53 protein-coding genes, 1 tRNA gene and 1 pseudogene (1 of these 55 running past the window's edge) are annotated in these 57,619 nt (G+C 39.4%); 34 read left to right on the forward strand and 21 right to left on the reverse strand.

Annotation, left to right across the window (positions count from 1 at the left end; all coding sequences use genetic code 11):
- Nucleotides 1-720 carry the 3' portion of an HDOD domain-containing protein gene (locus I6F45_RS03480; RefSeq protein ID WP_024590070.1) on the forward strand. The gene continues 120 nt to the left of window position 1, outside the view, so the window shows 720 of its 840 coding nt (coding positions 121-840); the start codon falls outside the window, past its left edge; it ends in the stop codon at nt 718-720.
- Between the two features lie 52 nt (nt 721-772).
- On the opposite strand, the gene I6F45_RS03485 is transcribed toward I6F45_RS03480, so the two are convergent.
- Entirely contained in the window at nt 773-2,455 is a 1,683-nt protein-coding gene (locus I6F45_RS03485; RefSeq protein ID WP_197159633.1) for an amidohydrolase, read from the reverse strand.
- A gap of 172 nt (nt 2,456-2,627) precedes the next feature.
- Between I6F45_RS03485 and I6F45_RS21315 the strand changes: the two genes are divergently transcribed.
- Nucleotides 2,628-3,149 (forward strand): energy transducer TonB, encoded by a 522-nt coding sequence (locus I6F45_RS21315; protein ID WP_197159634.1) that lies wholly within the window; start codon nt 2,628-2,630, stop codon nt 3,147-3,149.
- Nucleotides 3,150-3,331: 182 nt separating this feature from the next.
- The gene (locus I6F45_RS03495) at nt 3,332-3,784 is read left to right on the forward strand and encodes an energy transducer TonB (RefSeq protein WP_197159635.1); all 453 of its coding nucleotides are present in this window, start codon (nt 3,332-3,334) and stop codon (nt 3,782-3,784) included.
- Between the two features lie 57 nt (nt 3,785-3,841).
- Here the strand turns inward: I6F45_RS03495 and I6F45_RS03500 are convergent, their stop codons facing one another.
- From I6F45_RS03500 to I6F45_RS03515, 4 genes are all read right to left on the reverse strand, one after another.
- Nucleotides 3,842-4,078: a calcium-binding protein gene (locus I6F45_RS03500; RefSeq protein ID WP_024598659.1), complete on the reverse strand. Its 237-nt coding sequence runs from the start codon at nt 4,076-4,078 to the stop codon at nt 3,842-3,844.
- A gap of 9 nt (nt 4,079-4,087) precedes the next feature.
- Nucleotides 4,088-4,324, reverse strand: a complete 237-nt coding sequence (locus I6F45_RS03505) for a hypothetical protein (protein WP_007581558.1) — start codon at nt 4,322-4,324, stop codon at nt 4,088-4,090.
- Nucleotides 4,325-4,511: 187 nt separating this feature from the next.
- Nucleotides 4,512-4,739, reverse strand: coding sequence for a hypothetical protein (locus tag I6F45_RS03510; RefSeq protein WP_007581559.1), 228 nt, complete (start codon nt 4,737-4,739; stop codon nt 4,512-4,514).
- Between the two features lie 24 nt (nt 4,740-4,763).
- Nucleotides 4,764-4,997 (reverse strand): cag pathogenicity island protein Cag25, encoded by a 234-nt coding sequence (locus tag I6F45_RS03515; protein WP_007581561.1) that lies wholly within the window; start codon nt 4,995-4,997, stop codon nt 4,764-4,766.
- A gap of 330 nt (nt 4,998-5,327) precedes the next feature.
- On the opposite strand from I6F45_RS03515, the gene I6F45_RS03520 reads away from it, so the two are divergent.
- From I6F45_RS03520 to I6F45_RS03535, 4 genes are read left to right on the forward strand one after another with little or no spacing between them, the layout of a single operon-like run.
- Entirely contained in the window at nt 5,328-6,785 is a 1,458-nt protein-coding gene (locus I6F45_RS03520) for a sensor histidine kinase (protein ID WP_197159636.1), read from the forward strand.
- Between the two features lies 1 nt (nt 6,786).
- Nucleotides 6,787-7,332: a hypothetical protein gene (locus tag I6F45_RS03525; protein ID WP_197159637.1), complete on the forward strand. Its 546-nt coding sequence runs from the start codon at nt 6,787-6,789 to the stop codon at nt 7,330-7,332.
- 2 nt (nt 7,333-7,334) lie between these two features.
- Complete coding sequence (locus I6F45_RS03530; RefSeq protein WP_010553151.1) at nt 7,335-8,684, forward strand: sigma 54-interacting transcriptional regulator; 1,350 nt, start codon at nt 7,335-7,337, stop codon at nt 8,682-8,684.
- Between the two features lie 8 nt (nt 8,685-8,692).
- Complete coding sequence (locus I6F45_RS03535; RefSeq protein ID WP_197159638.1) at nt 8,693-9,193, forward strand: DUF1543 domain-containing protein; 501 nt, start codon at nt 8,693-8,695, stop codon at nt 9,191-9,193.
- Nucleotides 9,194-9,223: 30 nt separating this feature from the next.
- Here I6F45_RS03535 and I6F45_RS03540 read toward each other — a convergent pair whose 3' ends face one another.
- Nucleotides 9,224-9,451, reverse strand: coding sequence for a hypothetical protein (locus I6F45_RS03540; RefSeq protein WP_007581571.1), 228 nt, complete (start codon nt 9,449-9,451; stop codon nt 9,224-9,226).
- Between the two features lie 132 nt (nt 9,452-9,583).
- Here I6F45_RS03540 and I6F45_RS03545 point away from each other — a divergent pair, with 132 nt between their 5' ends.
- The gene (locus I6F45_RS03545; protein WP_197118652.1) at nt 9,584-10,834 is read left to right on the forward strand and encodes a multifunctional CCA addition/repair protein; all 1,251 of its coding nucleotides are present in this window, start codon (nt 9,584-9,586) and stop codon (nt 10,832-10,834) included.
- Between the two features lie 5 nt (nt 10,835-10,839).
- Here the strand turns inward: I6F45_RS03545 and I6F45_RS03550 are convergent, their stop codons facing one another.
- On the reverse strand, nt 10,840-11,004 hold the full coding sequence (locus I6F45_RS03550; RefSeq protein ID WP_007581574.1) for a hypothetical protein: 165 nt from the start codon (nt 11,002-11,004) through the stop codon (nt 10,840-10,842).
- Between the two features lie 227 nt (nt 11,005-11,231).
- On the opposite strand from I6F45_RS03550, the pseudogene I6F45_RS21595 reads away from it, so the two are divergent.
- A pseudogene (locus I6F45_RS21595) lies at nt 11,232-11,423 on the forward strand (hypothetical protein); the annotation flags it as partial.
- Nucleotides 11,424-11,597: 174 nt separating this feature from the next.
- Here the strand turns inward: I6F45_RS21595 and I6F45_RS03555 are convergent.
- The 4 genes from I6F45_RS03555 to pdsR all read right to left on the reverse strand — a co-directional run bounded on the left by I6F45_RS03555 (nt 11,598) and on the right by pdsR (nt 15,704).
- Nucleotides 11,598-11,801: a helix-turn-helix transcriptional regulator gene (locus I6F45_RS03555; RefSeq protein ID WP_197159639.1), complete on the reverse strand. Its 204-nt coding sequence runs from the start codon at nt 11,799-11,801 to the stop codon at nt 11,598-11,600.
- A complete protein-coding gene (locus tag I6F45_RS03560) occupies nt 11,794-12,276 on the reverse strand; it encodes a hypothetical protein (protein WP_197159640.1) in 483 nt (160 codons plus the stop codon). Before I6F45_RS03560 ends, I6F45_RS03555 begins: the two co-directional genes overlap by 8 nt.
- Before the next feature lie 600 nt (nt 12,277-12,876).
- Nucleotides 12,877-15,015: a proteobacterial dedicated sortase system histidine kinase gene (pdsS, locus tag I6F45_RS03565; RefSeq protein ID WP_197159641.1), complete on the reverse strand. Its 2,139-nt coding sequence runs from the start codon at nt 15,013-15,015 to the stop codon at nt 12,877-12,879.
- Nucleotides 15,015-15,704, reverse strand: coding sequence for a proteobacterial dedicated sortase system response regulator (pdsR, locus tag I6F45_RS03570; protein WP_197159642.1), 690 nt, complete (start codon nt 15,702-15,704; stop codon nt 15,015-15,017). Before pdsR ends, pdsS begins: the two co-directional genes overlap by 1 nt.
- A 204-nt stretch (nt 15,705-15,908) precedes the next feature.
- Between pdsR and pdsO the strand changes: the two genes are divergently transcribed.
- The 3 genes from pdsO to I6F45_RS03585 are packed head-to-tail and all read left to right on the forward strand — an operon-like array spanning nt 15,909 to nt 19,330.
- Nucleotides 15,909-16,640, forward strand: a complete 732-nt coding sequence (gene pdsO, locus I6F45_RS03575) for a sortase-associated OmpA-like protein PdsO (RefSeq protein WP_197159643.1) — start codon at nt 15,909-15,911, stop codon at nt 16,638-16,640.
- Between the two features lie 45 nt (nt 16,641-16,685).
- Entirely contained in the window at nt 16,686-18,707 is a 2,022-nt protein-coding gene (locus tag I6F45_RS03580; protein ID WP_197159644.1) for a marine proteobacterial sortase target protein, read from the forward strand.
- A 17-nt stretch (nt 18,708-18,724) separates the two neighbouring features.
- The gene (locus tag I6F45_RS03585) at nt 18,725-19,330 is read left to right on the forward strand and encodes a class GN sortase (RefSeq protein WP_197159645.1); all 606 of its coding nucleotides are present in this window, start codon (nt 18,725-18,727) and stop codon (nt 19,328-19,330) included.
- Here the strand turns inward: I6F45_RS03585 and I6F45_RS03590 are convergent.
- A complete protein-coding gene (locus I6F45_RS03590; protein WP_197159701.1) occupies nt 19,225-20,184 on the reverse strand; it encodes a DMT family transporter in 960 nt (319 codons plus the stop codon). The genes I6F45_RS03585 and I6F45_RS03590 overlap by 106 nt on opposite strands.
- 119 nt (nt 20,185-20,303) lie before the next feature.
- On the opposite strand from I6F45_RS03590, the gene proB reads away from it, so the two are divergent.
- From proB to I6F45_RS03610, 4 genes are all read left to right on the forward strand, one after another.
- Nucleotides 20,304-21,407: a glutamate 5-kinase gene (gene proB, locus I6F45_RS03595; protein WP_197159646.1), complete on the forward strand. Its 1,104-nt coding sequence runs from the start codon at nt 20,304-20,306 to the stop codon at nt 21,405-21,407.
- Nucleotides 21,408-21,523: 116 nt separating this feature from the next.
- On the forward strand, nt 21,524-21,883 hold the full coding sequence (locus I6F45_RS03600) for a glutaredoxin family protein (protein ID WP_007581591.1): 360 nt from the start codon (nt 21,524-21,526) through the stop codon (nt 21,881-21,883).
- A gap of 39 nt (nt 21,884-21,922) precedes the next feature.
- Nucleotides 21,923-23,407: a glutamate--tRNA ligase gene (gene gltX / locus I6F45_RS03605; RefSeq protein ID WP_007581594.1), complete on the forward strand. Its 1,485-nt coding sequence runs from the start codon at nt 21,923-21,925 to the stop codon at nt 23,405-23,407.
- A gap of 159 nt (nt 23,408-23,566) precedes the next feature.
- Nucleotides 23,567-23,866, forward strand: a complete 300-nt coding sequence (locus I6F45_RS03610; protein WP_197159647.1) for a 2OG-Fe(II) oxygenase — start codon at nt 23,567-23,569, stop codon at nt 23,864-23,866.
- 13 nt (nt 23,867-23,879) lie between these two features.
- On the opposite strand, the gene I6F45_RS03615 is transcribed toward I6F45_RS03610, so the two are convergent.
- Together I6F45_RS03615 and I6F45_RS03620 are read right to left on the reverse strand one after the other, a co-directional pair.
- Complete coding sequence (locus I6F45_RS03615) at nt 23,880-24,275, reverse strand: hypothetical protein (RefSeq protein WP_197159648.1); 396 nt, start codon at nt 24,273-24,275, stop codon at nt 23,880-23,882.
- Nucleotides 24,276-24,379: 104 nt separating this feature from the next.
- The gene (locus tag I6F45_RS03620) at nt 24,380-25,249 is read right to left on the reverse strand and encodes a CPBP family intramembrane glutamic endopeptidase (RefSeq protein WP_165727601.1); all 870 of its coding nucleotides are present in this window, start codon (nt 25,247-25,249) and stop codon (nt 24,380-24,382) included.
- Nucleotides 25,250-25,361: 112 nt separating this feature from the next.
- On the opposite strand from I6F45_RS03620, the gene I6F45_RS03625 reads away from it, so the two are divergent.
- The 3 genes from I6F45_RS03625 (at nt 25,362) to I6F45_RS03635 (ending at nt 28,526) form a co-directional block, all read left to right on the forward strand.
- Nucleotides 25,362-26,063, forward strand: coding sequence for a DUF3581 domain-containing protein (locus tag I6F45_RS03625; RefSeq protein ID WP_007581602.1), 702 nt, complete (start codon nt 25,362-25,364; stop codon nt 26,061-26,063).
- Between the two features lie 176 nt (nt 26,064-26,239).
- Nucleotides 26,240-27,487 carry a DEAD/DEAH box helicase gene (locus I6F45_RS03630; RefSeq protein WP_024593280.1) on the forward strand — a complete coding sequence of 416 codons (1,248 nt, stop codon included), beginning with the start codon at nt 26,240-26,242 and terminating at the stop codon, nt 27,485-27,487.
- Between the two features lie 58 nt (nt 27,488-27,545).
- Nucleotides 27,546-28,526: a sensor domain-containing diguanylate cyclase gene (locus I6F45_RS03635; protein ID WP_165741402.1), complete on the forward strand. Its 981-nt coding sequence runs from the start codon at nt 27,546-27,548 to the stop codon at nt 28,524-28,526.
- A gap of 321 nt (nt 28,527-28,847) precedes the next feature.
- On the opposite strand, the gene I6F45_RS03640 is transcribed toward I6F45_RS03635, so the two are convergent.
- A complete protein-coding gene (locus I6F45_RS03640) occupies nt 28,848-29,804 on the reverse strand; it encodes a methylenetetrahydrofolate reductase (RefSeq protein ID WP_024593278.1) in 957 nt (318 codons plus the stop codon).
- Between the two features lie 250 nt (nt 29,805-30,054).
- Here I6F45_RS03640 and I6F45_RS03645 point away from each other — a divergent pair, with 250 nt between their 5' ends.
- The gene (locus I6F45_RS03645; protein ID WP_165740794.1) at nt 30,055-32,937 is read left to right on the forward strand and encodes a M16 family metallopeptidase; all 2,883 of its coding nucleotides are present in this window, start codon (nt 30,055-30,057) and stop codon (nt 32,935-32,937) included.
- A gap of 191 nt (nt 32,938-33,128) precedes the next feature.
- On the opposite strand, the gene I6F45_RS03650 is transcribed toward I6F45_RS03645, so the two are convergent.
- Nucleotides 33,129-33,449: a helix-turn-helix domain-containing protein gene (locus I6F45_RS03650; protein WP_024598636.1), complete on the reverse strand. Its 321-nt coding sequence runs from the start codon at nt 33,447-33,449 to the stop codon at nt 33,129-33,131.
- Between the two features lies 1 nt (nt 33,450).
- Nucleotides 33,451-33,855, reverse strand: a complete 405-nt coding sequence (locus I6F45_RS03655) for a hypothetical protein (RefSeq protein ID WP_197139946.1) — start codon at nt 33,853-33,855, stop codon at nt 33,451-33,453.
- A gap of 344 nt (nt 33,856-34,199) precedes the next feature.
- Between I6F45_RS03655 and cysE the strand changes: the two genes are divergently transcribed.
- Together cysE and I6F45_RS03665 are read left to right on the forward strand one after the other, a co-directional pair.
- On the forward strand, nt 34,200-35,018 hold the full coding sequence (gene cysE, locus I6F45_RS03660; protein ID WP_165727596.1) for a serine O-acetyltransferase: 819 nt from the start codon (nt 34,200-34,202) through the stop codon (nt 35,016-35,018).
- Between the two features lie 35 nt (nt 35,019-35,053).
- Complete coding sequence (locus I6F45_RS03665; RefSeq protein ID WP_165740795.1) at nt 35,054-35,734, forward strand: hypothetical protein; 681 nt, start codon at nt 35,054-35,056, stop codon at nt 35,732-35,734.
- A gap of 12 nt (nt 35,735-35,746) precedes the next feature.
- Here the strand turns inward: I6F45_RS03665 and xseA are convergent, their stop codons facing one another.
- The gene (xseA, locus tag I6F45_RS03670) at nt 35,747-37,087 is read right to left on the reverse strand and encodes an exodeoxyribonuclease VII large subunit (RefSeq protein ID WP_165721065.1); all 1,341 of its coding nucleotides are present in this window, start codon (nt 37,085-37,087) and stop codon (nt 35,747-35,749) included.
- A gap of 135 nt (nt 37,088-37,222) precedes the next feature.
- Here xseA and guaB point away from each other — a divergent pair, with 135 nt between their 5' ends.
- From guaB to rimI, 5 genes are all read left to right on the forward strand, one after another.
- The gene (gene guaB, locus I6F45_RS03675; RefSeq protein ID WP_165727594.1) at nt 37,223-38,692 is read left to right on the forward strand and encodes an IMP dehydrogenase; all 1,470 of its coding nucleotides are present in this window, start codon (nt 37,223-37,225) and stop codon (nt 38,690-38,692) included.
- A 265-nt stretch (nt 38,693-38,957) separates the two neighbouring features.
- Entirely contained in the window at nt 38,958-40,535 is a 1,578-nt protein-coding gene (gene guaA, locus I6F45_RS03680; protein WP_197159649.1) for a glutamine-hydrolyzing GMP synthase, read from the forward strand.
- 155 nt (nt 40,536-40,690) lie between these two features.
- A tRNA-Trp gene (locus tag I6F45_RS03685) sits at nt 40,691-40,767 on the forward strand.
- A gap of 64 nt (nt 40,768-40,831) precedes the next feature.
- Nucleotides 40,832-41,137 (forward strand): hypothetical protein, encoded by a 306-nt coding sequence (locus I6F45_RS03690; protein WP_010553170.1) that lies wholly within the window; start codon nt 40,832-40,834, stop codon nt 41,135-41,137.
- Nucleotides 41,124-41,591, forward strand: a complete 468-nt coding sequence (rimI, locus tag I6F45_RS03695; RefSeq protein WP_197159657.1) for a ribosomal protein S18-alanine N-acetyltransferase — start codon at nt 41,124-41,126, stop codon at nt 41,589-41,591. The genes I6F45_RS03690 and rimI overlap by 14 nt, the downstream gene beginning before the upstream one ends.
- A 75-nt stretch (nt 41,592-41,666) precedes the next feature.
- Here rimI and I6F45_RS03700 read toward each other — a convergent pair whose 3' ends face one another.
- Nucleotides 41,667-44,333: an ATP-binding protein gene (locus I6F45_RS03700; RefSeq protein WP_197159667.1), complete on the reverse strand. Its 2,667-nt coding sequence runs from the start codon at nt 44,331-44,333 to the stop codon at nt 41,667-41,669.
- Between the two features lie 853 nt (nt 44,334-45,186).
- Here I6F45_RS03700 and prfC point away from each other — a divergent pair.
- The 4 genes from prfC (at nt 45,187) to I6F45_RS03720 (ending at nt 50,443) form a co-directional block, all read left to right on the forward strand.
- The gene (gene prfC, locus I6F45_RS03705; RefSeq protein ID WP_007581628.1) at nt 45,187-46,776 is read left to right on the forward strand and encodes a peptide chain release factor 3; all 1,590 of its coding nucleotides are present in this window, start codon (nt 45,187-45,189) and stop codon (nt 46,774-46,776) included.
- 59 nt (nt 46,777-46,835) lie between these two features.
- Complete coding sequence (gene argS, locus I6F45_RS03710) at nt 46,836-48,578, forward strand: arginine--tRNA ligase (RefSeq protein ID WP_197159669.1); 1,743 nt, start codon at nt 46,836-46,838, stop codon at nt 48,576-48,578.
- Nucleotides 48,579-49,015: 437 nt separating this feature from the next.
- Complete coding sequence (gene pdxH / locus I6F45_RS03715; RefSeq protein WP_197159670.1) at nt 49,016-49,654, forward strand: pyridoxamine 5'-phosphate oxidase; 639 nt, start codon at nt 49,016-49,018, stop codon at nt 49,652-49,654.
- Nucleotides 49,655-49,675: 21 nt separating this feature from the next.
- The gene (locus tag I6F45_RS03720; RefSeq protein ID WP_165740679.1) at nt 49,676-50,443 is read left to right on the forward strand and encodes a TatD family hydrolase; all 768 of its coding nucleotides are present in this window, start codon (nt 49,676-49,678) and stop codon (nt 50,441-50,443) included.
- Here the strand turns inward: I6F45_RS03720 and I6F45_RS03725 are convergent.
- The gene (locus I6F45_RS03725) at nt 50,410-51,030 is read right to left on the reverse strand and encodes an AhpA/YtjB family protein (RefSeq protein WP_007581635.1); all 621 of its coding nucleotides are present in this window, start codon (nt 51,028-51,030) and stop codon (nt 50,410-50,412) included. The two genes, I6F45_RS03720 and I6F45_RS03725, sit on opposite strands and share 34 nt — an antisense overlap.
- Before the next feature lie 152 nt (nt 51,031-51,182).
- Here I6F45_RS03725 and serB point away from each other — a divergent pair, with 152 nt between their 5' ends.
- The gene (serB, locus tag I6F45_RS03730) at nt 51,183-52,211 is read left to right on the forward strand and encodes a phosphoserine phosphatase SerB (protein ID WP_165740678.1); all 1,029 of its coding nucleotides are present in this window, start codon (nt 51,183-51,185) and stop codon (nt 52,209-52,211) included.
- 20 nt (nt 52,212-52,231) lie between these two features.
- Here serB and I6F45_RS03735 read toward each other — a convergent pair whose 3' ends face one another.
- Nucleotides 52,232-54,709 (reverse strand): PilZ domain-containing protein, encoded by a 2,478-nt coding sequence (locus tag I6F45_RS03735; protein WP_010553175.1) that lies wholly within the window; start codon nt 54,707-54,709, stop codon nt 52,232-52,234.
- A 362-nt stretch (nt 54,710-55,071) separates the two neighbouring features.
- Between I6F45_RS03735 and radA the strand changes: the two genes are divergently transcribed.
- Nucleotides 55,072-56,457, forward strand: a complete 1,386-nt coding sequence (gene radA, locus I6F45_RS03740; protein WP_024590039.1) for a DNA repair protein RadA — start codon at nt 55,072-55,074, stop codon at nt 56,455-56,457.
- A gap of 75 nt (nt 56,458-56,532) precedes the next feature.
- Nucleotides 56,533-57,465: a hypothetical protein gene (locus I6F45_RS03745; RefSeq protein ID WP_197159673.1), complete on the forward strand. Its 933-nt coding sequence runs from the start codon at nt 56,533-56,535 to the stop codon at nt 57,463-57,465.
- Nucleotides 57,466-57,619: the final 154 nt, after the last annotated feature.

Genomic DNA, 57,619 nt, shown 5'->3' on the forward strand with positions numbered 1-57,619 from the left:
GTGAATTTAATGCAAATGTCAGATGTAATCTCACAAGACCCAGCGCTTTCAGCTCGTATGATAAAAGTAGCTAATAGTGCGATTATGGGACGTTCTGTAAAAGTATCTAATTTACAACAAGCAGTGACTCGCATTGGGTTGCGCCAAATTAAAAATATTGCAACGGCTATGGCTATGGAGCAATTATTTGTATCAAACAATGAGCTAATTAAAGGCTACATGGGCAAGGCTTGGCAAAAAACATTAACCGTTGCTAGCCATTCAATAACACTCATGGAATTTTACTTAAAAAACAATAAACACACTTCATTAAATCGTGATTCAATTACATTAGCTGCGCTTGTTTATAATATTGGTGTATTACCAATTTTAACAGAAGCTGAGCGCCACCCTGAAGTGTTTGCCAACCCAAGCTTTTTAGCGCACGCAATTCAAAAGCTGAGTGGGAAAATTGGCTCATCGATTATGCAAGCGTGGGAATTTCCTAAAGAGTTTGTTGATGTAGCTCTAAGCTGGGCAGATCCAAGTTACAAACCTGATAAAGTTAGCTACGTAGACTTTATTCGAGTAGGCGCTATTTTAGAGGGAACATTACAGGTTTCTGATAAGTCAGCAGCGCTGCAAACGTACATAGATAAAGGTGTAATACCGTCTATGCAATTATTCACAAGTGATGAATACAACGATATGCTAAAAGATGTGAAAAACATGTTTAGCTAAACATGTTTTATTACACAAACAAAAAGGGTTAACTTGCGTTAACCCTTTTTGTTTATTTATCGATAGTATTTTCTGTTTTGGTTTTTTCGTACCGTTTTATTCCTGCTACCCATGTTTGCAGTACGTTTGTTTTGTATATCTCGTCAACAGGTATTTTAAAGTAGTCTTTATCAAGTAAAATAAAGTCGGCCCATTTACCTTTTTCTAAACTACCCACCTTAAATTCTTGATGAGCTGAATAAGCGCCACCGAGAGTAAATGCACGTAATGCATCTTCGCGGCTTAGTACTTCACTTGCGCGCCAGCCGTTTTCCGGTAGTTTGTTATGATCCATGCGTGTAATGGCTGAATACAAACCATCAAATGGATTTGCAAGCTCTACAGGGTAATCAGAGCCTGCCGCAACCACCGAACCTTGCTGTAAAAATGTTTGCCAAGCATAGGCACCGCTTAATTGTTTTTCAGTTAAGCGTTGCTCTGCCATATGCATATCAGAAGTGGCATGTACTGGCTGCATTGAAGGGATTATTTTTAACGCTTTAAAGCGAGGGATATCCACAGGCGTTACAATTTGTGCGTGCTCTATTCGGTTACGTAGTAATATACCGCCCGTTTTTTTAAACACATTTTGATAAGCATCAAGTACTACTTTATTTGCTTTATCGCCAATGGCGTGGGTATTTGCGCTAAAGCCGCTTTTAAAGCTTTGTGTAAAGAGCGCTTCGAGTTTTTCTTGTGTTTCAAGCATTAAACCATGGTGACCAGGTCTGTCTGCGTATTCTTCAATCAGAGCGGCTCCGCGAGAGCCAAGTGCGCCATCGGCGTAAACTTTAACACTGCGAATTTCCATAAAGTCATTTTTGTCGTGGTATCGGCCTGCCTTTAACATTGTATTTAAATCAGGGCTTGCACCACTTAACATTGCCACAATACGTAGCGGTAAATTACCAAGGTCGCCGCGCTCTTTGTAAACCTCCCATGTGGCTTTATCAATACCTGCATCGTGAGTAGAGGTAATGCCTAAACTTAATAAATGCTTACCTGCTGCATCTAGTGAGTCACTTATATCTTGCTTTGAAGGGGCTGGCATATGCTGGGTAATTAGCGATTCTGCTTTATCTACAAAAATACCCGTAGGATTGCCAAATTCGTCTTTAATTATTTCACCGCCTTCAGGCGCTTTTTTTTGGGCGTTAATACCAGCAAGTTCGAGCGCTTTTGAATTAACCCAAATGGCGTGACTATCAACCCGCGAAAGAACCACAGGTCGATCGCTCACTACTTTGTCTAAATCTTTAGCTGTAGGAAAGCGTGTATCAGCCCAAAGCTCTTGGTTCCAACCTCGCCCAATAATCCAACCTTGTTTGTTATCGGCAAATACTTTTAGTTTATTTGTTACTTCATCAACCGATGTTGCGCCGCGTACGTCAAGTTGCGATAAATTGTCGCCAAGGCCAATAACGTGCCCATGAGCATCAATTAAGCCAGGTAATAAGGTATTACCATGCGCGTCAATTAGCTTGGCATCTGGGTAGCTATCTTTAAGTGTTTCGCTACCGAGCTTAACTACCTTGCCATTTTTAATAACGAGGGTAGAAAACTGCTGTACTTCACCTTTGTATAAAGGGGTATAACCATTGGCGTTATAAATTACTTTTGTTTGTGCGAGAGTGTAACTAGAACTAGCGCAAAGGCTGGCTAGTATGAGTGGTTTGATTATTTTTTTGAGTGGCATAGTTACTTAATTTTTATTGTTAATTTACTTACATTAACAAACTTGATTTTATAATACCAATGAATTGATAGACCTCATTTTAAGGCTTTTCTCTATATTAACTGTTTACAAAATAGGTAATTTATGTGATTGTTTAGTATGTAAAACAATCAATAAAGCATAAGGAAACGCTGTGAAAGCCCTCTATTTATTACTCCCATTAACTTCATTACTTGCGGCATGTGGATCGACACCTACTGCAGATAAAAGTGTAGAAAAGCTAAACCATACTGATGTATCAAATGCTGAAATACGCGATTATATAGATTTATCAAGTGTTGAACTGCGCGACAGGGTGAAAGACTATTGGAATATTTCCACAAGAACAGAACCACGATATCCAATAGCTGCTGCAAAAAAAGGTCTTGCAGGTTGTGTAGAACTCATGACTATTATTAATTCTGAGGGTAAGGCGCAAGGATATAAAGTAATTTCTTCATATCCTAAAGGGTTATTTGATGAAGCAGCAGCTCAATCTTTAAATACATGGGCCTGGCTGCCTACTAACGTAAATGTAGTTAAACAACCTGTACTTACGCATATCAGAATTGATTTCATGATTGATTCAATACCTGTAGGTAAAAAATATCTAAAAAATTGTCCGGCTGGCGAAACATTTCAAGTAACAGGTAAAATTAAAAGAATCTCCTACTGATGAAACATTTCAAGTAACGAGAAAAATTACAAGGTTTGAAAAAAAAGTACTTATTTACCTCACTTTAAAGTTACTTTCAGTTTGTGTAATATTTTAGCTCGAACCTTTATAAAATCTGATGGGTATGAGTTTAATACGAATATTACAAATAACTAAATAAGCATCAAGAATAAGGAAATGCTATGAAAGCTCTCTATTTATTACTCCCCTTGAGTATGATGCTAATAGCCTGTAGTTCAACGTCTGATAAACAAGTAAGCGATAAAATGCCGAGTTTTATTGATTTATCGAGTCCTGAACTGCGAAGTAAGGCCGGTGAATACTGGGATGTTGTTAAAAGAGTAGAGCCGCGCTATCCGATAGAAGCTGCAAAGAAAAGTATTTCAGGTTGTGTTGAGCTTGCTATGTTAATTAATTCACAAGGTGAAGCCCAAGGGTATAAGGTTATCTCGTCTTACCCAGAGGGCGTGTTTGATAATAATGCGGCAGCTGCTGTGGGTTTATGGCGCTGGAAAGCGACAACTGAAAATACGAGTAATCAACCTGTTCTAACTTATCTCAAAATGGATTTTATGGTAAGCCCAAAACCTACTGATGCAGAGTATTTGGCGCATTGTTCTAAAAATAAAACCTGAACGTAATTAATAGATATAAATATAATAAGCTAGGTGTTTTTTTACCTAGCTATAAAACTACTTACTTGCATATAAGCCATATTCATTTAATGCTAATTTACCGTCTTTGTCACTGTCGTAGCTTGAAAACCGTGACCACAAAGCCGGGTCTATAGCGGTTTCTGAACGTGATAAAAAACCGTCTTTATTCCTATCTAGCTTTTTAAATTGCTTTGCAATGTCGTTACTTGCGGCAAAACTAAATGTGCTAAAAATACTAAACGCCAGCAGCGTTATATAGCTAATACTTTTCATACAAATCACTTAGTAAAGGTTGTTAGTTAGATAACTTTTAAATTCGACTAGCGAAATTTGGTTATCTTGGTTTTTGTCCCATTTTACAAAGGTGTTTAAAAGTTGTGGTTGGGGATCAAGTTCGTCGTGTGTTAAATAGCCACTTTTGTCGCTATCTAGGTGATCAAAGCGTTGCTTTACATCAAGTGCCGCGGCATCAAAACTTAATAGCATTAAAATGCTTATAACAAGGGAAAGTATCTTCATGGTTTTCCTTCCAAAAGATGTATTAAAAGTTCGTGGCTAAAATAAAGTAAAAAGGAAAAAAGCACTTGCCGTAATTTAACTCCCAACATTAAATCCTTTTACACACTCCCTCAGGGATTATGGCAAATGCTTTTAAATTCAGTTTACTTGTAACAAGCTTAAGTAAAGCTTAATCAGTAATTACTCATTAAGGCTTAAAGCTTTCAAATTCTTTTTTTGAGACTTTTTCATCACCGTCTTCATCTAAGTCGGCAAATTGTCTCATTACTTCTTTGTCTTCCTTTGCTTCTACAATAGATATTTGTCCATCCATATCTTTATCTAAATGGGCAAAGCGCACGTTTGTTGGCGATGCAATTACGGTGGCACTAATTGCTAAAAACATTAATGAAAAAGCGGCTATAAGTTGTTTCATAATCACGTTCCTTATTAAATGAGTTTATTGAATAAATTTTTTGAATTCATCTAGCGACAATTGCCCATCTTGATTAGTATCAATTTGTAAAAAATTTTCGTGTAGAACGGCATCTTCACCTGCTTCGGCTTCACTTAATGTGCCGTTACTGTCTTTATCAAGCTCGTTAAAAGTCGCGTGAACGTCCATTGCGTGTGCGTTAGCGCCTAAAAAGCCTAAAGCCAGTAATGATGAAATTACTAAAATGCGTTTGTTCATAATTATTTCCTTATTGATTAAAGTTATTACTCCTATTACAAAAATGATGCCAAAAATAATTGTTGTTAATTTTCAAGTGTTTATATTTTTAACTTAAAAGGGGTGGGAAGTTTTTACGGGGTTTATTGTAATTTTTGTGTGTCTTTTGCAACACTATGTAGTGAGATTAAAGGTAGGGTTTAAAAATCAATGGTTTACGTTGTCTCTATTTGGCGACACATTGTTTTTGTAGCGCTGGCTGTTAATCGTATTAAATATAATTGCTGGTTCAGCTAGTGTATAAGGTAAGTACTTAATAATAGAACGCTTAACTTAAAAGGACTAAACGAAATGCCAGCAACCATAGCTAAAAAATACCATGCAATGCTTAACTGGCGGCCTAATTTAATTGGGCAATTTGCAATGAGTATGCTGCTTTCGTTACTCCCGCTTTCTATAGTGGTGATTGTATTTTTAAATGCGCTTAACAAGCAATTAGCAGTGACTCAAAGTATCGTGAGTAACAACTACCAAGTTACCAAATCGTTTAATACTCTAAAACAAGAACTCAACAGCCTTGAGCGCGCCACTAGGCAAAACTGGGTATTAAAAAGCGAATCGTTAGATAAGCTCATTGTCGATAAATGGCAATCATCCCTGCAAAGTATTGATGAACTTAAATTTGTAAACACGGATAAAGATTACACCCACCAATGGCAACGCTTATATGCCACCTTACAAACAGCGCATGTAGAGCTTGTTGAGAAAAAACAACAGCAAGCGGAGCTATTTGTGCCAGTGAGCGATTTAGTTGCTGAGCTTACTTTATGGTTACGTGATAAAAATGAAGCGCAAATTACCAATAACCAAAATGAGCTTACAAGCCTACAAACTTCATTTATAAACTGGCTGGTGGCACTTATTCCACTTACTTTAATTGTTGGTGGTGGTTTTTTATGGCGTATAAGTGGGCGACTAAAAGGGTTAACTACGGTTATTGATAAGCTAGGGCAGGGGCATTGGCAGCAAAAAATATCTGTGAAAGGCTCCGCTGAGCTAGTTGAGCTAGGAGAAAAACTCCAATGGGTGCAAGAGCAACTTCACATGCTTGAGCAGCAAAAAGATACCTTTTTACGCCATGTTACCCATGAGCTAAAAACGCCGCTTGCTTCAATGGTCGAAGGCACTGACTTACTAACTGATGAAATAGTAGGCCCAATTACTACTGAGCAAAAAGCAGTACTTGAGCTTATTAGTCAATCTATGGTGCGCCTTCGTACAATGATTGACAGCCTGCTGAGTTATAATGCGATTCGCACCAGTAAAGACAGCCTAAGCGAAGTTGAGTTTAGCTATCTTATTAATAAAATTAATAGCCATTTTGAACATCGCTTAAGTGCGCGTCAGCAAGCTCTGCAATGGCAAAATAACTTACCTAATAAACAGCTTGCTTTACCTAGTGAGCTTATTGAGATGATTTTAATTCAGCTTATTTCAAATGGCTTAAAATTTTCACAAGATAAGCAAAGCGTTACTATTAATTTAGAGCTTGAGCAAAACCAGCTTTGCATTGCTGTACTTGATAAAGGGTGCGGTATTAAAGAGCAAGAAAAAACTCAAATTTTCAGCGCATTTTATCAAGGTAAACACAGTAAAAATGTTACGCTGCAAGGCAGTGGGCTTGGCTTAACTATTGTGAAAGAGTCTGTTGAACAGCTAAGAGGTACACTTACTGTTGAGCATAACGAACCGCATGGTTGCCGGTTTTCAATTAAAATTCCCATAACAAAAAATCTAGGAGTTAATTAACATGCGCTTGCGTTTAATCGCTATTTTATGTGTGCTCAGTAGCAGCATGGTTATATCAGGTTGTGAAATTACTAATGGGCAAGAAGAGCGTGTGTCAATTACACCTGCACCTGTGGTCGATACCAAAATAACGAACGGCAAAAACAGTAAACCTAGTCCAAAACCCAGACCAAAAATTGAACCAAGCTATCCGCCTGCAGAGCAAGTTATTGCATGGCACGCTAATCAGTGTGGCGGATTTAAATTGGTGCCAAAAAAAGATATTTTTACAGGTGAAAACGATCTTAAACGTTTTTTTAAATTTATGTGCTTAAACATAAATGATGATCCAAATACGGTAATGACTAAGTTGCTAAAACTCGATTTAGCTTACTTTTGGCCAGATGATATAAAGCAATATTTATGGCTTCAAAAGCAGCAAGTGACTATGCAAATAAATGCTAAAAAAGAGCAGCAAGCACTTAACAATAAAATGCAAGAAACCCTCTCATCGTTAGCAACTATTGAGCAGCAGCTTTTACTACGAGAAGAAACTAAGGAGCAGTAACTATGGCAGCAACTAAAGTTCAAGGTGCAAAAGTATTACTCGTTGACGACGACGCTAGCTTATTAAAACTGCTCGCTATTCGTATCGAATCAAAAGGATACGAAGTAACGACCTGTGAAAGCGGCTTAACCGCACTACAAATACTTAAAAGCCAAGTGTTTGACGCCGTAATAACCGACCTACGTATGGATGAAATGGATGGCATGGCACTGCATCGTCAGTTGCAAAGCCGCTACCCTGCATTACCTGTCATTATGATGACAGCGCATGGCTCAATTCCTGATGCCGTAGAGGCAACTAAGCAGGGCATTTTTGCATTTATAACTAAACCTGTAGATAAAGATGAGCTATTTGACAGCCTTGCTAAAGCGATAGAAATACATGGTGTTAATGCAGATGAAGCAGCACCTAAAAGTAATATAGTTACGCGCAGTGGTGCAATGCTGCACTTGTTAGAGCAAGTAAAACTACTTGGGCCAACGCAAGTTAATGTATTGATTTCGGGGGCTAGTGGTACAGGTAAAGAGCTACTCGCACAGGCTATCCATCAACATAGTCATGTAAGCGGTGGCCCTTTCGTTGCAATTAACTGCGGCGCTGTACCAGGGGAGCTTTTAGAGTCTGAATTATTTGGTCATAAAAAAGGCTCTTTTACGGGCGCAATTAAAGATCACCAAGGCTTGTTTCAACAAGCTGAGGGCGGCACGCTATTTTTAGACGAGATAGGCGATATGCCACTTAACTTGCAGGTTAAGTTACTGCGCGTATTACAAGAAAAAACAATTCGCCCCGTAGGCTTTCAAGAAGAAATAGCAATCGATGTACGTATTGTATCGGCAACACATAAAAATCTTCCTGAAGCTATTTTAAACCAGCAATTTAGAGAAGATTTATACTATCGCTTAAACGTAGTTAATTTAAAATTACCGCCACTGTGTGAACGCCGCGAAGATATAAGCTTATTAGCACAGCACTTTAGTGCAAGTATTGCTAAGCGCATGAAGCAAACTGAAAAACACTTTGCAAGCGATGCTATGCATGCGCTTGTGCGTTACGACTGGCCAGGTAATATCCGCCAACTACAAAACGTAGTAGAGCAGGTTGTAGCATTAACGCCAAGCGATGTTATTTCAGAGCACTTAGTATTAGCTGCGCTAAATAGTAACGAAACAAACGTAGAACCATTATCACTAAACGACGCTAAAAAAGAGTTTGAGCGCGACTATGTAATTAACACTTTAAAAATGGCAGGTGGTAACGTAGCCGAAGGCGCTAAGCTTGCCAAGCGCAATCGCTCAGATTTTTATAAGTTGATTAAAAAGCATAATATTGATGTTGATAATTTAGGTTAAGGAAAAGCATGCAGTTATTTATGGTGTATTTAGGTGGCCGGATTCAAGGTTGCCACATTGAAATGCATGATATTCGTTTTGTTGTAGGGCAAAACATCGAGCAAACTTATACAAAGTTAAAAAGCCAATGGGTAGGCGACAGAAGTAGTGTTCACATGGATAGCTACATGGCAATTAATGATATTGATGGCTTTAAAGTAGAGATTGTTGATACGTACGTTGAACAAAATAAACAACTCTATTTTGTAAATTTAGGCGCTTACAGAAGTGATTCTATGGCTGAGCAACACGACTTTGCACTGTATGTTGCAAGCAGTAGCCATGAAGCTAAAGAGCGGGCTAAAAGCGATTTGCTAGCAGGGCTTAGCCATATTCATAAAGATGATTTACATGACGTAGACGATTGCTTTGCCATTGATTTACTCGACAGCCAGCTAAACATTAAGCTCACGCCCAGCGGTATATCGCAGCCTATAAAGCCAGACTGGTTTGGCTATCACATACTTTAAATTATAATAAGTAGCTAAAACTGAGTAGGATTAAGAGTCCTGCTCGTTTTGTTCATCCTTTTCGCTTTTAGCCGCCATTTTAAACGCCACAATAACCAATCCAAACATAGCAAACGGCAGTGCTGCTAACATGTATTCAACCACATTACTGTCTTGAAAGTTTGCTTGTAGTAAAAAGTGACCCGCCACACACATTAAAATAACCACTAATAAAATGGGTAGTAACATAAGTTCTTTTTTTGATGAATGGTTTTTCATTAATTGTGAGGCTATAGCTGAAAATAATGCGCCATTGTAATGAGCTTACTTAAGCTTGGCAAACACCGCAGAATTTTTTAATTAATGTTATGATTAGTATCAAACAATTTTATTAATGTTTATGGGAATAAAGTGAAAAGTAACTTAAAACAAGTCTACCTCGTTGGTGGTGCAGTGCGCGACAAACTGCTAAATATAAAATCAAAAGATAACGATTATGTAGTGATTGGTGAAACACCAAAAACGATGGAATCGCTTGGTTTTGTACCAATAGGTAGCGACTTTCCGGTTTACTTGCACCCAAAAACAAAAGAAGAATATGCGCTTGGGCGCACAGAGCGTAAAAGCGGCAAAGGCTATACTGGCTTTGTGGTTGATGCCAGCCCAACGGTAACGCTCGAAGAAGATTTAGCAAGACGCGATTTAACCATAAATTCAATGGCGCTTGATGAACACGGTAATATTATTGACCCGTTTAATGGCCAAGCTGACTTACAAAATAAAACACTGCGCCACACCACTGAGGCATTTGTAGAAGACCCTGTTCGAGTACTGCGTATTGCCCGTTTTTTAGCGCGCTATGGCAGTGATTGGCGTATTCACCCAAGTACGTATGCATTAATGCGCGAGCTTAAAAATAAAGGTGAGCTAAATCATTTAGTACCTGAGCGCGTGTGGCTTGAAACTGAAAAAGCACTGGGTGAAAAGCACCCTGAGCTTTATTTTGAAGCACTGCAAGGCTTAGGTATTTTTCCAGAACTTGAGCGCATGGTTAATGTACCGCAACCGGCAAACCATCATCCTGAAGGTGATGTATTTGTACATACTATGCTGGTACTTAGGCGTGCAGCCGATTTAAATTTTAATTTAGAAACACGTTTTGCTGCACTAACCCATGATTTTGGAAAAGCGCTTAGTTTTAAAAAATATGGAAACCTACGTGGGCACGAACGCGAAGGTGTTGCAGTTATTGAGGCGTTTTGTGAGCGCTTAAAAGTGCCTAACCGTTTTCGCGATGTTGGTGTACTCACCAGTGATAATCACACCCTTTGCCACACGATTGATCAGTTAAGGCCGCAAACCATTCACAAGCTAATAGTGACTAACTTAAATGCGTTGGTACACCCAGAACGTTTTATAGCGTTTACCCAAGCATGCCAATGCGATGCACAAGGGCGTGGTGAAACACTTGTTGATAAGCCATACCCGCAATCAGCTAAGCTGCGAGCAATTCATACTGAACTGCAAAAAATGGATAAGAAGCTGGTAGTGCAAAATGCACTTAAAAATGGCAAAAAAGGCCCTGAAATAGGCGAAGAAGTAAAACTTGCAGAAATAAACTGCATTAAAGCATTTTTAGAACATGAGAAGTCCCAAGCGTAATAAAATTAGACTAAGTAGTGCGATACGCCTTGGTTTTTAGTCGCGTCGTGCTTTCTTAGCTCTTTGTAGTTTGTACTTTTTGGTTTTACATTTTCAGACTCAGGTTTTTTAGAGGGCCTGTATAAGTCAAAAATAAAGTCTAGTTCTTCACGCTCTAGTGATGGTTTCATGAGTATTCCTTCAATTTAATACTTTAATATGATGTAGGGTATGGTCATTCGACTGAATTAAAAGTGAATAGTTACATTTGAAGTTGTACTAAATTGTAACCGGCAGTTTTGAAGGGGTAAGCGGCGCGTTAAACCGCTCTATTAGCTATTTTAGTTATGTAAAGGCGGGCTCAAAAATAGCTTTCACAGGGATAGTGAATAGTTTTCAGCCTTCTAATTATGCTTATAAAAAATTGCTTATATGTTTATTAATGTTTGATGATAAAGTCTTTTTCCAGGATGCTGTGCCGTTTTTTACAACGCTTGATAAGGTTTGAAAAAGAAGATTTTGAGGCGCAATCCATCTGGCAGAGCTTCACAGCTTCGTGCAGCCAAGTTTATGGTTAGATGAATATCGTAGAATCTATAAGTTATTTTGAAGAAAATCTGTAACTGTTTCTTACCATCCTTAAAAAAGCCCAACATTCGTTGGGCTGTTACAAATAACGCACATTAGGGGGATCATTATGTATGGGCTCTTTTTTATGAAAGCACTTAACTTATTGCCATTAAGCGTTGCTGAGTGCATTCTCAAAGACTCTCGAGTTAGAAACTTATTTCAAAGTAAATATTTGCTCGACTGGAATAGCAAAATAAGCCGCAATTTTTAGTGCAATAACCACCGATGGTGTGAAACGCCCGGTTTCTACTGTACTAATGGTTTTTCTAGAAACGCCTATGACATCCGCTAACTCTTGCTGAGAAATTTTATGCCGCAATCGAAGCTTGTGAATATGGTTATCTAAATCTTCATTCATAAAGCTCTTCCTTGCGAAGTTTCCACAAAATTAACGCGCCATGTGTAGCTGCTGCTAGGCAAAGCAATACTTGAAGTGCATCTGTAAGCCCCAAGGGAGTTATCAACTCTACAAACCACTTACTGTCGCCACAATAAGCGAGGAAAGCTCCGCCCATTACCATAATGTGGCATGTAGCGCGCAAGCTAAACGAACTGACATAATCCACATACTCGTCGTTAAATTTGTATGTCCAGAAACCTAGGTTTGATATGTGTTTAGCAAACTTTATGGATTTAGTTCCTAACACAAGAAAATAGATAAAACTCGCAAATACAATTAAATCTACTAGCCAATATATAACTGAGTTGGTTTCATTCATTACTGTTGAAAGCAGCTCTGCTAAAAGGAAGAACGCTAGAGTAATGCTGGTTTTTCCAGTAATTGTTAAATATTGCTGTTCTTGTTCTGGTAGTACTGATATTGATTTTGCCATCTGTTGTATATCCCTTTTTAGTGGCGACCAAATAATGTCGCATTGTTTTTACTCCACTTAAGGTTTCATTTGATACCTAAATACACCATATGTAACCCTTAGGTATCAATGATACCTAAAGGTTACATAAAGACAATCTTTTTTTCACTTTTAGCTAGCGTTGAGTGATTATTGAGCCCGTACTTAGCCAATAACGAGAGAGAAAGCGTGAAAATGAGTGAGGAAACAAATCAAAAATCACCGTAATCTCTCCCAAAAAACTCCATTAAAACAACTCAATACCCTCTTTTGCATTTTTCGCGAAATTGAAGTAACCAATTGAATCAAAATATTGATAAGTAAAATGCTAATACTTGCGAAGCCTCGTCTCATTTTGAAGCAATGACTAAGTATTAAAAATATATGGGCTGGGGGAGTACACTACTGCATTCCCTGAAAGTGATAAGAAAACGTATGTAGAGCTTGGGTGGTCATAACTGCATTTAACTAAGCTCCAGCTTTATGGCAGTTAATAGTAAGCATGAACCTATCAGGTTTAATTAAGTTTTATTAGCTAACCCCGCTAGGTCAAGCTAAAGCCAATTGAGCCAAAAACATTTTTTACTCACTCGCTAATGGTAAGCTTACAGCAAACACTGCACCATCGGCTTGTTCGTTATTTTTCGCAGTTACACTGCCTTTATGGTAATCGCACACCAGTCTTACAATATAAAGTCCTAATCCCAAATGCGGTTGTTGCTGCATTTGCTGGCTACGCACCGACACCATAGAGTCAAAAATATGCTCAGTGAGTCCTTCGGGCAACGCTGGACCTGTATTACTCACTGTTAATGTTGCTTTATTTTCGCTCTGCTTAAGGCTTACATTAATCGCCGTATTGGCTTCACTGAACTCCAGCGCGTTATTAATAAGCTTATCAAGCAGCTGAGCTATAAACTCCGGTGCACCTTGCATAGGTAGTTTGCTTTGGCATACGTCAAGCGAAAATAACTGGTTTGGGTAAGTAAGCTGATAGCCTTGCATGCAGCCATTTATTACTTTTTGTAAATCAAAAGTCTCTGGCTCGTTACTTTGAATACTTTGCTCGAGGCGAGTGGCTTCGCTCATGGTCGTTATTATTTTACCTAAGCGTTCAACGCCTTCACTGGCACGATCGAGGTATTTTTGGCTCAGCTCGTTTTGCGGCAAGCTTTGTAAGTTTTCGAGGGACGAGCGCACTACGGCAACAGGCGTGCGCAGCTCGTGTGATAATCGCGACGACATATTTTCTAAGTAATCGGTATAGCCACCAAGTCGGCTGACAATGTTTGAAAAACTACGAGACAGATCGCCAATTTCATCATTAGCGTCGCTGTAATTAATACTGCCGGTAACACGCCCTTGTGCATCAATTGCTTGCTCAGCTGTATCGCGCAGCCGCCTAATACGGTTCGATATACGCGAGGCAAAAAAGAATAACGTGACAGTACCAATTAGCATCACGGCTAAAATAACGTTGAATAGTTTTTCGAGCGATTTATTACGCAGCGTACGTACGCCGTTTGTGGTTTCCTCTGCTATTACCGCGCCAATTACTTGATCTTGAATCCAAATAGGGTAAGCGGCCGATAAAATAACGGCTTTGCTGTCAGGGGTTAAGCGCCAAGACGATGCAGGTTGGCCTTTTAATGCCTTTGCTAAGTGCGTGCCTTGCATAGAAGCTACATCGTGCAGGGTATCTAAAAACTCGTTTTCTGGGCGCGTTAATATTTTATAGTAAATTGGGTGCAAGTAATTTTGCTCAAAGCGTTGCCACCACGTCTCGGGAGCCTGGTTAGCAAGTCCATCAGCCCATACGCCATCGGCATTTTGAATAGTGCCGGTTTGTGCCAATACCCGATGATGATTATCGACTACCCAAATACGGCTGCCACTGTGGCCCATGCCTTTTAAAATACGGCTAATTTCTGGAGAAGGGACTAATACCGAGCCTAAATCGTTCGGGTTATTTAAGTTTGAGGTCGACATTATTTTTGGTTCTAATAATGCCTCTTTGCTATCAATGTCAACAATGGCAAAGCCAAGTTTGTTGCCCAGCATGTTAATAGGAAAGCGCAGCTCTACGTTATATCCTGATTTGGTACTTTCAAAATAGCCCTGAATTTTTGTAAAAGGGGCTTTGGTATTTGCATCAAACGCATTAACCCAACCATCTTGGCGCGGCGCAATAATGTAAGTATTAAACTGACCGTCTGGCGTTTTTAGGCCAATTTGTAAATAATCGTTATTGGTAATGCTTAAGCTGTTTTTAGCGCGATAGATAAGCGTGTCGTCAGTTATTTTAAATAGCGCATATAAGTAAGTATCAAACTTGCCCACCATGTGATCAAACGACAAGTCGCTGGCTTTATGAGTACTGTTTGTTTTTTGTAAGTAGCGTTTATCGTAATGCCAAAATAGTGGTTGGTAGCTTTCCCAATCGGTGAGTTTACCGTCTAATTGAATAGGGTTTTTAAGATTATAAGCGTATAAATCGCGCCCTTTTACTACTTGGTCTAAAAAGTTGGTTTGTTCGTCAAATAATGCGGGACGCTCATGTAATGCAGTGGCAAGGGCTCGAGTGGTGCCTACGAGGGTTTTTTCTTGGCCTTGGCGTAAAAACTTTTCCATTTCCCATACGTACTCGTAGCCAAGCCACGGTAGCAAAAACAAAAAACATGAAAGTAATATAAATTTACTGCGCAGGCCAAATCGTAGCATTAGTGTTGTTCCCACCTGTAGCCCATGCCATACACGGTATCTATACAATCAAAGGCGTCATCGAGTGCTACAAACTTTTTACGAATACGTTTTACGTGCGAGGTAATTGTGCTGTCGTCTACGTAAATTTTTGCATCGCTCATTAATTCGTTACGGCTTTTAACATGGCCGGGTCGCTGGGCGAGTGAATGCAGCATCCAAAATTCGGTTACGGTTAAATCAACGAGTTGTTGCTGCCAAAATACCTGCATACGTTGCGTGTCGAGCGTTAACTGCTCGCGTGTTATGAGTGCGTTTGCATCAGCGGGTTGTTCAAGTGCTTCCATTCGGCGAAATAGTGCACCAATACGTGCAGCCAAGTGAGCCAAGCTTATGTCTTTTGTTAGGTAGTCGTCGGCGCCCATGCGCAGGCCGCATACGGTATCTATTTCGCTATCGCGGGCGGTTAAAAAAATAATAGGCAGTGTTTTAGAAAGCGAACGCAATGTTTGGCACAGTAAAAACCCCCCATCTATTTCATGGCCTAGGCCAATATCAACAATGGCTAAATCGGGTAGGGCATTTTTAAATTCAGCTTCTGCGCTGACGCGATCTGCAAAGCCACTCACTTGGTAGCCCTGTGCGCTAAGCATCTCTATATAGTTTTCGCGGATTGCGGGTTCATCTTCAATGATGGCTATTTTTTTCATTCTAATCATTATCCTATTGCCTCTGTTGTGCACTATAACGAAGTTTTTAAGCTAAGTACGCTTAAAAAGGCAATTGCCATTTTTTTGCCACAATTGCTCAGCAGTTTGCCATTTTTGCTCCCCTTTATTGCCACTTGAGCTTGTTTTAATACAGCCATCAAAACAAAACGTCACAAATTAAAAAGTAAGTTTAAGGATCAAATCATGAAGAAGACATTAATCGCGTTAACACTGTTTGCTAGTTTTTGTACTCCAGCAATTGCCTCAACATCTAACACGCCATCAAAAGAAGCGCATAAAGAAACGGCTATTGGTTTAGGTGCAGGCGCTATTATTGGCGGTGTAGTGGGCGGGCCAATTGGTGCGTTTATTGGGGCATTTTCCGGTGGTTTAATAGGCGATTCAAAAGTAGCTGATAACAAAATTGCAGAGCAAGAGCGTGCCATTACGGTTATGAAAGAAAAAACCAGCGATTACCAACACGTGCTTAACCACAACAATATGTTAGAGCAACAGCTAGAAGTGCTTGCCAATCAAAATGAGCAGTTAACTCAGGCTCAAATAAATAACTTACTAGCGATGACAGTGCAATTTAAAACAGGTTCAAGTGTTATTGCCCCGCATTTTGCACTGCAGTTAGACCAACTCGTTACCTTGTTAAACAACCAACCACAACTCGTACTTGATTTAAGTGGTTTTGCCGATAAGCGCGGCGATGAGCAAACTAACCTTTTACTTTCTAAAGCGCGTGTAAATGCCGTGCAAAGCTATTTAATAAAACACGGCGTGAGCCATAAACGCTTAAGCACGCAGGCATTTGGCGAGCAGCAAACATTGGCTAATAGCAACACGGTGGAAGATAACTTTTTTGATAGACGCGTAACGCTTACCACTCGCTCAATGAATAGTGTAAATGGCCAAACGGCGAGTAACTAAAACTAACTGAATCTAAGTAAAGCTAAGCGTTCGATGGAGTGATTTATGTTTAAATTGAGTAAACCAACCAAAATGCTTACTAAAGTAAGCATTTTTATATTCATAGCGATTGTGCTGTTAGTGAGCTTTAAAAGCCATGCGCAATCACCCAAGTTAGAGCTTTTTGATAGCAATGGTGCGCCAGCAGGCCCAGCAATAATATTAAAAAGCGACGCCAATATGACCTTAACTGGCCTAATTAATCATGTTGTAGTTACGCAAACCTATCAAAACGAAAACCCGTTTGCAGTTAACGCGCTCTACGTTTTTCCATTGCCAGATGAAAGCGCCGTGCACGCCATGACGATGCGTATAGGTGAGCGAGTCATTAAAGGCCAAATTGATAAAAAAGTGGAAGCCGAAAAAAAATACGAGGAGGCTAAAAAAGCAGGTAAGCAAGCAGCACTGGTACGCCAGCAACGCGCTAATATGTTTATTACTAATGTGGCAAACATTGGCCCTGGTGAGCAAGTAATTATTGAGCTTGAGTATCAAGAGATAATTGACTACAGCAGCGGCACATTTGCTATTAGGTTTCCTACTACCATTACACCGCGTTATCACGCTATTAGTGGTGAAGTTGAGCAAAGTAATACCGAAAAAACAGCATTTAATCCATCACCAACAGGCTGGTTAAGCCCTGTTTATAGCACTCAAAACATCACTCAAAATAGCATTCAAACTGATAACGTACCAAGCAGCCAATTTAGCTTAAACATTGATATAGACGTAGGCTTAGAGCTGGTGGATATCAATTCTAAATTTCATAATGTTGATGTGCAAAACACCGCATTTGGGCAATATAAAATAGCGTTAAATGAGGCTAATGCAGTTAATCGCGACTTTGTACTTGAGTTTAAACCGCTGCAAAAAGAGCAAGCTCAAGCTGCATTTTTTACTCAGCAGTTTGAAAATGGCGACCGATACGGGCTTGCTATGCTAATGCCACCAGGGGATCACTTTACACAAACGCAGCGATTACCTCGCGAAATGGTATTTGTAGTTGATACATCAGGCTCTATGCACGGGCAATCTATGGAGCAAGCTAAAAAAGCATTGTTTTATGCGCTTTCATTACTTGATAGCGACGACAGCTTTAACATTATTGGTTTTGACAACATAGTGACTCCAATGAGCGATAAACCACTTATAGTCAACGATTTTAATTTACGCCGTGCAGAGCGATTTATTTATAGCCTAGCAGCCGATGGCGGCACAGAAATACAAGGTGCGCTTAATGCCGTCCTTGATGGCAGCGAGTTTGATGGTTTTGTACGCCAAGTTGTATTTTTAACTGATGGTAGTGTAAGTAATGAAGACGCATTGTTTAAAAACATTCAAAGTAAATTAGGCGATAGCCGCTTATTTACGGTAGGTATTGGCAGCGCACCTAACAGCTTTTTTATGCGCCGAGCGGCAGATGTCGGTAAGGGCTCATTTACGTTTATAGGCAGCACAAACGAGGTGCAACCTAAAATGCAGCAGTTGTTTGATAAGCTTGCACATCCGGCTATTACTAATTTGGCGCTAAGCGATGAAAGCGGTAACAGTTTAGATTTTTGGCCATCACCACTACCTGATTTATATTTTGGCGAGCCTATCATGATCGCTATAAAACTTAATAATGCCAAAAGAGTGATACTTGCTGGGCAAACAGCACAGGGGTCTTTAAGTATTAAATTAAGTACACAAAATAGCTCAAGCGCTCAAGGTATAGCAAAACTGTGGGCGCGCCAAAAAATCAAGTCATTACTTTTATACAATGAGCAAAGTACCGTTAAAGATGAAGTACAGCAGCTTGCACTTACTCATCAATTACTTAGCCCGTTTACTGCTTTTATAGCGATTGAACAAACTCAAATAAAAGAAGTGGCAGAGCAAACGGCGCAAGCTACTAATGCAGTGCCACAAGGTATGGCAATGCGTTTACCGCAAACCGATGGGCAAAGTAGGTTGCACATAGTATTAGGCTGTATTTTATTATTAGGATTTGGCGCTCTTAAATTTAAACACAGAGCGAATCCTTAAATGAAAAGAGATTTAAAATGAAAAAGTGGCTAAGCGCGGGCTTACTAATCGCTGGGCTCGGATTATTTGGTCACGGCGCTTATATGCAGGCAAAAGCGTGGCTTGCTCAATTATTAATTGAGCAAGCATGGCAAGAGGCACTTAAATCACCCGGCACTAAAGTAAAACCGTGGTATTACGCCGACAGCTACGTGACTGCAAAGCTTGATTGGCCAAGCCGTAATAAAACATTAAGCGTATTGGTTGGCGCGAGTGGTCGTAATTTAGCGTTTGCGCCTAGCCAATTTTTACCCGCAGGGGATCTTGGCGGAAAAGAATTTGGAAACGAAAAAGGCGCGCTAATAGCCGGGCATAACGATACCCACTTTGCATTTTTACAAAACGCAAAAGTGGGTGAAGCGTTTACTTTGCAACTGCAAAGTGGGGTGGTTCAAAATTATAAGGTAACGGGGATTGAGGTTATTCATCAATCCCAAAACGCATTTTTACAAACACCCGGGCTGTATTTGCTTACCTGTTACCCTTTTGATTCGCTTGCCTCGGGTACTGATTTAAGATTGCTTGTATCTGCGCAAATGTCTTCGCCCGATTCACTAAGCGGTATATCAACCACAAGTTCTTGATGGCGCTGGCTGACCATTACACCAATAAACACCACAAATATGCTCAGCCATTGCCAAACGTTGAGCACTTCGCCCAAAATAATAGCTGACAAAATAAGTGTAAAAATAGGAATTAAATTAGAATAAGCAGCAGCGGTTAATACCGATACTTTGCTAATTGCATAGTTGTACATGCCGTAGCCGCCAAGGGTTACACACGAGCCTAAATACAAAATGCTCATAAGTGCGGTTAAGTCGTGTTGGTTTTCGCTTGGCAGGTCGATAAAAAATAAAAACGGAGCAAAAAACAAGCTGCCGCTAATACCTTGCAACGCAATTAAAGTAAGCGGCGAGTAACGATTAGCTAAATGTTTAATACTTACGGTATAAAATGCAGCGCACACCATAGCCATAAGCTCTAAAAAGTTACCCAACAACGGATTAGGTGCCTGCTCAGAACTTGGTGAAAGAAGCGTAAGTAAAATACTGCCGCCAATACACAGCGTAAAACCAACAACAATGGCTTTGCTTATGTATTCTTTAAGTAATAAAAAGGCAAGTAGCGCAATAATTATAGGCAAGCACGACACAATAACACCGGCCTGCGAGGCTGACGTGTATTCCATTGCATGGCCTTCAAATAAAAAGTACAAGCAAGGCTCAGCAAGCGACATACCCACTAAATACTTCCAGTCACCTTTTAAATACTCAAACCGAATAACGTAGCGCCATAAACAAAGCGACAAAACTAACGTAGTGAGCATGCGTAAAAATATTACCAATGCAGGGTCGTAAATGGCAATGGCGTATTTAAGCGCTATAAAAGAGCTGCCCCATAAAAAGGTGGCAATAATTAAACATAAACTGGCAGGCATAGAGAGTAATTTACATAATTTAATAAAATCAGATCCTAGCATGAATATTTTTAACTTGTTCAAAAATACCGAGCTGGTATAAATTAATTCATCTTTAATTAATCAGTAGTAAAAAGCACATGCAAAGGGAACAGGTAATAGTTGTAAAGCTTGGTACAAGCGTACTTACTGGCGGCACAGATAAACTAGATAAAGCACACATGGTTGAATTGGTACGCCAATGCTGCGAGATTAAAAAACAAGGCCACCAGGTTATTTTAGTGTCGAGCGGTGCAGTTGCTGCTGGGCGCGAACAACTATTAAAACCCTGTGGCAGAAGCTTAATTGATAAACAAATGCTTGCTGCAATTGGACAAGGTCAACTTATTCATATTTGGCAGAGCTTGTTTGGTTTATACGGTGTAAATGTAGGACAAATGCTGCTAACTCGCGCTGATGTAGACGACAGAGAGCGCTACCTTAATGCCCGCGATACACTCAATGCGTTATTAAATTACGACGTTGTGCCCATCATTAACGAAAATGACGCAGTAGCTACTAGTGAAATAAAAGTAGGCGACAACGATAATTTATCGGCACTTGTCGCTATTTTGGCTAATGCTAATAAGTTACTGCTACTTACCGATCAAGAAGGGTTATTTACCAGCGATCCGCGCACAAACGCCGATGCCACCCTCATTGGTGAAGTAACACATATAAACGATGAGCTGCGACAACTTGCTGGTGGCAGTGGCACAAATTTAGGCACCGGCGGTATGGCGACTAAACTGCAAGCCGCCGACATTGCAAGGCGCGCAGGCGTTGAAGTTATTATTGCTAAAGGCGCAGGTAAAAACGTTATTTTAAAATGTATGAGTGACGAGTTACCAGGCACGCGTTTTTTAAAACTCACCGCTCCAAAAGATGGCCGTAAAAAATGGTTACTAGCCGGGCCTAAAAGTACCGGCCAAATTGTTATAGATCCAGGTGCTATTGGCGCCCTTCAAAATAAAGGCGCTAGCTTACTCGCTAAAGGCGTTACTAATGCATTTGGACGTTTTGAACGCGGTGATTTAATTGATTTAATAGATAATAAAAATCAAGTGATTGCACGGGGCTTAACGCGCTTTAGTAGTACCGAGGTAAATAAAATAAAGGGTGCGCACTCTAGTCAAATAGGCCTATTACTCGATTACGATAGTGGCGCAGAAGTACTTCATAGGGATGATATGGTATTGCTATAGAAGCACTTTTAGTAAATTAAATTACTTGAGTGTAATTCTCGCAGTATTACACTTTTTTGATTGTAAATTTGTGCTAAAATCTGGCTCCTTAAATTGTTGTAAGCAGAGCACAGAACATGAAATTAGTTCGTTGGTTTTTAGGTTGTATAATCTTATTCTTTAATTTTGTATTTACTCCTCGCAGTAAAAAGCGTGCAAGCGACGAGCAAGCACAGCTTGATCAGCAAACCTCACAATTTAAACTGTATCAATTTAAAGCATGCCCGTTTTGTGTAAAAGTACGTCGCGCTATTAAACGCGAAGGCTTAAACATAGAAACGCGTGATGCAAAAGACAATGAGCAATATCGTCAAGAGCTACTAGAGCAAGGCGGCAAAGTTAAAGTGCCTTGCCTGCGTATAGAGCAAAACGGCCAAGTACAATGGCTGTACGAATCAAACGATATTATTGCTTACTTAAACAAAGTAGCTGCATAAACCACTTTTACTATCTCACTTATTTAAAGAGAATATACCATGACAATTCGCACCCGTGTTGCCCCGTCGCCAACTGGTGACCCGCATCTTGGCACCGCTTATATCGCCTTATTTAACTACTGTTTTGCTAAACAACAAGGCGGTGAATTTGTACTTCGTATAGAAGATACAGACCAAGTACGTAGCACGCCAGAGTCTGAACTTGCGATTATGGATAGCCTACGTTGGTTAGGGCTTGAGTGGGATCATGGTCCTGATGTGGGTGGCGAATTTGGTCCTTACCGTCAATCTGAGCGTAGCGATTTATATAAAAAATACGCGCATCAGTTAGTTGACGATGGTAAAGCGTTTTACTGCTTTGCAACAAGCGAAGAGCTTGATCAAATGCGTGAAGAGCAAATGGCAGAAGGCCTACGCCCTAAATATGACGGTCGTGGTTTAAACCATACAGATGAAGAAATTAAAGCAAACTTAGCTGAAGGCAAACCTTACGTTATACGTATGAAAATCCCAAGCGAAGGCACATTTAAGTTTAACGACTACCTACGTGATGAAATTGAGATCCCGTGGGAAAACGTAGACATGCAAGTACTTTTAAAAGCAGATGGTTTTCCAACGTACTTTTTAGCGAACGTAGTTGATGACCACCATATGGAAATTAGCCATATTTTCCGTGGTGAAGAATGGATTAACTCAGCGCCTAAGCTATTAAAGCTTTATGAAGATTTTGGTTGGGAAGCGCCAGTACTTGGTCACTTACCGTTATTACGTAACCCAGATAAATCAAAGCTGTCTAAGCGTAAAAACCCAACGTCTATTAATTACTATAAAGAAATGGGCTACCTGCCAGAAGCCGTGCTTAACTATTTAGGCCGTATGGGTTGGTCAATGCCAGATGAGCGTGAAAAGTTCACACTCAATGAAATGATTGAAAACTTCGACATGAAGCGCGTATCGCTTGGTGGTCCGGTATTCGACGTAGATAAATTAAGCTGGTTAAACGGCATGTGGATCCGCGAAAACCTAACCGACGAGCAGTTAATTCAGCGCTTTGTTGATTGGAAGTTTAATGGCGAAATGCTCGCTAAAATATTACCAGAAGTTAAAACTCGTATTAATACGCTGTCGGATATGGTTGAGCTTGCAGGGCACTTTGTAGGTGGTATTCCAACTTACGATCCGGCGTTATTAACAGCAGGTAAAGCTGACGAAAACGTAATTCGCCAAGCACTACAATTTTTTGTATGGCAGCTTGAAGGTTTACGTAGCTTTGAAAAGCCCGCTATTTTTGCAATTGCAAAAGAAGTTGCAACATTCCACGAGCTAAAAATTAAAGACTTTTTAGAGCCAATATTTGTCGCCATTACAGGCAAAACATCAAGTACGTCAGTGCTTGATGCAATGGAAATACTAGGCTCTGACCTATCACGTGCTCGTTTACGTGTAGCACTTGCTCATTTAGGTATTTCTAAAAAGCAGGCTAAAAATATAGAGCGTGCGTACCGCGAATACCCAAGTGCATAATTGCTAAATAATGTACTTTTAAAAGCCGAGCTTTATTAAGCTCGGCTTTTTTGTTTCAGGCTGTTTAGCTATATGACATCGTATTTTGATATTGTTTAGTCTAAGCATTCACAATTTACTAAATGCTACAATGCGGCATATAAACTCATAGGAGGCAGTATGATTGCAACCGTTAAAAACAAAGCCATTTTTAGCAGTAATACATTTTCGATAAACCTCGTTACTTACCCAACTAGTCACAGCGTAATGAACCATATTGACCCTGTGCAGCAAGGGCGTTATTACAAGCTCAACTTTGTATTAGAAAAACCTAAAGAGGGTGGGGTATTTAAATGCTCAAAATGCATTATTAACTTATTTAATCGCGTGTATTTATTCAGACCCGATAAGTACGAACACAGCGTATCTAAAATCGAGTCTGGAAAGCGTGTATTACTGAGCTTTGCGCTTAATATATAATTTGCACTTTTACTTATTGATAGTCGTAAGCTTGTCCGGTGCATAAAACAGATAAGTCGCAATACGATACATACGTTTCACTACAAGAATTGATAGTAAAAGCATTCCCGCCTCTGCGCATGGCATCAGCTTTAAGTAAATCAATCGCATTTGATTTAGAGCGGTTATAGCTTACGTTATTGCTACCTCTACCGTCGCCATCACAGCTTTTACCTTCTATTCGTCCTAAAAGCGTTGCGCCACTTTCGTGTGCTTCTTGGTCGCTATAAAATTGCTGTAAATCTCTTTTATTAACGTAGGTGCCAATTTCTTGAGATAAAACGCCGTTGTCTATATCTGTATGATAAGTCATGCTTGAACAACCCGTTATTGTGGCGAGCACTGTTATTGCCGTTATAAAACGTAGCATATTTATTAGTCCCTTAATTTATTATTTGAAATAGTAAATTACTAACAAAATCAAATGCGGGCAATGTTTACTACTAAGTAAATTGTTAGCATTTGTAAATGTATTTAGATTTTATTGAGCATCGGGTAAGTAAACAAAAAGAAGTGGCAAACATTAACCAACCAATGGCATAAAATAGCCCACTCTAAGCGCTGCGTTTTATAAAAAACATAGCCATACCCCAAGCCGGCAATAAATGAAACCAATACATAGTTAATTCCTCCAGCAAAATGTGCCAAAGCAAAAATACCTGCAGTAATTACAGGGGCAAGTATTGCTAAACGGGTAGGTGTAATTATTTTGCTAAGCTTAGTTTGTAGTAAACCTCGAAATAAAGCTTCCTCGGCAACACAGGTAAATAAAAGATTAATAGCAATAAAGGCTAACCAAAAGCCAGGAACCTTAGGGTTGAAGCTTACAAGTCCAAGCATTAGAGCCGCAGTGAGCGTAGCTAAAACAGTAGCAATAACTATTAAAATGGGTTGTTTAACGTTTAATGGGCCCGCTTTATTAGAGTCTGCTTTTAAAGCTTTTTTATTCGAATAAAAGTAAGCACAAAGAAATAAACCCGCCATAGCTTTATCAAAATTAGCATAAAGGGTAAATGCAATCGCATCGCTTGTAATACGCTCGTTTATAACAATAGGGAGGTTATTAAAACCAGGCATCCAATGAAGTGCTAATGCCAATGAGGAAACTATAAAAACAGTACTTAAAGTAGCGCGTATTATTGCCTGCTTTGTATTTAGCGCACAGTAGTATAAAACAACGTAAAGCCCGGTTAACAGCAGGGCATATAAATTTATATAACCTTGAAAATATGCACTTACAACACTTAAAGCTAGTAAGTAGTGCCAAAGGGGTTGCCGCATTATTGATATTTTGCAGTACGGAAAAACACATATAATTGATAGCGCTAATAAATAAAAGGTCATTGTTTTTTATTGCTCTGTTTTATTTAGCAACTAATCTAACAGATTCGACCTCTCAGTATTTTTTTTCTGGTAATATAGATAGGTTATAAGCAGTTTAAGCAGTGAACAAACTATGTTAAGTCCTTTTTTTCAGCAGCATGCTGATTATGTTTCTATCTCTCGTGAGCAAGGTTGTCGATTCGCTAAATGCGTTGCTGACGATTACAATCCACTTCACGACAAAGATGCCAAAAAGTTTTGCGCGCCAGGAGACTTACTTTTTTCATTGGTACTAGACCGCTACGGTATTAGTGAACAAATGGAATTTACTTTTGCCGGTATGGTTGATGAAAACACCAAACTTAACTTCCCTGAAGGGGCTGATGAGTTTGATGTAACCAATGGCGAAAAAGTTATTTTAAAGGTAAAGCGCAAAGGTAAAACCAGCCAATGCCCAGCACTGACTAATAGCCTAATAAAAAATTATGTTGAGTTTTCTGGTACTACTTTCCCGCATGTAATTATTCCATTAATGGGTAAGCAAGAGGTAATGATTAACCCTGCTCGCCCAATGATCATTTACGAATCAATGCTTATCAACCTTGATAATCTTGATATTACAGCACCAGAACTTGAGTTTGCAGAGCCTAGTTTTGAGTACGCCGGCAAGCGCGGAAAAATTACACTTCGTTTTAACCTGTTAGAAAACGGCGTTAAAGTGGGTAGTGGTGAAAAGCATATGGTAGTTTCGGGTATACGCGAATACTGCCAAGCAACAGTTGACGATTTAATAGCGTTTTACAACGAGCGTAAAGCGACACTAAAGCCAGCTTAAAGCTACATGAAATTATAAAAGGCGCTAAATACAGCTGTTATTTAGCGCCTTTTTTATTGTTTTAGCGCTAAAGTGAAAGTGAGCAACCACGATTAAATACTTTTCTGGACTGGTTAATTTACGCAGTACAGTAATATGCGTACAATAGCGCTCTTTGTTATTTTAAAGCTAAGCCTATGTCTGCCACTACGTTCTCATCACTTAATCTCGACCCGTTATTATTAACAGCGATTGAGCAAAATAATTACACTCAACCTACCGCAATTCAGATTAAAACTATTCCGCCTATTTTAGCCGGAAGTGATGTAATGGGCAGCGCGCAAACAGGTACGGGTAAAACTGCCGCCTTTGTTTTACCTTTATTACATAAGCTTTTAAATACCCCTAAAAAAGATGAGCAAGGCCTTGCACGTGTAGTCATTTTAACGCCAACCCGTGAGCTTGCTCAGCAAGTATTTGCAAGCTTTGAAAAGTACGCACAAGGCACTAATATCAATGGCGCTTTAGCCTATGGTGGCGCAAGTATTGGCCCTCAAATAAAAGCACTTAAAACAGCGCAAGTTATAGTGGCAACACCTGGGCGTTTGCTTGATCATATAGTTAAAGGCAGTGTGGTACTTTCAAGTGTAGACTCCTTAGTGTTTGACGAAGCTGACCGCATGCTTGATATGGGCTTTATTGATGAAATTAGACGTATATTGCGACATATCCCGGGCGATCGCCAAACTTTACTATTTTCAGCTACGTTTGATGACAGCGTGTTTGAACTCAGTAAAAAGTTACTTAAAAACCCAGAACTAATTGAAGTTGATAAACGTAACTCAGCCGCGGTTGAAGTAGAGCAAGTTATTTACGCTGTAGATGAGGATCGTAAGCGCGAACTTGTATCGCACATGATTGGTATGAAAAACTGGCGCCAAGTGCTTATTTTTACTCGCACAAAACAAATGGCTGATCAGCTTGCTAAAGAAATGTGTAAAGACGGTTTAAAAACCGAATCAATCCATGGTGACAAATCGCAAGGCGCACGCGACCGTGCATTGCAAAACTTTAAAGAAGGTATTACACGCGTACTTGTTGCAACCGATGTAGCTGCGCGTGGTTTAGATATTTCTACACTTAGATACGTAATTAACTTTGAACTACCGTACATTGCCGAGGATTACGTGCACCGTATTGGCCGTACAGGTCGTGCTGGCGAACAAGGACTTGCTATGTCGCTGGTAAGTCTAGATGAGCAATGGCTGCTAGAAGAAATTGAAGTACTACTCGATACGCGTTTAACGCCGCAGTGGTTAGAAGGTTACGAGCCAGATCCTAATAAAAAGCCAAAAGATAATCGTAAAAATACTAACAAGTCGCGAAAAGATCGCGATAAAAAACGCATCACTGGTAAAAGAGAGCCAAGCAGACGTCGTAAATAATAGCTTTTACTTTGCTTTTTTGCCTATACTGGAGCTACTAAATAGCCGAGGTAAAGCAATGTTTGAAATTGATCAATGGGCATTTTCTGGTATTGATGGCCAAATATCTTTGCATAAATGGCAAAAAACAATCGACCTTATAACGGGGCTTTTTTCAGCCCCGTCTGGTTATATAGTTCAGGCAACAAGCAAAGGCTATCGCGTTGTTATTAGAAGTAACGAAGGTGGCTCTAACTTTGAGACCAATCCTATACTTCCTCCTCAAACCCCTCTATTTTGTCGGTACGTTGCTGAAACTAAAAATATTTTATATGTTAATGATGCAAGCAATAACGATGCATGGAACACCCTACCAGAAGTAGTTGAAGATGGTGTTGAATCCTACCTAGGTTTACCTATTCATTGGCCTGAAGGCGAAGTATTTGGCACGCTATGCTTAAAAGACACTCAGAAAACAAGCTATACCGATGAATATTTTGAACTCATAGAACAACTGCGTGATTTGATTGAAGACGACCTAGCGCTTGTGTATAGCTATGAGCAAATGCGCGAAATAGCCATGTTAGACTCATTAACGAATATTTATAATCGCCGAGCACTTAACTTATTAGCCCAGCAAAAACTTAACTTAGCGCTACGTTTAGGCTTTGACGTGTGTTGTTTGTTTATTGATATAAACGACTTTAAAAAATTAAACGACACCTGCGGACATGAAGTGGGCGACAAAGCCTTAATTATATTGGCAGATACGCTAAAAACGCATTTAAGAGATGCTGATATAGTAGGGCGCTTAGGTGGCGATGAGTTTGTTGCAGTAATGCAAGTAAGCGATAAAAGCAAGATTAACTACATCATGGATAAAATTTCGACTGAGTATTCAAAAGTCTTACTCAAAGAAGACGTTTGCGATTTATCGCTTAGTATTGGTTATAGTTTTACTAATAAACAAAAGCAGCCCTTTGAAGCGCTATTAAATGATGCAGACCACGCAATGTATAAAAATAAACAAGCGTATAAGCTCGCTAAAAAGGCACAATAATAAAAGGAGGTTCGTCATGACTCATGCCACACAAACTTGGCTGGTTTTTTCTGCGATAGGTTTTATTTTTTCCTTAGCAATAATAAGCTTATTTGAAACGTTTCCTAGCATTAGATTTATATAATAATTTTTGGTGTTATGTGCTCCTCTATGGGGTTTGCCTTAAAAAGGCTTGAGAGTAATAACCAAAAACAGCTTCAATAAATAGTTTAAGCTGCAAATTTTTACTTGTATTTATTAATTAATTTTTCAAAGAACGGACATAAAAAAGCAAGCCATTAGGCTTGCCAAGAAGGGTGTTAATTAGCTCTTACCTAGCCTTTAAGCTATTAGCTTTTCCGCAAGGTTCAATTCCATAATGGCTTTTAATAAACGGTATAAGTTAATTGACGCGTCAATTTCTTCTTTACGGTTTGTTAAGCTTTCAATATTTAGGCCCAGCGGTACATCTAAATGCGCACAGCTTTTAAGTATTAAGTCGAGATTTTCGCGGCAAATACGGACTGATTCGCTTAATGTATTGTCTGCATCAAGCATGCGCCATTTAGTTGCCTCTGGCACTGAGATACCCAACCATTGCATAAAGTCTAAGGTTTTTTCGCCGCCGCACGGGGTAAACGTTAATATAATACGTTGAGGTGTAATACCCTGTGCTTTACACGTACGTGCGTAGCTAGTAATTAGCTCTATAGTAGCTTGTGCGTCGTAAACAGCTTGCGATATAAAAAATTGACAACCTTGTGCTGTTTTTTCTATTAATCGTTCGTGCTCATTTCGTTTACTTGAATGGCGCTCGGCAATCGTAACGCCACCTAAAAAGAAATCATCTGATTGCTCAGCCATCGCTTTATACGCATCTGGCAGGCTTAGCTTTATATCGCCTATCGATGATGGGCTACCTACTAAAACAACATTTTGTAAATCGTAGTCGTTTTTAGTTTCACTTAGCCAATCTTTAAATTCGCCTACGCCACGCTGCGCCACACTTTTATAAGTAATCACATCTTGTGCAGATAAATTACGAAGTAAATGGCTGTATTCACGCGGATCAACGGTTTGTTTAAACGCAAATGGACGGTCTTGATTAGTTCGGCTGCTTTCGTCTTGAATGTCGTAAATTATCACGCCGTCGTATTCAATTTCGTGTAAGCGACCTAATAGCTTTTCTGCAATGGTTTTTAATTGCGCTTTATCGGTGCCAATTTTAGGCGGGGTAGTACCAATAAGATAAACACCTTGGTTGGTGTCCACTATCTTCTCTTTTAGTGATAAAGCCATAATCCTCATTCCAGCTAAGTTTGTTTTGATGGATTTAATATAGCAGCCATTTAGACGTCTAGATAGATTTATTTAGTGAAAGTTTTTCAACTAACATGATGTTTATTCATAGTACTTGTTCCCATAATTTATAATTGACACAGTTGTTTACATAATAAATTCCCTTTGGGCTCTTATATTTATTGGCTTTGGGGCATAATTAAAGAGTTAAATCTGACAACAAATTTGCTCAATTTAAAAAGGGACAACAATGAAATTTAAATTATTAGCAACCAGCTTAGCGGTATCGCTGGCGTTAACAGGTTGCGCCATGCAACAAAACCAAAGCACGCAAACAACAGCACAACAAGAACAAGTAAATAAAGCTGATGACCGTGTTTTCTCGCAAGATTATTTAATTGAAGAGCTAGAAAACGGCTTACGTGTCATGGTTGTTAAAACCGACTACCCTGATGTAGTGTCGCTGCAAATTCCGGTATCGGTTGGGTCGCGTAACGAAGTTGAAGAGGGCAAAACAGGCTTTGCTCACTTTTTTGAACACATGATGTTTAAAGGCTCACAAAAATACCCTGAAGATGTGTACTCAGACATATTAAAAAATTCAGGTGTTGATAACCGCGCTTATACAACAAACGATTTTACAAACTACCATTTAAACTTTTCAAAGCAGCATCTTGATAAAGTACTTGAGCTTGAAGCTGATATTTTTCAAAACTTAACTTACACCGAAGAGCAATTTAGAACAGAAGCACAAACGGTAAAAGGTGAGTACTTAAAAAACAACGCGAGCCCAATTCGTAAATTATTAAGCGCTGTACGCGAAGAGGCGTTTGATAAGCACACGTATAAACACACCACTATGGGCTTTTTTAAAGACATAGAAGCTATGCCTGATCAAATGGCCTATGGTAAAGAATTTTTTGCTAAGTTTTATAAGCCTGAGTATGTGTCACTTGTTATTGTGGGCGATGTAGACCCGCAAGCAACAATGGCAATGGTTAAAAAGCATTGGGGCAGCTGGAAAAAGGGTAACTATATTGCTGACATTAAAGCAGAGCCTGTTCAACAAGCACCAAAATATTTGCACCAGCAAGATGAAGCGCTACCAGGTCATTGGTTACTTGTATCGTACAAAGGCGCTGCGTGGGAGCCTGCTAAAAAAGACAGAGCGGCGCTTGATTTAATCTCACAGCTTTATTTTTCAAGTAATTCAGATTTATATCAAGAGCTAGTGGTCGACAAACAAATTGCCAGCCAAATGTTTACCTATAACCCAGAGACTAAAGATCCGGGTTTATTACACGTATTTGTTAAAGTAGAAAACGCAGACGATTTAGCCACTGCACGCGATGCCATTAACCGAACTTATGCAAAAGCACGCACTGAGCTTGTTGATGAGCAAAAGCTGAGTGATTTAAAATCGAACCTTAAATACAGCTTTATTAATGGTTTAGATTCGTCGCAAGCGATTGCATCAACCCTTGCCAGCTACATGCATTTTGAGCGCGATCCTGAGGTTATAAACCAGCTGTATAAATCGGCAGATAACATCACCAGCGCAGATATTAAAGCCGTTGCTAATAAATACTTTACTGATAACGCACGTACCACATTAACAATGTCGGCACTTGATGAAGCGCCAAGTTTTGAGCAAGAAGTTGATTTAAATGCGCTTACTGCAAAGCTTAAACAAGCACCTGCGGCTCCTGTATTTAAAGTACTTGATAAAACCAATAGCTCGCCATTAATTGATGTTAACTTTTTATTCAATACCGGTGCGGCTGCCGACCCTCAAGGCAAAAAAGGCGTTGCTGCGTTAACTGCGGCTATGCTTGCACAAGGTGGCTCAGAGGCGACAAGCTATAAAGATATTCAAAAAGCACTTTATCCGCTTGCGGGTAGCTTTGGTTATCAAATAGATAAAGAAATGCTGTCGTTTCAAGGACGTATTCATAAAGATAACGCGTCGCAGTGGTATACACTTGTGAGCGATCAATTACTAAACCCAGGCTTTAGAGAGGATGACTTTAAACGCCTCAAAAAAGAAATGATCGACGGTATTAAGTCAGGCTTAAAAGCATCTAACGATGAAGAGCTAGGCAAAGAAGTGCTATACAGCGCGCTTTACAAAAATCATCCTTATGAAAGCTACAACTACGGTGATATTTCTGATTTAGAAGCGTTGACGCTGGATGACGTTAAAGCATTTTATAACAGCGAGCTTACGCAATCTAAACTCACGGTTGGCTTAATTGGGGCTGTGCCTGCAAAACTTAAAGCTAAAATGATGAGCGATTTTGCAACGCTACCAAAAGGTGATCAAAGCCGTTTAAGTATTCCTGATGCACCAGCGCTTAAAGGTCATCATGCAACTATTGTAGAAAAGTCGGCGCAATCGACTGCGGTATCGTTTGGTTTTCCTATTGATACAATAAGAAGTAGCGAAGACTGGACAGCACTTTGGCTTGTGCGTTCGTACTTTGGTGAGCACCGTAGTTCTAACAGCTTTTTGTATGAGCGCATTCGTGAAACCCGCGGCATGAACTACGGCGATTACGCATACATTGAATACTTTCCACGTGGTATGTTTCAAACCAAGCCTGATGCAAACCTAGGGCGCTCTGAGCAAATATTTCAAGTGTGGTTACGCCCACTTCGCTCTAATAACGATGCGCACTTTGCAACTCGTACGGCTTTATTTGAGCTAGATAAGCTAATTAAAAATGGTATGAGCGAAGATGACTTTGAAGCCACGCGTAACTTTTTAATTAACTTTGTACCGCAAATGGTTGCAAGTCAAAACCGCCAATTAGGTTACGCACTTGATAGCGAATTTTACAACACAGATAGCTTTGTAAGTTACGTAACTAACAAACTTAAAACGCTAAGCGTTGCTGATGTAAATCGCGTTATTAAAGAAAACCTACAAACAGACAACGTTCAATATGTGTTTATAACCGCAGACGGCGCTGATATGCAAAAACGTTTAGCGTCTGAGCAAACATCACCAATGGTTTACAATACCGATAAACCTGCCGAATTAGTGGCTGAAGATAAAGTAATTGCTGATTACAAATTAGCAATTCCTGCAAAAAATATTGAAGTGATGAAAGTTGATAAAGTATTTCAATGAAGGTTTAAATAGTTATATAAGTTAAGATAATTAAAATGCCCCATATATTGGGGCATTTTTTATGGTATTGGATATAGTATTGAACCAATTTTTACACCTAACCCAAAAAGTATCATTGCACTTATTATTACAACTAAAGTGATGTGGCCACGTAGCTCTTTCGACTCATATTTTGACATTGCTGCAGCTCCTTATTTCATAATAAAAAAAACAGTTATCATGCCTAATATGAAGCTGACTACTGATGACAATGCTAACACCGTGGTTATAGTGTGCTTGTTTAAAGTTGTTGCACCACCGAGAGGTGTTGTATCTTCATCAAGCTTAATTAATTTACCCTGGCGTACTTCTAAAACCGCGCATAAAGCCATTGTGGTTTCTTTTGATGCCGCGCCTTCTTTTTCTACCCGTTGGATTGTTCTCAAGCTTACATCGCAGGCATCGGCAAGTTGCTGTTGCGTCCAATTAAATTGCTGCCTAAGTTCTTTTATTGTTTTAGGATTAAGTTGCATTTTAAAATTTCCCAATCAAGAATTCTAAAATTATAATTAGCAAGTAGCCACCAACTAGGCCTCCAAAAAAGCAGCCAAAAAGCACTTTTAACGAAGTTTTTGGGTTATTTAATAATGATGATTGTTCATAACTTTTTATAAATTGGCCATTTTTATAAAGTGAGCACTCTAACCTGCCAGTTAAAATATTACGCATTTCAAACATTACTTTAAAATCATTGTCACCAATATTAAATTGATGGCCACTGTGAATCCTTTGGTTACGCTTATTACTTATAAGTTCATCATTTACGTATACTTCTTCTTTCCCTGTAAAGTAGCTACCAAAACACGCTATTTGATTATCGCCATCTTGAAAGTAAAATTTGTAACCTAATTTTCTTGTATTTAATACATCGTTTTTCATCATCGTTATCCTTGTTGAGTTGATGATGCTAATTTAGCGTTTGTTTTTGTTATTTACGCCGTCAGCTGTACGCCAGTATGTATTTTGGCATATGACAGGTGAACTGTCATATGTTGTTAGCTTTTGATTTTTATTAATTTATTATATTTTAAGTATGTATTGGAAATTTTAGCAACTGTCGTATAGCTTAATCTAAAAAGTGGGTACGTATTTAAAATATCATTTCTGGTTGCTAGTTATATCTAATAACCAGAACAAATAACTAAGGGATTAACACCTTAGGCTTTAAATCCGTTAGACTTGGGAAAAGGCTATTTTATATCAACTTAAGGCAGTGCAGTATTATGCGTCATGCAATTTGGCAACAGCTTCGCGAAGAAGCTAACGATGTAGTAACACGTGAACCATTATTAGCAAGTCATGTTTATTCATGCATTTTGAATCATGATTGTTTAGGTTCGGCATTGAGCTTTATTGTTGCTAATAAGTTGGCTGATGCGGTGGTATCGGCATTCACTATCCGAGAGCTGTTCGATCAAGCATTTGTAAAATGTGACCGTATGCTATCTTTTGTTGCTGAGGATATTAAAGCGGTAAAAGACCGCGACCCTGCATCAGAAACCTATCTTACGGTTATATTAAATCTAAAAGGTTTTCATGCTATTCAGGCGCACCGTTTGGCTAATTGCTTGTGGCAACAAAACCGCAAAGAGCTAGCGCGCTTTATTCAAAGCCGTAACTCTGAAGTGTTTGGGGTCGATATTCACCCAGCATGTAAAGTGGGTAAAGGCATTATGTTTGACCACGCAACCGGTATTGTTATTGGTGAAACAGCGGTAATTGAAGATAATGTATCAATTTTGCAATCTGTAACGCTTGGCGGTACAGGCAATGAGCAGGGTGATCGTCATCCCAAAATTAGAGCGGGCGTATTAATTGGCGCCGGCGCTAAAGTACTTGGTAATATTGAAGTAGGTGAGGGCGCACGAATTGGTGCGGGCTCAGTTGTACTTAGCAATGTTCCACCACACACAACCGCTGTTGGCGTGCCCGCTAAAATTATTGGTCGACCGGATTGTGAGTGTCCGGCGCAAAGTATGAACCAAAACTTTTTAGCAAATCCTGAGCCTGAAAACGAATCGCACACGAGTGCAATGCTATAAGTAATTAAAAATAATAAAACTTAAAAGGAATTAACATGAACAAGAATAGTTTATTGGCTCTAGGGATTGGGTTTATTGCGGGTGTAGGTTTAACTTGGAGCTACTTTAATGCAGCTTCAAGTCATCCAGAATCTGTTAAGTCGCAGCCAAGTTATGAAAAACAGCAAAAGCTTCATACTGGACAACAAAGTAATGAGGTATTAAGTAATGCAGACTCTGCAGTACCTGAGCAAGTCGCTAGTATAGAGCCCGCTGAAGAGACGCCTCCAACCTATTCAGAAACCCAAATGCTTGATGAGCTACCTTTAGAAGAGCAAGTAACTCAGCTTAAGCAGCAACTTGCTGAGCAGAAAGCGACAGTTAAAAGCATTTTAAAGCAAATGAGAGGTCCTTCAGATTTTGAGAAGATTTTACGTGATAAATTTGAAAAGCAAACGCGTGACGAAGAATGGGCTTATCGTACTGAAATGGCATTACAAGATTTTTTATTAACAGCTGATTTAGCGATTATACCCGATGTTGTTAGCGCAAAATGTAAAACGACGATATGTGAATTTGAACTTGCCGCACCCGCTGATAACGACACATTTGATAATTCTCAATGGCGAGAGCTAAACGACGAGTTGATGAAGCAAGAGTTTTGGCAACAATTTAAAAGCACTACCTCCACATCAAGCGATAGCGAGCTTAAATTGTTGCTAAGTACAGAGTTTTAAGTAATACCAACTTTATGTAACAGGTATAACCTGTGATTCTATAGAGCCATCAACGAGCTCTGTAATCAAAACATCGCCTGTTTTAATTTGCCCCACAGATTTAACCACTTTGCCTTGTTGTGTTTTAGTGATGCTATAGCCGCGCGCTAAAACATTAAGCGGACTTACTGAATCTAACCTGCTTGCTTGCAGTGCTAAGCTATTATTCGCTTGCTGTAACTGATGTTGTATAGCTTGGTTTAGCCTAGCTTGTAATTGCGAAAGTTGATGGCTTGCTGTAGCGAGTTTTTTATCGGGTGATTGGCGCATTAAACGCGGCGTTAAGTTATTGAGTGTGCGTTCTTGTTGGTATAAACGATTACGCATCGCCTGTTGCAGCGCAATGCTTAGCTCATCCAAACGTTGTGATTTTTGATTAAGCTGATTACGCGGATGACATAAATTAAGGCGGTGTTGTAACTGCGTTGCTAGTGCGCGCTTGTCGGCAATGCCGTGCTTAAACGCGTTAGATAAACGATTAACTAATTGCGTTACTTTGTTGTGTAACTCTTGCGTATTAGGGCTTACAAGCTCAGCTGCGGCTGATGGAGTCGCTGCACGAACATCAGCAACGTAATCGCTAATAGTGGTATCTATTTCGTGGCCTACCGCACTTACTATCGGTAATTCACTTTTGAAAATAGCGCGGGCGAGCTGTTCGTGATTAAAACACCATAAATCTTCAAGTGATCCGCCGCCTCGCCCTAAAATAAGTACGTCTACTTCATCACGTGTGTTGGCTAATTCAATTTGGTTAATTAAATGCACGTGCGCTTCTTTGCCTTGTACCATAGCAGGGTAAATGATGACTTCTAGCTGCGGTGCACGGCGTTTGAGTACCGTTAAAATATCTTTTATAGCAGCGCCGGTTGCTGAGGTAATAACACCAATGCGATTAATATTTTGGGGTAATGGCTGTTTGTGAGCAGAGCTAAATAATCCTTCGGCGGCTAAACGCATTTTAAGCGCATCAAATTCTTGTTTTAGCTGACCTTCGCCTGCGGGTTCCATATGCTCAACAATAAGCTGGTAGTCACCGCGAGGTTCATAAAGCGATACACGCGCTTTTACTGTAACTTGTGCGCCATTTACAGGGCGGTAGCTTTGGTTGCGATTATTGCCTCGCCACATTGCGGCTTTAATTTGTGCTTTATCGTCTTTTAACGAAAAGTACCAATGTCCAGATGCAGGGGTAATAAAGTTAGAAATTTCGCCCGTGAGCACTAAAGATGCAAAACCTTGCTCAAGGATTGTGCGAATTTCTCTATTAAGGCGTGAAACGGTGTAAACCGCCTGCGAAGGCTTCGAAAACATAAAAAACAACCTAAAACTATTTATTGCACTACTTTATCATAAATATTTGCTAAATATTATTTACTCATGGCAACAACGCTGTTAAAATTTGGCCGCAATTCCTTATCTTAGATCCACATGTGAGAAGTTGCCAAAATGCTTAGAATCGCTAAAGAAGCTCTTACCTTTGATGACGTACTTTTAGTACCTGGTCATTCTACTGTTTTGCCACACACGGCAAATATTTCAACTCGCTTAACGCGTGGTATCAAACTTAACTTGCCGCTTATTTCAGCATCTATGGATACTGTTACAGAAGCTCGTTTAGCTATTGCCCTTGCGCAAGAAGGTGGTCTTGGTTTTATTCATAAAAACATGACTATTGAAGAACAAGCGAAAAACGTACGTAAAGTTAAAACCTACGAAGCAGGTATTGTTTCATACCCTGTAACGGTGACTGCCGATTTAACAATAGCAGACGCTATTGAGCTTTCACACGAAAAAGGTTTTTCAGGCTTTCCAGTTACCGATAGCGACAATGTACTTGTTGGTATTGTAACTAGCCGTGACATGCGTTTTGAAACTAAGCTTGAACAGCCTGTTTCTACCGTTATGACTAAAAAAGAAAAGCTTGTTACCGTTAAAGAAGGCGCAGCTCGCGAAGAAATTTTAGGCTTAATGCACGAACACCGCATTGAAAAAATCCTTGTTGTTGATGACGCTTTTAAACTTAAAGGCATGATAACAGTAAAAGATTACCAAAAAGCCCAAGACAAACCAGACGCATGTAAAGACGACCAAGGTCGTTTACGTGTAGGTGCTGCTGTAAGTGTTGGTGCAGGTACTGATGAGCGTATTGCTGCATTAGTAGAAGCGGGTATTGATGTTTTACTTATCGATACATCGCATGGTCATTCTCAAGGTGTTATTGATCGTGTTACTAAAACTCGCAAAGAGTACCCAGACTTACAAATTATTGCAGGCAACATAGCAACAGCTGAAGGTGCGATTGCACTTGCTGATGCGGGTGCCGATGCAGTTAAAGTAGGTATCGGCCCAGGTTCTATTTGTACTACACGTATTGTTACCGGTTGTGGCGTTCCACAAATTACCGCTATTTCAGATGCTGTTGAAGGCTTAAAAGGTCGCGACATTCCTGTAATTGCTGATGGCGGCATTCGTTTTTCTGGCGATATTGTTAAGGCACTTGTTGCTGGTGCATCGTGTGTAATGGTGGGTTCTCTTCTTGCTGGTACTGAAGAAGCACCAGGTGAAGTTGAGTTGTACCAAGGTCGTTATTACAAATCTTACCGTGGTATGGGCTCATTGGGCGCGATGGATCAAAAAGAAGGTTCATCAGATCGTTACTTCCAAAAATCAAACGAAGCAGACAAGTTAGTACCAGAAGGTATTGAAGGTCGCGTAGCTTACAAAGGCCCAATTGCAACGATTATTCATCAGCAAGTAGGTGGCTTACGTAGTGCTATGGGCTTAACGGGTTGTGCAACAATTGAAGAGCTTAATACAAAACCACAGTTTGTACGCGTTACTTCAGCAGGTATGGGTGAGTCGCACGTACACGACGTGCAAATCACTAAAGAAGCACCAAATTACCGCTTAGGTTAAGCAACGTAATAAATTTAATATACTGGGCTTGCTTTGCAAGCCCTCTTTTTAGTCGTTTATATAAATACCAATTGCATTAATAAAGTGGTCAATTATTGCGACAGATAAATGGCTCAATAACGAGGCAAAAATTTCGATTTTTAGTTTCTTCTAAATAAGAAGTTTTTAACGTGGTTAGAGAGTTATTTGGCCTGCAAGAATTAGTAATGTTTAATAAAATTGGTATTCAAAGCGGCATTTGGCATCAGACTTTACGAGATACCCCATGAGCAAAGATATTCACGATTCACGAATTCTCATTTTAGACTTTGGTTCACAATACACGCAATTAATCGCGCGCCGTATCCGCGAAATTGGTGTTTACTGTGAGCTATGGGCATGGGATGTGACTGAAGAGCAAATCCGCGAGTTCAACCCACAAGGTATTATTCTTTCTGGTGGCCCAGAATCAACAACGCTTGAAAACAGCCCGCGCGCTCCAGAGTATGTATTTAATGCAGGCGTTCCTGTGTTAGGCATTTGTTATGGCATGCAAACAATGGCAGCTCAACTTGGCGGAAGTGTACACAGCTCTGATAAAAAAGAGTTTGGTTACGCACAAGTAGAAAAAGTAGGCAACTGTGCATTATTTGATGCAATTGAAGACAGCATTACCGATGGCGGCAACGGCATACTCGACGTATGGATGAGCCATGGCGACAAAGTAATGGATATTCCAGCTGGTTTTGCAACAACAGCTAAAACATCTACTTGTCCACATGCTGCAATGTCTAACGAAGAAAAACGTTTTTACGGTGTACAGTTTCATCCAGAAGTTACACACACGCATCAAGGTCAGCGCTTATTAGAGCGTTTTGCTATTGATATTTGTGGTTGTGAAAAATTGTGGACTGCTGCAAAAATTATCGATGATGCTATCGAGCGTATTAAAGAAACAGTTGGCGATGACGAAGTTATTTTAGGCCTTTCTGGTGGTGTTGATTCATCGGTTGTGGCTATGCTTATTCACCGTGCAATTGGCGAAAGACTAACATGTGTATTTGTTGATAATGGTTTACTTCGTTTAAACGAAGGCCAACAAGTAATGGACATGTTTGGTAATAAATTTGGCTTAAATATTGTTAAAGTTGAAGCAGAAGAGCAGTTTTTAAATGATCTAGCGGGTAAGTCAGACCCAGAAGATAAACGTAAAGCCATTGGTCATACGTTTATTAATGTATTTGATGAGCAAGCCAAAAAGCTTAAAAATGCAAAATGGTTAGCGCAAGGTACAATTTATCCTGATGTAATTGAATCAGCGGCATCTGCAACTGGTAAAGCGCATGTTATTAAATCTCACCACAATGTGGGTGGATTACCAGATGACATGAAAATGGGCCTTGTTGAGCCATTACGTGAATTATTCAAAGATGAAGTACGTAAAATTGGCCTAGAACTAGGTTTACCGTACGACATGCTTTACCGTCATCCTTTCCCTGGACCAGGTTTAGGTGTGCGTGTACTTGGTGAAATCAAAAAAGAATACTGTGATTTATTACGCCGCGCTGATGCGATTTTCATCGAAGAGCTTCACAAAGCTGAGCTCTACCATAAAGTAAGCCAAGCGTTTACTGTATTCTTACCTGTAAAATCGGTAGGGGTTATGGGCGATGCACGTAAGTACGATTGGGTTGTATCACTTCGTTGTGTGGAAACAATCGACTTTATGACAGCGCGCTGGTCACATTTACCTTATGAGTTTTTAGGTGTGGTATCAAACCGTATCATTAACGAAATAGATGGTATTTCTCGTGTTGTTTACGATATTTCAGGTAAACCACCTGCAACTATCGAATGGGAATAATTAATTTTAGTTTTAATTAACTAATTTTAAGTGATTAAAAAATGGCGAATTAGCATGCTAATTCGCCGTTTTGTTTATTTAAAAAGCAGTTAAACTAAAAGAGTGATTTTTCTCTTTACCTTTGGCGAAACTTCTCTATAATTCGTCGTCATTGCAGGGGCGTAGTTCCAATTGGTAGAACAGCGGTCTCCAAAACCGATGGTTGGGAGTTCGAATCTCTCCGCCCCTGCCATTTCTTCTTTACATCGTTTTTATTACTTCTTATATTGTTCAAATGTCTAATCTACTGAGTTGTTATGCATCCACGTTACGCAGCTATTTTTGATATAGAAAATCTTGAACTCAATCAACATTATTGTCCTCAAGCAAATGATCAAGCTAATACTTTATCGCAAAGCACGATAGCTAGTTCTTTAACGCTAAATGAGCAACTACTTGCAGACATTAAACTCAGTGCAGAGCCTATTATTATAAATAGCGTTGTACAGGGCAGTGAGATGCAATTAAACGATAATAAGCTTACATTGCCAACCCCACAGCTCAACGCCTCTGAGAAGCGTGCTTTATGGGCTTTAATGAGTAAACACCTTGATAAACTTTAAATCAGTAGATGAAACTGCAATACCTCAATTAATGGCCATCGAAACAGCGTGTCATAGCCATCCGTGGACTTTAAATACAATGAGTTCATGCATAGGTGGGCGCTATTTTAATGTTGCCGCATTTGATGAGGCTAACATGATTGGTTTTTATATTGGTGAAAAAGCAGGGCCTGATTTTACACTTATGGATATTTGTGTAACACCAAGTCACCAGGGTAAGGGTATTGCAAGGCAGTTGTTAGCGCAGTTTATTGAATATGGTGAGCAGCAAAATGCTGAAAACCTCTTTTTAGAAGTTCGCGAATCAAATACGCGTGCTATTGCGCTGTATGAGCGCGCAGGCTTTGCTGAGATGTCAGTGCGTAAAAACTACTACCCAAGCGATAACCCTGCTAAAAATGGCTTTGAAGACGCTATTTTAATGGGTATGGCGCTAGGTTTAAACTTTTCATAATTAAAGTCGGTAATTAGCATTTAAAATATAGAGCCGTTAAAGTACTGCATTTGTACAGTTTTGTAAGTTTGCTTTTTAGGTTACTTTGTCGCTAATTGCTTGCTCAATGGCTGCTATTAAATCATTTACCAGCTCGTCTCTTGGTACTTTATTGTTACTTTTTAAGTTCTCTTCAAGTGCCGCAGCGCTATGGTAAATTTCATCAAAGTTAAAGCATCCAGAACTGCCTTTAACACTGTGCGCTATACCTCTTAATGCTTCCCAATCATCACAATGCTGCAAAGCTTTAACTTCTTCTAAATATGTAGGTAAGTTAGCTAAGTAATTATCGGCAATTTGCTGAAACTTTTCGCTCTTTAATAGGCTATCCCATTTATTTTGATTATCTTTTTCAAGATGCAGGTAGCTTACGAGTACGTTTTCCAGAGCATCTTTATCAATGGGTTTAGCCAGTGCTTTGTCGCAACCAGCTTCTAGATAAGTGCCTATATCATGGTTCATTACATTGGCAGTAAGGGCAATGATAGGGCCATCATACGCTGCATGACGAAGCATTTTAGTCGCTTCTAATCCGCCCATTACAGGCATTTGCATATCCATAATAATAAGTTGGTAGTCGTTTACGAGCGCCATTTCTACAGCTTGTGCGCCATTACTGGCAATATCGGGTTCAAGACCCCAGGTTTGCAGTAATAATTTAATTAATAGTTGGTTATCTGGGTTATCCTCAGCCACTAATATATTGGCGTCGAAGCTATTGGTTGCAAACGATAAGAGAGGATCTTTCTCTGGTATTAACTGGCTTTCTTGCGTTAAAAACTCAAGCATTGGTTGATCATCAGATAGCTGACATGCCACCCTAATTGTAACTCGGCTACCTACACCCACTTCACTTTCAAGGTTTACATCGCCACCAAGTAACAGTGCTAAGTTTTTAGAAATACACAACCCAAGACCTGTACCACCAAAACGGCGTGTAGTTGTGGCATCGGCCTGTTCAAACGGCTTAAATACACGTTCTATTTGATGCTCAGACATACCAATACCAGTATCTTTAATTACAAACTCTAGCTTTTGACTTGCTTGTAAATAATGCACACAAATAGACACGCTACCATTTTCGGTAAATTTAACGGCGTTATTAGCAATGTTTATAAGTATTTGTTTTAAGCGGGTCACATCACTATAAATGGTGCGGGGTAGCGGCAGTTGATAGTCGATATTAAGGGTTAATTTTTTTTCTTGTGCCAGTGGTTGAATAATTGATTCAATGTCGTGCACAAGCTGCACTACGTTTAACGCTGACAAATCAACAGCCAGCTTTTCAGCTTCAATTTTAGATAAATCGAGTATGTTATTTATTAACTCTAGTAAGTGTTTTGAATTACGTAAAATAGTGCTTAGGTGTTGTTTGTCATTCGCTACTTTATCGTTGTGTAGTAACTGCTCTGTAAAGCCCATAATGGCCGTGAGCGGCGTGCGTATTTCGTGACTCATGTTAGCTAAAAAACGACTCTTAAGTTGATTAGCTTGCTCAGCTTGGCCAATAGCTAACTCAAGTTGGCTGTTCATAGCTTCAAGTGCTTGGGTACGACTTTCCACTTTATCTTCAAGGTGGTGTTTGTATTCTTCAAGCTGTTGTTGGTAGTGCCTTATTTGATTAACCATGTGGTTAAAGTCGTTAAATAAAACACCTACTTCATCATTTGTATGAGCTGGTAAGTGCACCGACAAATCGCCATCACCAACACGATGACTCGCAGCCCCGAGTAACTCAATTGGGTTAAGTAATAAATTGCGGACCACTACAAAAATTAATATTGGCAGGGTGATCACCGAAATAATAACAATTAAGCCTGTTATTAAACTTATGGCTTTACCTGATTGATAAAGCACCCCTTTGGGAATGGTCGATACGTAATAATATCCGCCGGGCATTTGCACTGCAAAAATCATTCGCTCTATTTTGTCTATGCTTGAGAGTTCAATAGTTGAAAGCATGCCGATATCAGCGAGGTCGTGCACTTGATTAAGTTCGTACTCGCTTATGTATTGGCCACGCATATTATAATCGGAGCTAAATAAAATTTTCCCGTCTTTAGTCAACATTAAATTAAGCGTGTTGTTATATGGCGCTTCTAAAATACTAGAGTTTAGTATTGAAGGTTCTATATGTATTACAATAAAACCAAGCTGCTGTGGTCGTTTTAAATAGTAATCAACACTATAAATTCGTTGAATAAAATATAAACTAGTGGTGCCATCATCCTTTTGAATCATAAATTGCTGTTTACTTAAATTACTTTGCAATACTTGATTAAAAAACGGGTAGCTTTTAGGCGCTGTTGTTAGGTTGTTAGAGTAGTAGGCATCGCTTTTCCCACTGGCTGAAACTAAATTAATGCTAATTATATCGGGATAAGCCTCACTGTAACTGGCAAATACATCCATAAGCGCGCCAAGTTTTCGGGTGTAATTACCGTTGGCACGAATGTCGTTTGCTAAAAAATCACTAAGTACTGGCGAGGTTGAAAGTAGTTTTGCTGTAGAGTGAAAAGAGTCGATATAATTAAATATTTTTTGCTGTTGTTGCTCAACAAAACGGCTCATTATTAAATCAGCTTGTTTTTGTGTTGAATTAGTTACATTGGTGAGCGTAAAGCCACCTAAAAATAGCAGCGGTAGAATAACAAGGGGTGTTATATACCATAATAATCTAATACTTAACTTACTGGTTTTCATGACCAAACGACTTATCCTCCATGCAATCTATCAATAATATGCGTTACGACTTTATTACACAAGCTTGTGGCGGTCTTGGTGGCTAAATTACAATCAGTAGTTACATGGTATTTAGCTCTGTATTGGTGTTTTTTTATTTTATTAAGTTATTTTAATTTAATAAGTTACATGCTTATAACTGTTATTTTATTGTTCAAAAAAGTTTACATAAATTTACATCTTTTAAAGTCATTTTTTTAAAGATAAATGCTATCACTTAAAATTAAATTTTCTAATTTACTCTTAGTTATAAATACCAGTGGGTTAACGCAGGGCTGTTAGCCGGGCCACTAGGTTATATTCTCAAGCAAGGCTTAAAAATTCTAATGGTGTGCAGGGGCTTGGTGTATTGTGTGCTGATTCTATTTATTTGGCTTATTACTGATTTTTTTGTACCTCATTTGCAGTTAGGCTTCCCAAAATCCATATTGATAAAAAAGATCAGCTAATAACCAACCATTGATTGTTTATAAGGCCAAGATCAGCGAAAATAGTCTTCAATTACGATTAACATAACGGATCGCATGTGAAGGGCCAATTTAGGGCTTTTCTGATGGTGTGTTGAGCTTTCGAGGTTGCTCTATACCAATTTTATTAAAAACAAGATCGTTCTAGCGTATTAAATAACTCACTAACTACGTTAAAAATTATTCATAGAGAATAACTCTATGTGATAATTTCGCCTTGTTATTGCGCTATTTTATTATCGCTATAATAGAACGCTAATTTAATGCAATTGGTATTATTTAAGCCTTGAAAGCTCAGCATACTTAAAGTGGATAATATCCGTATACAAACTAAAAGAACTTTTTTAATGGCAGATCAAAATCTCCTTAGCGAAATTAATAAACGACGAACCTTTGCTATCATCTCTCACCCAGATGCTGGTAAAACAACCATTACCGAAAAAGTATTGTTATTCGGACAAGCTATTCAACGAGCCGGCACTGTAAAAGGCCGTGGCTCTAACCAGCATGCAAAGTCTGACTGGATGGAAATGGAAAAAGAGCGTGGTATATCTGTTACTACCTCTGTAATGCAGTTTCCATATAACAACGCACTTGTTAATTTACTTGATACTCCAGGACATGAAGATTTCTCGGAAGATACTTACCGCACATTAACTGCGGTAGATTCGTGTTTAATGGTTATTGATGCGGCAAAGGGTGTAGAAGATCGTACCCGTAAGCTAATGGAAGTTACACGCCTGCGTACAACGCCAATTGTTACGTTTATGAATAAATGTGACCGTGAAATTCGCGACCCAATGGAAGTGCTTGACGAAGTTGAAACAGAGCTAAATATTGCCTGTGCACCCATTACTTGGCCAATTGGCTGTGGTAAAGAGTTCAAAGGTGTTTATCACATTCATAATGACGAAGCTGTTTTATACAAAACAGGTCAGGGTCATAAAATTCAAGAAGTTCGTACCATTAAAGGTCTTGATAACCCAGAACTTGATATTGCCATTGGTGAAGATTTAGCTGCGCAATTACGCGATGAGCTTGAGCTTGTTATTGGCGCATCAAACGAATTTGATTTAGATCTGTTTTTAGCCGGTGAGCTTTCGCCAGTTTATTACGGTACCGCACTTGGTAACTTTGGTGTTGACCACGTTTTAGATGGTTTAACTAAATGGGCACCAACGCCACTGCCTCGTGAAACCGAAGACAGACTTATTGTTGCAACTGAAGAAAACTTTACTGGTTTTGTATTTAAAATTCAGGCCAACATGGACCCTAAACACCGTGACCGTATTGCATTTATGCGTATTGTATCGGGTAAGTATAGCCAAGGCATGAAAATGAATCACGTGCGAATTGGCAAGCAAGTGAGCATTTCTGATGCGGTAACCTTTATGGCGGGCGATCGTGAGCGCGCAGCTGACGCTTACGCGGGCGATATTATTGGTTTGCATAACCACGGTACCATTCAAATTGGTGATACGTTCACACAAGGCGAAAAGCTTAAATTTAGTGGTATCCCTAACTTTGCGCCTGAATTATTCCGCCGTATTCGTCTTCGCGATCCGCTTAAGCAAAAGCAATTATTAAAAGGCTTAGTACAGCTTTCTGAAGAAGGTGCTGTGCAGGTATTTAGACCGCTTATAAACAACGATTTAATTGTGGGCGCGGTAGGTGTACTTCAGTTTGATGTAGTTGTAGCGCGCTTAAAAGCCGAATATAACGTAGATGCTATTTACGAAGGTGTAAACGTAAATACAGCGCGTTGGGTAAGCAGCGACGATGTGAAAAAGTTTGAAGACTTTAAGCGCAAGTGCGAAAGTAATTTAGCACTCGATGGTGGCGATAACTTAACTTACATTGCGCCGAGCCGTGTAAATCTTAACTTATCGGTAGAGCGTTACCCAGAAGTGACATTTAACCACACTCGCGAAAACTAGAATCGACTGACTACAGTTAACTGAAAGCCTGCTTTGGCGGGCTTACAAAGGTAAAAAATATGAATATTCGTACTATTTTAATCGAAAAAGCCATTGCCGCTATGGCGGGCGCAGGCTTACCTGAAGATACAAACCCAGCAGTAACACAAAGCACACGTCCACAATTTGGTGATTACCAAATTAATGCAGCAATGGGCGCGGCTAAAAAAATGAAAAGCAATCCACGTGAGCTTGCGCAAAAAATTATAGATAATCTTGATGTAAGCGATATTGCTCAAAAGACTGAAATTGCTGGCCCAGGTTTTATTAATATTCATTTAAAGCCTGAGTTTTTAGCTCAAAGCGTACAAGCCGCTAACAGTGATGCAAAGCTTGCTGTAAACGAGCATGCTAACCCGCAAAAAGTGGTTGTTGACTATTCATCACCAAACCTTGCTAAAGAAATGCACGTAGGCCATTTACGTTCAACCATTATTGGTGACTCAATTGTACGTGCGCTTGAATTTAGAGGTGATACGGTTGTACGTCAAAATCACATGGGTGATTGGGGCACGCAATTTGGTATGTTAATCGCGCATTTAGAAGATCAAATTAGCCAAGGTGTTGATTTAGATTCTGTAGCGCTTGCTGATTTAGAAACCTTTTACCGCGATGCTAAAAAACGCTTTGACGACGAAGAAGGCTTTGCTGATAAAGCACGTAATTACGTTGTTAAATTACAAGGCGGCGATGCGCACTGTGAAAAACTTTGGAAACTGTTTATAGCTACCTCAGTTAAGCACTCTGAAGAAGTATACAAGCGTTTAAATGTAACACTTACTCAAGCTGATATTATGGCTGAAAGCGCATACAACGCAGAACTTAACGATATTATTAGCCTACTTAAAGATAAAAATATTGCAGTAGAGTCGCAAGGCGCGCAAGTTGTGTTTTTAGATGAACTTGCCAACAAAGATGGTGAACCATCTGCGTTTATCGTACAAAAATCTGGCGGTGGTTTTTTATATGCAACAACAGATTTAGCGGCATGTGATTATCGTTCAAATAAATTAGGTGCTGATCGTATCTTAATTTTTGTAGATGCACGTCAAAATCTACACTTTAATCAAGTAGAGCTAACAGCGCGTAAAGCAGGTTTATTACGAGACGAAACAAGTTACGAGTTTTGCCCGTTTGGCACCATGATGGGCGCCGATAACAAACCATTTAAAACACGTACTGGCGGCACAGTAAAACTTGCTGACTTATTAGAAGAATCAATTAACCGTGCAGCTGCAAAACTAGCTGAACGTGAATCGGATTTAAGTGATAGCGATCGCAGCGAGATTGCACGTAAAGTAGGTATTGGCGCAGTTAAATACGCCGACCTTTCTAAGCACCGTACCAGCGATTACATTTTTAACTGGGACAGCATGCTAAGCTTTGAAGGCGCAACCGCTCCTTATTTACAATATGCTTATACACGTATACGCAGTATTTTCCGTAAGTCAGGCGTTGATGCAGCTACATTAAATTCAGATGTTGCAATTATTGAGCCTCAAGAAAAAGCACTAGCACTTAAGCTACTACAGCTTGAAGAAGTACTTGATTTAATGATCAGCGAAGCAACACCGCACGTACTATGTGGTTACTTATATGAGCTAGCAAGCTTATACATGACATTTTACGAAGCCTGCCCAGTACTTAAAGAGGGCGTAGAGCCAAGCGTGCGCGATAGCCGTTTAGTGTTGTGTAATTTGGTTTCAAGAACATTAGAAACGGGATTGGACTTACTCGGCATTGAAGTCATGGAGCAAATGTAATCACCGTCGTATTTTAACCTAATACTGCGTTATCCACCCCAACTTACCCTAATCACATACAAACCGTATGCTCATAGGGATAAGTCGGGTTGGATGCCTTGTCTTAGGCTAAACTACTTAGGTGAACCGTCTGCTGCGTGTAGTTCGCTTTGACTGCGTTGTCGTGCTTTTTTAGCCTAAGTCACATACTAAATGTATGCTCCTTGGCATAAAAAAGCACTCCGTCTTGTCAGCACTTCTACACTTGCAGATATCTGAGTTGTGTAGTTTACGTTGTAGGTTGGGTTGAGTGAAACGAAACCCAACGATACGCCTGAGACTCTATGTTTATTGCTATCGCATGCACCTGAATCTTAATATTTGTTACTACTCAACATCCATTGTTTTAAGCTCGCTACTCTAAGCTCTTTTCTAAGGCTTTATTTAAAGGACTTGTTATGAAACTCGAAGATATCCGCCGTGAATACCTGCAAGACGCGTTAAGCGAAGATAACTTGCAAGATGATCCATTCAAGCAGTTTGAAACATGGCTTGAGCATGCAGTGGCAAGCCAGTTACCCGATCCAACTGCGATGGTTGTAGCAACTGTTGATGAAACCGGTCAACCTTCACAGCGCATTGTGCTTTTAAAGCATCTGGATGATAACGGTTTTGTATTTTTTACCAATACAGGTTCGCGTAAAGCGCAAGAGCTTAAAGGTAATAATAAAATATCGCTGCACTTTCCGTGGCACCACATGGAACGCCAAGTTATTGTATATGGCGAGGCTAAACCATTACCTACCTCTGCTGTGGCAAAGTACTTTTTATCTCGTCCTAAAGAAAGCCAATTAGCTGCATGGGCATCAGCGCAAAGTCGTCCGGTGTCATCACGTAAAGTACTAATGGAAACCTTCGCCAACATGAAAAGTAAGTTTGCTAAATGTGAAATTCCATTGCCTGATTTTTGGGGCGGATATTGTGTAGTACCCACTAAAATTGAGTTTTGGCAAGGTGGGGCGCATCGTTTGCATGATCGCTTTATATATCAGCGCCAAGCAGATAACAGCTGGCAAATTACACGCTTAAACCCTTAATTAAAAGATGAGTAAGTAACCGTGCAATTTATTGACTCTCATTGCCACCTCGACTTTAGCGAGTTTGATTCGAATCGTGAATCGCTCATAAGTGAGTGTGTAGCAAAGGGAGTTAATCAGTTTGTTGTGCCGGGTATTACGCTTGCTCAATCACATACTCTCATAAAACTCAAAGCAACTTACCCAAGTATAAAAATAGCCGCAGGGCTACATCCTTACTTTTTAGAGCAACATAACGAATCGCACATAGAAGCGTTATTTGAATTCGCGACTACAAATAAACATCAGCTGGTTGCTATTGGGGAGTGCGGGCTTGATCGAAGTATTGAAAACCTTCCTAAACAAACTTATTTATTTGAGCAGCAAATAGGGCTTTCTAATGAGCTTAATTTACCGCTTATTGTGCATCATAGGCAAAGCCATGATTTAATTGCGCAATCGTTTAAGCGGTGTAAGCCAAAAAACGGGGGAGTGATTCATGCCTTTTCGGGCTCACTTCAACAAGCGCAGTACTATATTAAGCAGGGTTTTAAGCTTGGCATAGGCGGTGTTATTACCTATGATCGCGCAGTTAAAACACGCGCTGTTATTGCTGCTATTGAGCCAGAGCACTTAGTGCTTGAAACCGACTCACCTTCAATGCCGTTAAGCGGTCATCAAGGTGAAGTTAACACGCCATTACATATACCTGATGTATTTAACGCGTTATGTGATTTAAAGCCACATAGTGAAAGAGGGACGCTTGCAAAGCAGCTTTACGATTCTTGTTCAGATGTTTTTTGCATATAGCGATTTACCTGCCAACGTTTTAATCCACGCCCTAACTGCCACGTAAAAATACATGCAATCACTAGCATTAACAATACTTGACGACCTAAGTCATGAAAATGATTATGGCTGTCGGATATTGCGGCGCGAGTTAAATAAGTAACAGACACAAAGCCTATAGGGCGGTCATCATCGCTTATCACGGGTTCCATAAAAGGTGTTTTTAGTTTACTAATACCCGGTGTAGAGTCAGGGAGTTGTCCATAAATATGATGTGACTGCCAATTGTCACTGCTAGCAATTAAAATGCCTTGTTGATCATAAATAGTCGCAGAAAGTACAAATTCATCTTTACTTATATCGTTACAAATGGCGTTGAGCTGTGGTTTGTTTTTTTCAATAAGCGGTGTTTTAACATTTAAAGCCATAAACTGAGTGAGGCTTTTTGCCGTGCTATCGGCACTATCATAAAGTAACTGATGACTCTGAAAACTACTATTAACACCTACCCAGCTTAGTAATACAAAACAACCAGCCGCTAGTATTAAGCGAACAAGTCGTTTTCTTTGAGAAGCAGTAATAGGGTTTTTAATATGGTTATTTTTCATAGTCACCGTTTATGCTACTGACAGCATTTTGATTTGATGTTACAACTACACTAACTATAACCTTAAACCCCACCTGATGGCGAATTTAGTGTTGAGAATACCAGTTATGATATGCCAATTATCAGGAAAATAAAAATAAACACGGAGATTCCATGTCGCAAATCAACATGGCACAGCAAGCTGCTGAGCAACCATTACAACACTTAACTCTAAATAAATGGTTTAGCTATAGTGGTGGTGCATTTACACCTCTTGATTATATACCAAACAAAGCATTAGGGTTATTTAGCATCGCATTTGCGGGTGATTTTGAAGAAAAACACATTGTTAGCATTATTGATTTTTTAGCTATGCATAACCAAACCGTCACTGCTATATGCCAATATCAACCAGATTTAGGGTTAGCTCCAGCACTGTGTTTTTACGCGCAAAACTCCGATCAAGCTATAAACCCGTTAGTACTACAAGAGTTTTCAAGCACTCTAGATTGTCAATTAGTGCAAGTTGCTACTGTGCCTAATTTATATGAGCCTGGTTTATTGGTTATGGATATGGATTCAACTGCAATAACTATTGAGTGCATAGACGAAATAGCACGCCTTGCGGATGTTTACGACGAAGTTGCCTCTGTAACCGCACTTGCAATGGCGGGTAAACTTGATTTTAGCGAGAGTTTAAATCAGCGCGTAGCTAAACTGGCTGGTATTGAAAAAAGCTTAATTGAAGAGCTAAAAAGTGCATTGCCACTCATGCCGGGCATTAAAGTGCTGTGTCAAATTCTAAAACAGCATGACTGGTATTTAGCAATTGCATCAGGTGGTTTTGTACCGTTTGCAGAGCGCGTTCAAGAGCTTATTAATTTAGATGAAGTGCACGCTAATGTACTCGAATTTAAAGACGATAAACTAACAGGTAAAGTACTGGGTACAATTGTAGATGCACAACAAAAAGCAATTATTCTAGAGTCGTTACAACATAAACTAGGGCTTGAGAAGTCGCAAACAGTTGCTATTGGCGATGGCGCAAACGATTTAGTCATGATGGCAAAAGCTGGCCTAGGTGTAGCAGTGCATGGCAAACCTAAAGTAGTTGAGCAAGCACAAGCGGCTATTTGTGAAGGGTCATTATTACAATTGTTGTATATGTTGGCCATTCCGTTAGATAAAGAGCCCGCTCTTTAAAGTTGTTTAAGTTAAACTGCTTAGCGTAAGCGGTTTAACCAAATTAGTTTACGGCGGCCCATTTGTTCAACTTGCTCTTTTTTAAGCTCTAAATGGCTTAGAGCTTCTTCAGTTATATCTACTACGTCCCCCACGCCTGCAACAGCCCATAATGCTTCTTCTAAATCTTTTGCTTTATGCATTGCATATTGGCTTACGTATTTAAGCTCATTAGATAGGTAGTCAGTATCGGGGCGACCTGTGCGCGAAATATACAAACGCATCACAAATATAAGTTGTGATGTAATGCCTTTACTAATTTGTTTATAAAAGCTTGAGTAGTCTTCACCTAAAGCGCATTGGCTAACAATAGCCTCTTCAATTTTGCCCTTACGAGGGTCGAAATTAATAGCGAGTGTAAAAGCAAGCGGTGCGTCTTGGCGACTGCGATCTTTAATATTAGGCGTTATTACATTAATAATTTGCTCTTCGGTAAGGATACTCGAAAAGTCAGTTTTGTTACCTAATAAGCCAAAATTTTGCAAAATAACATGCATAGGACTGGCGTATAAGCCATAACCAATTGCACCTGTTTTAAAGTGTGCAGCTTCCTTGTGTAAATACAGCGGAAATTGGCATACACTTTTTGTAACCATATTTCTAAGCGCGGTAGATAAGCCTTCTACTTTTGGCGCTTCTTCAGATACTTTAAGTTTGTCTTTATTACCTTCTATTAGCTGAGTGAAAAAAGTCACGCCAGCATGGGGTAAATCAGCAACACGATTCGCTTTTAGGTTAATAGTAGTGAATGACTTACTAATGGCCATTATTTCGTACTTTAGTTCGCTAAGTTTATGCTTTTTAGTTATTTTTTGAAGCTCAGGAAATGTTAAAAGTACTATATCACCTTTTTTAAATGTGACTGGTTGCTCGCACTCTAATTGCAAACCCATTACAGAAAAGTCACGTGTATAACCGTTAAATACTTCATCATTAATAGTGACGCTAACCGGTGTTTTATAAAGGTAGCGCTTATGCGAGCGTAAATTTACGTATTCAAGTGGCACAATATCTAAATAAGGTGGCGTTTTATGTTTTGCGTGGCCAAAATGTTTAAGCTGATTTACTAACGCTTTATCAAAAGTAAGTTGTTTATAATCTGCTTGCTCTGTTTTATTGCCAATACTTGTAAGTACAACAATATATTTAACGTCTTTTATAAGGCCTTTAACTCGAGGGGAAGGCGGCTTGTTGAGTTTTTCAATATTAGCGCCAGCACTATTAGGTAATGAAAGCGGTATAAAAGAATCATCTGGATGACTTGGCATTATTTGTATTTTAAAGCACTGCCAACTTTCTTTTTGGCTACCAAAACCTAAAAATAGATCACGTAATTTAGGGTTATTATTTAGCTCAGTTCGTGTCGCAGAGTAATAGTAAATTTTACCCGATGATATATGTGTAAATGTATAGAGGTAATCTTCTTTGACCGCGGTAATTTGGGTTAGTAATTGTGTAATGCGCTGATGATTGAGTATATTGTACAAACACGGTGTTTTTCTTTCATCGGTAAAATAGCGCTGGATAAAAATATTATTTTCAGTAGTAAGGCTAAGGCTTGGGTAATACTGTTCATCTTTTTTGCTTAAAAATACATATAAAGACGTTACACGAGGGATGTAGTATTGCTCATACCCCTTTGATACTACAGCATCGAGCGTGTTATCTAAATTTACTTTATAACGACGTTTATTACCGTGAATAAAGCTTTCTAAAAAGTCATTAAAGGCGTCGTTATTTTCGATATAAGTGCGTTTTAAGCGAATGTGGTTGTATTCACGAGAGATATTTTCAACGGCAACAACCTCGTATTGAATACCGTTTTTTAGGCCAAGTTCAAAGTCTTGTTCAAGGCCTACCAAGCGCATTGCTATTAGTTCACCTTTTTTTATAGAGTAGCGCGTTGCAAGCTTAACCTTACAACCGCTTAAAGATATATCTGAGGTGCTAGCAGCAATGTTCTTTTTATCTTTGTAATCAATAGTTACTTTTATTGAGTAATTCATCCGTTCTTCACGGCGGCTCTCGTAAGAGGCAAACTTAATGACTTCAGTGCTTAAGTTACTTTCTGATTCTTGTAGTTCTGATTTTTCGGCGGCTTGTTTTTGTAATACTCGGTGGTTATTTTCTGTATTCATTACGGCTTCGTAAACGGCTAGGGTATATTCACCATGCTGTTTAAGTGCTTTTTCAAACACTTCAATGGCTGTGTCATCCATAAAGTGCTGTTTGCCGTTATGCTCATACGGTTTTACTTGGCCCGTCACTAATCCACGAAGATCAACAAAGCGTGCCACTGGCTGAGATAAGCGTGACATTTCCATTTTCATCAAAAATTGCTCAGGTTTGGTTAACCCAGCGGTTTTTGATTTGAAAATTAGGTCAAATTTAGCATTGCCTAAATATGTTTTTAACTCATTCACGAGGTCTTCGTGTTTGAGCATTATGTCATCAGCCATTTATAAAACCATCACCGTCTAATTGAAAAAGTAGGTATACTGTTAAGTCCATTTATTAGAAGTTCAATAAACGTTAAATCGCGCTATGTTATTAATATAGGTACAATTATTTTAGTTACTACTGTTTAGCTCTTGTTATTATGTGTTATATGCCATTTTGTTGGCAAGTTACTTTAAACTATTTCAAAGCAAAAAGTATGCCCTAAATTATAGCTAAAAAGAAACACCATGTGTATTTAATGATTGTGACGCTAGATTTTTACGCAGGCAAGAGTTTGTTGCTAAGTAAATGCTTGAAGTGGCAAAATAAGTTATTAGAAGTAAATGTTTTTAAAATTAGAGAATCGTAGATAAGGTTATAAATGACTAAAGCGGCAAAAATAGAGTTTGTGTGTACAGAATGTGGCATGAACTACCCACGTTGGCAGGGTCAATGCCGCTGCGGTGCGTGGAACACATTAGCAGAATTTAAACCTTCAGCAGGGCAGAGTAAAAAAGCGTCAGTTCGAGCAAATGTAGGTGGTTATGCTGGCGGTGCTGGTGGCGGCTCTAAAAAAATTAATGATATTGCTACGTCAGAGGCAGAAAAACAGCTAACTGAAATAGGCGAGCTCGATCGTGTGCTAAGCGGTGGTGTAACTACCGGCTCTGTTAATATAATTTCGGGTGATCCAGGTGCTGGTAAAACAACCTTGCTATCTGATCTAGTGGCGAGAATGTCACAACGTATGCCGTCACTTTACTGTACGGCCGAGGAGTCATTATCGCAGTTTAAAAACAGGGTAAATCGTTTAAAGTTAAACTATAACCCTGACGAGCTTTATTTACTTTCAGAAACCAGTGTTGAAACCATCATTGAAGAGCTCGAGAAAAATAAAATTAAGTTTGCTGTTATTGACTCTATTCAAGCGGTTGTAACCGAAACGGCAAATGGTAGCCCAGGTTCGCCTTCGCAAGTAAAAAGTGCCGCCCAAGCATTGACTCAATACTGTAAGCAAAATGATGTAACCATGTTTATTATTGCTCATGTAAATAAAAATAACGAAATAGCAGGTCCTCAAACACTTGTACATATTGTCGATGCGCTTTTACACATAGACACCAACGATGGGCAAATTCGAACCCTTAGGGCAAATAAAAACCGCTTTGGTGATATAGATACCGTTGGCATTTTTAAAATGTGCGAACGTGGGATGTTAAGCGTTGATAACCCGAGCGAAATTTTCTTGTCGGGTTCAACCACTGACTCGCCAGGCTCTACAATTACCTGTATTCGTAAAGGCAATCGTAATTTATTGCTGGAAATTCAGTGTTTAACGACCGAAACCGAGGCGGAATTTCCGCAGCGTGTGTGCGTTGGTTTAAACATGAACCGCATAAAAATGCTGACTGGCATATTACGAAAACACACTAAAACCAAAATATTCCACGATACGTTTTTTAATATTGTGGGTGGCCTAAGAATTGATGAAACAGAAACTTGTATTGATTTAGCATTAGTAACCGCGTTACTTAGCAGCTTAAATGAATTTGTTGTGCCACGTACCACGTGTATTATGGGCGAACTCAGCTTAAACGGCGATGTACGCCCAATTGATAGTGGTGTGCCACGTGTTAAAGAAGCAGCACAACATGGTTTTACAGAAATATATATTCCATTTCGTAATTACCATAAGTCGATGGAAGGGCTGGGCGCTAAAATTACCCCAGTTAAAACAGTACATGAGTTGCTTAGTTTAATTAATTAATACTTACGGGTGTTAATGTGTAATGTTACTCTTAATAAAACTCGGTTTACACAAAGAATAGAATAAGGAAATAACATGAAAAAGTTAGTAATAGTTGCAGCGATTGTAGCTGCGGGCGTTGGTGGCGTGAGCTATGCAAATTATGTAGCTACACAAGAAGTGCGTGCAGAAGTAGATAAGCAACTTGCTTTAGTAAGCGAGCAAACTGGCGCTACATTTAAATACGCTGGTTTATCGGCAAGTGTTATTTCAAAAAGCGTAGAAATAACAAACATGGAAGTAATAAGCCCAGAGGGCGACAATGTTGCTAATATTCAAAGCATTGAAATAACAGGTTACGAGCCAGATAAAATATCACCGCATACATCATTTGATGTAAAAAGCTTTCAGTTTGATAAAGATTTTGTTTCAAAATTACCTGCTGATACAAATGAAATGCTCGCGTCGGCAAGTTACGACTTACATTCATCACTTGATTACGATGAAGAGTCTGGCAATAGTGATGTAGTAGTTAAGCTTGATGCAAAAGACATTGTTAGTTTTAATATGGATATGGGCTTGGCTAATTCAAAAGCATTAATGGATGCTTCATTGGCGATTAGTAAAGCGCAGCAAGAAGCGGGTAACCAGCCACTTACTTATGAGCAAGAGTTACAGCAGCAAACACTTGTTATGCAAGCAATGAGTAGGTTAGAGCCGCGCAATGTTAGCTTTGCTTTAAATAACCAAGGTAAGTTAAAAGACTTACTATCAAGCGAGCTTGAAAAGCAAGGCATGACGCTAGAGCAAATGGAAATGATGTTAGAGCAGCAGTTACAACAGGCTCCTGTAACTGAAAATATTGCAGAGGCTTTAACTAGCTTTGCTAAAGGTTTAAATTCATTCAGTGTGTCTGCAAAGCTACCTGAAGGTAAAACTATGATGGAAATTAACCAACAAGTTATGATGCTAATAGGGCAACCTGAAGAGCTAGTTAAGTTTATTAACTTAGAAGTTAAAGGTGATTAAGCCTTAGTTTTGTATTAATAAAGGCGCCAATTGGCTGTCTCTTGATCACAAGTCTGGCTCAAGAGATTTTGCTAAATCGTAGCCTTCCAGGATGGCTTGTAACTTAAGCCATCCTTGCCATAACACTTTCACAGATGCACGCCCTGTGCGCTTG

It is taken from the genome of Pseudoalteromonas sp. SWYJZ19, assembly GCF_015864375.1.
Lineage (GTDB): Bacteria > Pseudomonadota > Gammaproteobacteria > Enterobacterales > Alteromonadaceae > Pseudoalteromonas > Pseudoalteromonas arctica.

Coding starts and splice junctions, on each gene's coding strand:
- I6F45_RS03485 (WP_197159633.1), bottom strand. CDS start 2,455: ATGCCACTCAAAAAAATAATCAAACCACTCATACTAGCCAGCCTTTGC.
- I6F45_RS03495 (WP_197159635.1), top strand. CDS start 3,332: ATGAAAGCTCTCTATTTATTACTCCCCTTGAGTATGATGCTAATAGCC.
- I6F45_RS03500 (WP_024598659.1), bottom strand. CDS start 4,078: ATGAAAAGTATTAGCTATATAACGCTGCTGGCGTTTAGTATTTTTAGC.
- I6F45_RS03505 (WP_007581558.1), bottom strand. CDS start 4,324: ATGAAGATACTTTCCCTTGTTATAAGCATTTTAATGCTATTAAGTTTT.
- I6F45_RS03510 (WP_007581559.1), bottom strand. CDS start 4,739: ATGAAACAACTTATAGCCGCTTTTTCATTAATGTTTTTAGCAATTAGT.
- I6F45_RS03515 (WP_007581561.1), bottom strand. CDS start 4,997: ATGAACAAACGCATTTTAGTAATTTCATCATTACTGGCTTTAGGCTTT.
- I6F45_RS03520 (WP_197159636.1), top strand. CDS start 5,328: ATGCCAGCAACCATAGCTAAAAAATACCATGCAATGCTTAACTGGCGG.
- I6F45_RS03525 (WP_197159637.1), top strand. CDS start 6,787: ATGCGCTTGCGTTTAATCGCTATTTTATGTGTGCTCAGTAGCAGCATG.
- I6F45_RS03530 (WP_010553151.1), top strand. CDS start 7,335: ATGGCAGCAACTAAAGTTCAAGGTGCAAAAGTATTACTCGTTGACGAC.
- I6F45_RS03535 (WP_197159638.1), top strand. CDS start 8,693: ATGCAGTTATTTATGGTGTATTTAGGTGGCCGGATTCAAGGTTGCCAC.
- I6F45_RS03540 (WP_007581571.1), bottom strand. CDS start 9,451: ATGAAAAACCATTCATCAAAAAAAGAACTTATGTTACTACCCATTTTA.
- I6F45_RS03550 (WP_007581574.1), bottom strand. CDS start 11,004: ATGAAACCATCACTAGAGCGTGAAGAACTAGACTTTATTTTTGACTTA.
- I6F45_RS03555 (WP_197159639.1), bottom strand. CDS start 11,801: ATGAATGAAGATTTAGATAACCATATTCACAAGCTTCGATTGCGGCAT.
- I6F45_RS03560 (WP_197159640.1), bottom strand. CDS start 12,276: ATGGCAAAATCAATATCAGTACTACCAGAACAAGAACAGCAATATTTA.
- pdsS (WP_197159641.1), bottom strand. CDS start 15,015: ATGCTACGATTTGGCCTGCGCAGTAAATTTATATTACTTTCATGTTTT.
- pdsR (WP_197159642.1), bottom strand. CDS start 15,704: ATGAAAAAAATAGCCATCATTGAAGATGAACCCGCAATCCGCGAAAAC.
- pdsO (WP_197159643.1), top strand. CDS start 15,909: ATGAAGAAGACATTAATCGCGTTAACACTGTTTGCTAGTTTTTGTACT.
- I6F45_RS03580 (WP_197159644.1), top strand. CDS start 16,686: ATGTTTAAATTGAGTAAACCAACCAAAATGCTTACTAAAGTAAGCATT.
- I6F45_RS03585 (WP_197159645.1), top strand. CDS start 18,725: ATGAAAAAGTGGCTAAGCGCGGGCTTACTAATCGCTGGGCTCGGATTA.
- I6F45_RS03590 (WP_197159701.1), bottom strand. CDS start 20,184: ATGCCTGCCAGTTTATGTTTAATTATTGCCACCTTTTTATGGGGCAGC.
- proB (WP_197159646.1), top strand. CDS start 20,304: ATGCAAAGGGAACAGGTAATAGTTGTAAAGCTTGGTACAAGCGTACTT.
- I6F45_RS03600 (WP_007581591.1), top strand. CDS start 21,524: ATGAAATTAGTTCGTTGGTTTTTAGGTTGTATAATCTTATTCTTTAAT.
- gltX (WP_007581594.1), top strand. CDS start 21,923: ATGACAATTCGCACCCGTGTTGCCCCGTCGCCAACTGGTGACCCGCAT.
- I6F45_RS03610 (WP_197159647.1), top strand. CDS start 23,567: ATGATTGCAACCGTTAAAAACAAAGCCATTTTTAGCAGTAATACATTT.
- I6F45_RS03615 (WP_197159648.1), bottom strand. CDS start 24,275: ATGCTACGTTTTATAACGGCAATAACAGTGCTCGCCACAATAACGGGT.
- I6F45_RS03620 (WP_165727601.1), bottom strand. CDS start 25,249: ATGACCTTTTATTTATTAGCGCTATCAATTATATGTGTTTTTCCGTAC.
- I6F45_RS03625 (WP_007581602.1), top strand. CDS start 25,362: ATGTTAAGTCCTTTTTTTCAGCAGCATGCTGATTATGTTTCTATCTCT.
- I6F45_RS03630 (WP_024593280.1), top strand. CDS start 26,240: ATGTCTGCCACTACGTTCTCATCACTTAATCTCGACCCGTTATTATTA.
- I6F45_RS03635 (WP_165741402.1), top strand. CDS start 27,546: ATGTTTGAAATTGATCAATGGGCATTTTCTGGTATTGATGGCCAAATA.
- I6F45_RS03640 (WP_024593278.1), bottom strand. CDS start 29,804: ATGGCTTTATCACTAAAAGAGAAGATAGTGGACACCAACCAAGGTGTT.
- I6F45_RS03645 (WP_165740794.1), top strand. CDS start 30,055: ATGAAATTTAAATTATTAGCAACCAGCTTAGCGGTATCGCTGGCGTTA.
- I6F45_RS03650 (WP_024598636.1), bottom strand. CDS start 33,449: ATGCAACTTAATCCTAAAACAATAAAAGAACTTAGGCAGCAATTTAAT.
- I6F45_RS03655 (WP_197139946.1), bottom strand. CDS start 33,855: ATGAAAAACGATGTATTAAATACAAGAAAATTAGGTTACAAATTTTAC.
- cysE (WP_165727596.1), top strand. CDS start 34,200: ATGCGTCATGCAATTTGGCAACAGCTTCGCGAAGAAGCTAACGATGTA.
- I6F45_RS03665 (WP_165740795.1), top strand. CDS start 35,054: ATGAACAAGAATAGTTTATTGGCTCTAGGGATTGGGTTTATTGCGGGT.
- xseA (WP_165721065.1), bottom strand. CDS start 37,087: ATGTTTTCGAAGCCTTCGCAGGCGGTTTACACCGTTTCACGCCTTAAT.
- guaB (WP_165727594.1), top strand. CDS start 37,223: ATGCTTAGAATCGCTAAAGAAGCTCTTACCTTTGATGACGTACTTTTA.
- guaA (WP_197159649.1), top strand. CDS start 38,958: ATGAGCAAAGATATTCACGATTCACGAATTCTCATTTTAGACTTTGGT.
- I6F45_RS03690 (WP_010553170.1), top strand. CDS start 40,832: ATGCATCCACGTTACGCAGCTATTTTTGATATAGAAAATCTTGAACTC.
- I6F45_RS03700 (WP_197159667.1), bottom strand. CDS start 44,333: ATGAAAACCAGTAAGTTAAGTATTAGATTATTATGGTATATAACACCC.
- prfC (WP_007581628.1), top strand. CDS start 45,187: ATGGCAGATCAAAATCTCCTTAGCGAAATTAATAAACGACGAACCTTT.
- argS (WP_197159669.1), top strand. CDS start 46,836: ATGAATATTCGTACTATTTTAATCGAAAAAGCCATTGCCGCTATGGCG.
- pdxH (WP_197159670.1), top strand. CDS start 49,016: ATGAAACTCGAAGATATCCGCCGTGAATACCTGCAAGACGCGTTAAGC.
- I6F45_RS03725 (WP_007581635.1), bottom strand. CDS start 51,030: ATGAAAAATAACCATATTAAAAACCCTATTACTGCTTCTCAAAGAAAA.
- serB (WP_165740678.1), top strand. CDS start 51,183: ATGTCGCAAATCAACATGGCACAGCAAGCTGCTGAGCAACCATTACAA.
- I6F45_RS03735 (WP_010553175.1), bottom strand. CDS start 54,709: ATGGCTGATGACATAATGCTCAAACACGAAGACCTCGTGAATGAGTTA.
- radA (WP_024590039.1), top strand. CDS start 55,072: ATGACTAAAGCGGCAAAAATAGAGTTTGTGTGTACAGAATGTGGCATG.
- I6F45_RS03745 (WP_197159673.1), top strand. CDS start 56,533: ATGAAAAAGTTAGTAATAGTTGCAGCGATTGTAGCTGCGGGCGTTGGT.